We start from the raw sequence: 56868 nt of genomic DNA on the forward strand, positions 1-56868 counted from the left end.
GAATTGGTCTGGATTATAGGAAATGAATCGGCTGGGTGAGGGTCAACGATTGTTAAATTCGAATGGCTGACGAATGGCTTTTATTAGAATAAGTCCGCATTCTCGATATAGCCGATTCGGTTAAAGATGGCAGCATTAATTTTGAAGGGCAGGGCGGCAGTGCGGATGACGTAACGGGTGTTGGCGTTCCGGCCGGAACTGCCGGCGCCGCATCATGGAAAAGGGAGCCGAAAAATGTCTCAATACGCGAAGCTCAAGGCGCAGATCGCCGATCTGCAGGCCCAGGCGGATGACGTGCGTCGCCAGGAAGTGGCGGCGGTGATCGCCGACGTCCAGCGAATGATTGCCGAATATGGCCTGACGGCCCAGGATCTGGGCTTCGCGGAGCGCGCGCGGCGCGGCCGTCCGCCGAAAAAGGCACCGCTGCCTCCGAAATACCGCGACCCGAAGTCGGGTGCAACCTGGAGTGGGCGCGGCAAGCCGCCGAATTGGATCGTCGGGAAAAACCGCGATCGTTTCCTGATCGAATGAGCGCACAAAAAGAAAGAGCCGCATCGACTGCGGCTCTTTGGCGCCTTTGGGTTTTACGCGCCGATTTCGGCGCGAATTTCACCGAATATTTCTGACGAATTTCGCCGTCACGCGCTCGCGACGCGACGCAAGGTCGGCCGCTTTGCCGTCGCGCAAAGCGATTCGTAAGTTTCGACATAGCGCCGTGCCATCGCTTTCGAGCTGAAGCGCGTATCGAAGCGCGCGCGGATCGCGTCGCGCGACAGGCTGTCGATCCGGTGCAGCGCACCGACCGCGCCCTGCACGTCCTCGACGATGAAGCCGGTCACGCCGTCCTCGATTACCTCCGGCACCGAGCCGCGGTTGAACGCGACGACCGGCGTGCCGCAGGCCATCGCCTCGATCATCACCAGGCCGAACGGTTCCGGCCAGTCGATCGGGAACAGCAGCGCCTTCGCGCCGGACAGGAACGCCGGCTTCTGCGCCTCGTTGATTTCGCCGATGAATTCGACATGCGCCTCGCCGAGCAGCGGCTCGATCACTTCCTTGAAGTAGTCGGCGTCGGCCTTGTCGACCTTCGCGGCGATCTTCAGCGGCAGCCCGCTTTGCGCGGCGATCCGGATCGCTGTGTCGACCCGCTTTTCGGGGCAGATCCGGCCGAGGAACGCGAGATATTCGGGCTTCACGTCCGGTTGCGGCGTGAGCAGCGTGTCGGGCAGCCCGTGATACACGGTGCCGGCCCACGCGGCCTGCGGCAGCGGCTTGCGCTGGTTGTTCGAGATCGACACGACCGGCGCGTCCGGGAACGCGTCGAACACCGGTTGCAGCTCCGGCAGGTCGAGGCGGCCGTGCAGCGTCGTCACGTACGGCGTGTCGAGGCGCGACATCAGCGGGAATGGCAGGTAGTCGAGGTGGAAGTGCAGCACGTCGAATTCGTGCGCGACACGAGCGACCTGCTCGATCAGGCGCATATGGGGCGCCATCGAGTCGCGGATCGACGGGTCGAGCCGCAGTGCGCGCGGCCATGCCGCCTCGAGACGGGCGGACGTGACGGAGTCGCCGCTCGCGAACAGCGTCACGTCGTGCCCCAGCTCGACGAGCGCCTCGGTGAGGTAGGACACGACACGCTCGGTGCCGCCATAGAGTTTCGGCGGGACAGCTTCGTAAAGCGGCGCGATCTGGGCAATACGCATGGACGTTCTCCGGTGTCGACCAGCGCAAAGCGCTCGAGCGCGCATGCTGGTCCGCTGCAGGGTTGCGGAACTCGCCGACGCACGCTGTCTGCGGTGCGTGGCCGGGTCCGTGGCGGGGTGCGCGGGACGCCGGGCGGCAAGCTGCGGGGCGGGCCGGCGCGGCTCCCGCCGCCGCCCATTTGAGTCCATTATCGATATCGCCTTCAGGGGTTCGAGTGTTTTTTCAAACACTTAAGGCTTGTTACACCATGAAATACGAGAAAACCCCGATAAAAAGGGTGCGAAAACATAAAACGAGATAGCCACCACAATTGTTGCGCTATCATGAAAAACCACTATAATTTTTACCGATTCAACTTCCGGCAGCCTTGCCGGATGGCCTTCAGCCGGATTCGTCCCATGCGGACCGCATCGCCGACGCATTCGCGCCCCATTCACCCCGCCGTTCGTTCACTTTCAATTCGCCTTGTCGGAAAAATTCCTACACGGTTTACAGACAATTCCTGCGTGGCGTGCGCCACTTCGCTGATACCGGCATAAATGCCGTTTGGCCAGAATTCGCCCTGTAAGACTATAAACGTGCCGGCAGCGCGTCAGCAGGCGCCCGATCGAGCAAACGTTTTCACAATGAAAGGCCAAAGCAAAAGCTCTTAACGGGGGAATCATGAGCGCCACCAGCGAAATGCTCAGTGAGATCAAAGAGGTCAACCTGTCGTACCTCCTCCTCGCGCAGCGCCTGCTGCGGGAAGACAAGGCGATGGGCATGTTCCGCATGGGAGTTTCCCAGGAACTGGCCGACGTGCTCGCGAACCTCACGCTCGCCCAGACCGTGAAGCTCGCGGCATCGAACCAGATGTTGTGCCGTTTCCGCTTCGACGATCACGCGCTGCTGTCGTCGCTCGCCGACAAAGGCCGCAGCGACGTCGTCACGCATGCGCATTCCGCGATCCTGATGGCCGGCCAACCGGTCGAAAGCGTCCGCTGATCCTTCCCCGCCTTGCGTTCGTGCCGGCGCGCCGCGTCGGCGGGCGGCGTATTGGCGATTCATCCGAACAACGTCAAGCGGACGGTTATTCACCATGGCAAGCAAAAGCGTCGTGATCGAGGTGAAGGAAATCACCCTCGCCATCGAACTGATCGAACTGGGCGCCAGGCTGCAACTGCTGGAGGCGGAGACGAGCCTGTCGCGCGACCGCCTGATCAAGCTGTACAAGGAACTGAAGGGCGCGTCGCCGCCGAAGGGGATGCTGCCGTTCTCGACCGACTGGTTCATGACGTGGCAGCCGAACATCCACTCGTCGCTGTTCTACAACATCTACCGGTTCATGCAGGACCACGGCCGCTGCGAGCCGATCCAGTCGATCGTGAAGGCGTACCGGCTCTATCTGGAGCACGTGAACCTGTCCGGCGACGAGGCCGCGCTGAGCCTCACGCGCGCGTGGACGCTGGTGCGCTTCTTCGACTCGGGGATGCTGCAGATGACGCCGTGCACGCGCTGCGGCGGCCATTTCGTCGCGCATGCGCATGATCCGCATCAAGGTTTCGTGTGCGGCCTGTGCCAGCCGCCGTCGCGCGCGGGCAAGACCCGCAAGGCGGCCGCCGCACGCGCCGGGCTGGCCACCGCCGCGGCCTGAACGCCGCCGGGCGGGGCCGGGCGGGAGCCGCACGCCTTCCGCACGCCTGCCGCGCGCCGCGCGAACCGGCCGGGGCCTGCTGGTAAACACCGCCGCGCGGTCGCGGCGCGACCGCCAAAGTTTTCCTGCCGACTGCCGTAAACCTGATTAACGGCGGTCTCCCCGCCGGTCATTCGTGAGGGACAGGCAGTGCTGATTATCGTGGGAACACTCGTGACACTGTTGTCCGTCTTCGGCGGTTACGCGCTGGCAGGCGGGCATCTGGGCGCATTGGTCCAGCCGCTCGAGATCCTGATGATCGCAGGCGCGGGCGTCGGCGCGTTCATCCTCGGCAACGGCATGAAGACCATCAAGGCGACGCTGCGCGTGCTGCCGACGCTCTTCAAGGGCTCGAAGTACACCAAGGACGTCTACATGGAACTGATGGCGCTCCTGTACGTGCTGCTCGCGAAGGCCCGCAAGGAAGGCACGCTGACGCTCGAGGCCGACATCGACGATCCGGACAAGAGCCCGATCTTCACGCAATACCCGAAGATCCTCGCGGATCGCCACATCGTCGAATTCCTGACTGACTACCTGCGCCTGATGGTGGGCGGCAACATGAACGCGTTCGAGATCGAGAGCCTGATGGACGAGGAAATCGAGACGCACCACGCGGAAGGCGAAGGCCCCGCGCACGCGCTGATGCGCGTCGGCGACGCGATGCCGGCGTTCGGGATCGTCGCGGCGGTGATGGGCGTCGTGCACACGATGGCGTCGGCCGACAAGCCGCCCGCGGTGCTCGGCGCGATGATCGCGCAGGCGCTGGTCGGCACGTTCCTCGGGATCCTGCTGTCGTACGGGCTGATCGGGCCGCTCGCTAGCCTCGCGGAGCAGCGCGTCGCCGAGTCGACCAAGATGTTCCAGTGCATCAAGGTGACGATCCTCGCGAGCCTGAACGGCTATGCGCCGGCGATCGCGGTCGAGTTCGGTCGCAAGGTGCTGTTCTCGACCGAGCGCCCGTCGTTTACCGAGCTCGAAGAGCATGTGCGCCGCGTGAAGGCGAAGTGACGCGGAGCATTCGATGAGCAAGAGCAAGGATCGCGCGATCGTCGTCAAACGGGTGGCCCCGCAGAAGAAGGGCCACCACGGCGGCGCCTGGAAGCTCGCGTATGCGGACTTCATGACCGCGATGATGGCGTTCTTCCTGCTGATGTGGCTGCTGAGCTCGGTCACGCCGGTGCAGCTGAAGGGGATCGCCGAGTACTTCAACACGCCGCTGAAGGCCGCGCTGTTCGGCAGCGGCGATCGCAGCTCGCAGGACTCGAGCATCATCAACGGCGGCGGCCGCGACCTGTCGAGCCTCGATGCCGGCACGCTGCGCCGAACCGACGGCACGACGTCGCTCGCCGATCGCGTCGCGAAGGCCGGCGACGACAGGACGCGCTCGCAGGCGCAGGGCGCACAGGACCGGCTCGAGCAGGCGCGCCTGCACGACCTGCAGATCAAGCTGATGGCGGCGATCGAGGCGAATCCGACGCTGCGCCAGTTCAAGCAGCAGATCCGCATCGATTCGACGCTGATGGGGCTGCGCATCGAGATCGTCGATTCGCAGAAGCGGCCGATGTTCGCGATGTCGAGCGACCACGTCGAGCCGTACATGCGCGACATCCTGCGCGAGATCGGCAAGACGCTGAACGACGTGCCGAACCGGATCATCGTCCAGGGCCACACCGACGCGGTGCCGTACGCGGGCGGCGAGGGCGGCTACAGCAACTGGGAACTGTCGGCCGACCGCGCGAACGCGTCGCGCCGCGAGCTGATCGCGGGCGGCATGGACGAGTCGAAGGTGCTGCGCGTGCTCGGCCTCGCGTCGACGCAGAACCTGAACAAGGCCGATCCGCTCGATCCGGAAAACCGCCGGATCAGCGTGATCGTGCTGAACCGCAAATCCGAAGACGCGCTGATGCGCGACGACACGACGACCACGACACTGTCGGCCGACGCCGCGGGCTCGAAGCAACTGGCCCAGCAGCTCGACGGCACGGCGCCGGCCGCGCGACCGGTGCTCGCGAGCGCCGTCGCCGTGGTGCCGAAACCCTGACGTTTCCAAGATTTCGAGACGCGTATGAAACAACCTTCACGCTCACTTCGTTCGCTGCCCCCCGAGGGGGCGGTCAGCCACCCTGGAGCGGTCCTGCGGAGCCCGACATGATCCGAACCATTCTCGCCATCGACGACTCCGCGACCATGCGTGCGCTGCTGCAGGCGACGCTTGCGCAGGCCGGCTACGACGTGACGGTGGCGCCGGACGGCGAAGCCGGCTTCGACATGGCGGCCACCGTGCCGTACGACCTGGTGCTGACCGACCAGAACATGCCGCGCAGGAACGGCCTCGAGGTGATCGCCGCGCTGCGCAAGCTGACAGCGTATGCGGACACGCCGATTCTCGTACTGACGACCGAAGGCAGCGATGCGTTCAAGGACGCCGCGCGCGACGCGGGCGCGACCGGCTGGATCGAAAAGCCGATCGACCCGGCCGTGCTGATCGACCTGGTCGCGACGCTGTCCGAGCAGACCGCCTCCTGACATGAACGCGACGAATCCAACCGGTGACCGGGCATGACTCTCGACATCACGCAGTTCTACCAGACCTTTTTCGACGAAGCGGACGAGTTGCTCGCGCAGATGGAGCAACTGCTGTTGAACCTCGACGTCGGCTCGCCGGACCCCGAGGACCTGGCCGCGATCTTCCGCGCCGCGCATTCGATCAAGGGCGGCGCGGCGACGTTCGGCTTTTCCGCGCTGACCGAGACGACCCACATCCTCGAGTCGCTGCTCGACCGCGCGCGCAACCATGAGCTGACGCTGACCAAGGAAATGGTCGACGCGTTCCTCGAGACCAAGGACGTGCTGTCCGACCAGCTGGTCGACTATCGCGCGAGCGCGGAACCGGACGCGGCGGCTGCCGCGACGATCTGCGCGAAGCTCGAACGCCTGAAGGCCGAGAGCGGCGCGGGCGCGCCCGCGGACGTCGTACCTGCCGCGCCTGCCGTGGAGACTGCACCGGCACCGGCGCCGGCGCCGGCCGCCGCTACCTCCGCCAGCGACCGCGCGCCCGATCACGTGGTCGAACAGGCGGTCGCGGCCGCGCATCCGGCGGCGGCTGCCGGCACGGACGGCCCGCACCTGAAGATCACGCTCCTCGGCGTCGACGCGAAGGACCAGGCGCTGCTCACCGAGGAGCTCGGCAATCTCGGCCGGATCGTCGGCCGCGAGGAAGCGGGCGCCGACCTGACGCTGTGGCTCGAATCGGACGTGCCGTCCGACGACATCGTCGCCGTGTGCTGCTTCGTGATCGACGACAGCCAGATCCGCATCGCGCGCGGCACCGCGCCGGCCGCACCGGCGGCGCCTGCCGCCACGCCGGCCGCCGTCGAACCGGCCGCCGTCGAACCGGTCGCCGCGCCGGAACCGGCCGCGCGGGTCGAGGTCTTCGCGCAAGCCCCCGGTGCCACCCCGGCCGCCGCCGCACCGCAGGCGCAGCCGAGCGCCGCCGCGCAACCGGCGCCGCAACAGGCATCGCAACCGGCATCGCAACCGCACGCAGAACCCGCCGCGCAGGCTGCCCAGGCTGCCGCGCACCACGACGACAAGCGTCCGCGCCCGGCCGCCGCAGCATCGGGCGCCGAAGGCAGCTCGATCCGCGTCGGCGTCGAGAAGGTCGACCAGCTGATCAACCTGGTCGGCGAGCTCGTGATCACGCAGGCGATGCTCGCGGAAACCGCGAGCGCGTTCGATCCGGCGCTGCACGACCGCCTGTTCAACGGGATGGCGCAGCTCGAGCGCAACGCGCGCGACCTGCAGGAAGCGGTGATGTCGATCCGCATGATGCCGATGGACTACGTGTTCAGCCGCTTCCCGCGGCTCGTGCGCGACCTCGCCGGCAAGCTCGGCAAGCAGGTCGAGCTGGTCACGTTCGGCCAGGCGACCGAGCTGGACAAGAGCCTGATCGAGCGGATCATCGACCCGCTCACGCACCTCGTGCGCAACAGCCTAGACCACGGGATCGAGACGGTCGACAAGCGCGTCGCCGCCGGCAAGGACGGCGTCGGCCAGCTCGTGCTGTCGGCCGCGCATCACGGCGGCAACATCGTGATCGAGGTCAGCGACGACGGCGCGGGCCTGAACCGCGAGCGGATCCTCGCGAAGGCCGCGAAGCAGGGCATGCAGATTTCCGAAAACATCAGCGACGACGAAGTCTGGCAGCTGATCTTCGCGCCGGGCTTCTCGACCGCCGAAACCGTGACCGACGTGTCGGGCCGCGGCGTCGGGATGGACGTCGTGAAGCGCAACATCCAGTCGATGGGCGGCCATGTCGAGATCACGTCGCAGGCCGGTCGCGGCACGACCACGCGGATCGTGCTGCCGCTCACGCTGGCGATCCTCGACGGGATGTCGGTGAAGGTCGGCAGCGAGATCTTCATCCTGCCGCTGAATTTCGTGATGGAGTCGCTGCAGCCGTCGAACGACGACATCTACACGGTCGGCAACGGCGAGCGCGTGGTGCGCGTGCGCGGCGAATACCTGCCGCTCGTCGCGCTGCACGAGGTGTTCTCGGTCGAGGACGCGCGCACCGATCCGACCCAGGGCATCGTCACGATCATGGAAACCGAGGGGCGCCGCTTCGCGATGCTGATCGACGAGCTGGTCGGCCAGCAGCAGGTGGTCGTGAAGAACCTCGAAACCAACTACCGCAAGGTGCACGGCATCTCTGCGGCGACCATTCTCGGCGACGGCAGTGTCGCGCTGATCGTCGACGTCGCGGCGCTGAACCGCGAAACCCGTGCGACGCACGGCGCCCGAGCCGGCGCCGAGCTCGCCATTTTCTGACTCTCGCCATTCAACCGATTGGGGGCAAACGTGTCCGCTGAAGTCCAAATGATCAATCCGGCCGCGGCGAACGCGGCAACCAGCCGCCGCGATGCGGAGCAGGGCGATGCGACGGGCCAGGAATTCCTCGTCTTCACGCTCGGCGACGAGGAGTACGGGATCGACATCCTGAAGGTGCAGGAAATCCGCGGCTACGACAGCGTCACGCGCATCGCGAACGCGCCGGACTTCATCAAGGGCGTGATCAACCTGCGCGGGATCATCGTGCCGATCGTCGACATGCGGATCAAGTTCCATCTCGGCCGCGTCGAGTACGACCACCAGACGGTGGTGATCATCCTGAACGTGTCGAACCGCGTGGTCGGGATGGTGGTCGACGGCGTGTCGGACGTGCTGACGCTGCAGACCGACCAGATCATGCCGGCGCCGGAATTCGGCGCGACGCTGACGACCGAGTACCTCACGGGCCTCGGCACGGTCGACGGCCGGATGCTGATCCTGATGGACATCGAGAAGCTGATGTCGAGCCGGGAAATGGCGCTGATCGAGACGCTCGGCGCGTAAGCGCGCCGCGCGCGCAGGAACTTCGGGAGAATCTGCAATGTTGCATAACTGGTCGATCCGCACGACGCTCACGGCGGTCGGACTCATCCTCGTGGGCCTGGCCGCCGCGGTCGGCGGGCTCGGCCTCTACGCGCTCGATCGCGCGAGCCGCTCGCTCGACGAGATCGCGCACGTCGACTTGCCGGCGATCCATGCGCTCGACGACACGTCGGCGCAGTTGCTGCGCGCGCGCGTGGCGCTCGACCGCTTCCGCACCCTGACCGAAGCCGGCAACACGGCCGAGGCGGGCAAGGTGCTCGACCGCGCGCAGGAGCTGTACGCGAAGTCGAGCCAGAACTGGCAGGCGTTCCAGGCCACGCCGAAGCTCGGCATCGAGCAGGCGCTCGTCGACGAGCTCACCGCACGCTATACGACGATCGTGAAGGAAGGCGTCGAGCCCGAGTTCGCGGCCGCGCGCGCGGGCGACATGGCCGCGTATCACGCGGTCGCCGACACGAAGATCAGCCCGATGTTCGTCGCGTACGACCAGACGGCATCGGCCGTGGTCGCGGCGCTGCAGAAGCGCGCGAACGACCGCCAGACCGCGACGCAGTCGCAGATCTCGCTGATGATCGGCCTGATCGCGGCCGGCATCGCGATCGCGTTCGTCGTCGTGATCGCGATCCGCTTCGTGCTGCGCGGGCTGATCGTGAAGCCGCTCGAGGACGCGATCGCGCACTTCGAGCGGATCGCCGGCGGCGACCTCACGCAGCCGGTGAACGTCTTCAGCAACAATGAGATCGGCCGCCTGTTCGGCGGCATCAAGCGGATGCAGGACGCCGTGACGGCGATGGTGCAGGCCGTGCATCGCGGCACCGAATCGATCGACGTCGGCGCGCGCGAGATCTCGACCGGCAACACCGACCTGTCGCAGCGCACCGAGGAGCAGGCCGCGTCGCTGCAGGAAACCGCATCGAGCATGGAGCAGCTCACCGGCACCGTGCGGCAGAACGCGGAGAACGCGCGGCAGGCGAGCCAGCTCGCGGTAAACGCGTCCGACATCGCGACGCAGGGCGGCGAGGTGGTCGGCCAGGTCGTGTCGACGATGCAGGACATCGCGGCCAGCTCGGGCAAGGTCGTCGACATCATCGGCACGATCGAAGGCATCGCATTCCAGACCAACATCCTCGCGCTGAACGCGGCGGTCGAAGCCGCGCGGGCCGGCGAGCAGGGCCGCGGCTTCGCGGTGGTCGCGGGCGAAGTGCGCTCGCTCGCGCAGCGCAGCGCGAGCGCCGCGAAGGAAATCAAGCAGCTGATCGGCGATTCGGCCGAGAAGGTCGACAGCGGGTCGGCGCTCGTCGCGCGGGCCGGCTCGACGATGGACGAGATCGTGCAGGCCGTGCGCCGCGTGACCGACATCATGGGCGAGATCAGCGCCGCGTCGGACGAGCAGTCGACCGGCATCGAGCAGGTCAATCGCGCGGTCGGCCAGATGGATTCCGTCACGCAGCAGAACGCGGCGCTCGTCGAGCAGGCCGCGGCGGCCGCCGCGTCGCTCGAGGAGCAGACGCGCCAGATGAAGGCGGTCGTGTCGGCGTGGCGCGTCGCGGGCGGCATCGCGCTCGTCGCGCCGTCGCGCGGCGCCGCACGCCCGGCCGCGCACGCATCGGCGCCGGCGCCGGCGCTGGCGTCGCCGTCGGAACGCCGCCATGTAACCGCGCCGGCCGCATTGCCGGCACCGCAGGCGGCCGCTCAGCCGGCGCGCCGCGCGTCGCCTGCGCCCGCGTCGCATGCGTCACATGCATCGGCACCGGCCGCGAGCCACGAAACGAAGCGTGCGCCGGACGCCGCCGCACGCGCGGCGAAGGAAGCGCCGGCCGCGGGCGGCTACGGCCCGCGTCTCGCGAAGGCGGCCGCCGCACCGGCGCACAAGCCGGCCGACAAGCCCGCGCTGGTGCGTCCGGCGCTGAGCAGCGAGAAGCCGGCGCTGGCCGCGGCCGGCACGTCCGATGACGACTGGGAGACCTTCTAAGCCATGCCGTCTGCGCGCGCACCGTTTCGACCCGATGCACCGGATGCCTCGCCCCGCGCGGGCGAGCCGGGGCGCGACTTCGCGTTCACCGGCGCGGATTTCGCACGCATCCGCGCGCTGATTCATCAACGCGCGGGCATCTCGCTGTCCGAGCACAAGCGCGACATGGCGTACAGCCGGCTCGCGCGCCGGCTGCGCGCCCGCGGCCTCGACACGTTCCGCGACTACCTCGACCTGCTCGAGCAGGAGGACGATCCGCTCGAGTGGGAGGCGTTCACCAACGCGCTGACGACGAACCTGACCGCGTTCTTCCGCGAGTCGCACCATTTCCCGATCCTGGCCGACTTCGTGAAGGGGCGCGCGGCGCCCGTGTCGGTGTGGTGCTCGGCGGCGTCGACCGGCGAGGAGCCTTACTCGATCGCGATCACGCTGATCGAGGCGCTCGGCGAATCGGCCGCGCGCGGCGCATCGATCCTCGCGACCGACCTCGACACGCAGGTGCTCGCGAAGGCCGAGGCCGGCATCTATACGTACGACCAGGTCAAGCACCTGAGCCCGGAGCGGCTCAAGCGCTTCTTCCTGAAGGGCACCGGCGCGCAGGCCGGCCGCGTGAAGGTGCGCCCGGAGCTGCGCGCGATGATCCGCTTCGAGCAGCTGAACCTGACCGATGCCGACTACGGGATCGCGAAGCCGTTCGACGCGATCTTCTGCCGCAACGTGATGATCTATTTCGACAAGCCGACGCAAGGGCAGGTGCTGTCGCGCTTCGAGCCGCTCGTGAAACCGGGCGGGCTGCTGTTCGCCGGGCATTCGGAGAATTTCACCTACGTCTCGCAGGCGTTCCGGCTGCGCGGGCAAACGGTGTACGAGCTGACGCGCGCCCCGAAGGAAGTGCCCTTGGGGCACGACGCCGCGCCGGGCCTGCGCCCGCGCGGCGCGGCGCCGGCCGCGGCGGTGCCGCCGCGCGCCCATGCGCGTGCCGCGGGCGTCGCGCCCGCTTACGGAGAACGCGGATGAGCGCGCTGCCGATCGCCACCAATCGTTACTTCGACAACCACTTCGAGCGCCCCGGCGTGAAGCTGCTGCCGAACGAGTTCTACACGACGTCCGAGGACATGGTGCTGATGACCGTGCTCGGCTCGTGCGTCGCCGCGTGCCTGCACGACCCGATCGCGGGTATCGGCGGGATGAATCACTTCATGCTGCCCGACGACGGCGCCGACGCCGGCGCGGCCGCATCGGAGTCGATGCGCTACGGCGCGTATGCGATGGAAGTGCTGATGAACGAACTGATCAAGGCCGGCGGGCGCCGCGAGCGCCTCGAGGCGAAGGTGTTCGGCGGCGCGGCCGTGCTGGCAGGGATGACGACCATCAACATCGGCGACCGCAACGCGGATTTCGTGCGCCGCTATCTCGCGCTCGAGCGCATCCGCATCACCGCGGAGGACCTGCAGGGCGTGCACCCGCGCAAGGTCGCGTTCATGCCGCGCAGCGGGCGCGCGATGGTGAAGAAGCTGCGGCTGCAGGTGCCGGGCGTGACCGAGCGCGAAGCCGCGCTGGCGCGCGAGGCCGACCGCGTGCACGCCGCCCGGACGCGCGCGCACGTCGAGCTGTTCGCGGCGAAGCGCCCGGCCGCGCCGCCGCCGGCGCGCCCGCGCATCGAGCTGTTCGGCGCACGCGGCGGCGCGGGCGCGCAGCCGGCGAACGCGAAGGCCACCAGCCCGAACGCCGGCAGCCCGTACGCGGCCAACCATTCGAGAAAGCAGGAGGCATGACCGCAGTGCAGAAGATCAAAGTGTTGTGCGTCGACGATTCGGCGCTGATCCGCAGCCTGATGACGGAGATCATCAACAGCCAGCCCGACATGACGGTATGCGCGACCGCGCCGGATCCGCTCGTCGCGCGCGAACTCATCAAGCAGCACAACCCGGACGTCCTGACGCTGGACGTCGAAATGCCGCGCATGGACGGCCTCGACTTCCTCGAGAAGCTGATGCGCCTGCGGCCGATGCCGGTCGTGATGGTGTCGTCGCTGACCGAGCGCGGCTCCGAGATCACGCTGCGCGCGCTCGAACTCGGCGCGGTGGATTTCGTCACGAAGCCGCGCGTCGGGATCCGCGACGGCATGCTCGACTACGCGGAAAAGCTCGCGGACAAGATCCGCGCGGCGTCGCGCGCCCGCGTGCGCCAGGCACCGCAGCCGCAGGCGGCCGCCGCGCGCACCGCGAGCGGCCAGCCGGCCGCGCCGATGTTCAACAACCCGCTCGTCAGTACCGAGAAGCTGATCATCATCGGCGCGTCGACGGGCGGCACCGAGGCGATCCGCGAGGTGCTGACGCCGCTGCCGCCGGATGCGCCGGCGGTGCTGATCGCGCAGCACATGCCGCCCGGCTTCACGAAGTCGTTCGCGCAGCGGCTGAATGGCCTGTGCCGGATCGCGGTGAAGGAAGCCGAGCACGGCGAGCGCGTGCTGCCGGGCCATGCGTACATCGCACCGGGCCATGCGCACCTGCTGCTCGCGCGCAGCGGCGCGAACTACATCGCGCAGCTGTCCGACGAGCCGCCGGTGAACCGCCACCGGCCGTCAGTCGACGTGCTGTTCCGCTCGGCGGCGCAGCACGCGGGCAAGAACGCGATCGGCGTGATCCTCACGGGGATGGGCCGCGACGGCGCGGCCGGCCTGCTGGACATGAAGCGCGCGGGCGCCCACACGTTCGCGCAGGACGAGGCGAGCTGCATCGTGTTCGGGATGCCGCGCGAGGCGATCGCGCTCGGCGGCGCGGACGAGGTCGCGCCGCTTGCCGAGATGAGCCGGCGCGTGATGGCGCGGCTGGCGACGATGGGTGACCGCGTGCAACGCGTCTGAATGAAATGTCACGGGGCACGTGCGAAGCCGCGGGCCCCGACGGTAACGAATCTGCAAAGGAACGACGATGGACAAGAGCATGAAAATCCTGGTGGTGGACGATTTCCCGACGATGCGCAGGATCGTCCGCAACCTGCTCAAGGAACTGGGCTACACGAACGTCGACGAAGCCGAGGACGGCGCGGCCGGCCTCGCGCGCTTGCGCGGCGGCGGCTTCGACTTCGTGATCTCGGACTGGAACATGCCGAACCTCGACGGCCTCGCGATGCTGAAGGAAATCCGCGCGGACGCGACGCTCACGCATCTGCCGGTGCTGATGGTCACGGCCGAGTCGAAGAAGGAGAACATCATCGCGGCCGCGCAGGCCGGCGCGAGCGGCTACGTCGTGAAACCGTTCACGGCCGCGACGCTCGACGAGAAGCTGAACAAGATCATCGACAAGATGGCCAAGGCCGGGAGCTGACGTGAACGAGCCGATCCATGCGGCGCTCGCCGGCGCTGCGTTCAGCGCCGACGGCCACGCCGAAGGCGCCGATTACGCGAGCGACCGGATCCTCGCGCGCATCGGCCACGTCACGCGCACGCTGCGCGATTCGATGCGCGAGCTCGGGCTCGACAAGCATGTCGAGCGTGCGGCGGAAGCCGTGCCCGATGCACGCGACCGGCTGCGCTACGTCGCGACGATGACCGAGCAGGCGGCCGAGCGCGTGCTGAACGCGATCGAGGTCGCGAAGCCGGTGCAGGCGCGCATCCAGAGCGAGGCCGAGGCGCTTGACGCGCGCTGGGCGCAGTGGTACGCGGCGCCGATCGAGCATGCGGACGTGCGCGAGCTGATGGACGACACGCGCACGTTCCTGCGCGCGCTGCCCGAAGCGACGTCCGCGACCAGCGCGCAGCTGCTCGAGATCATGCTCGCGCAGGATTTCCAGGACCTGACCGGGCAGGTGATCAAGAAGATCATGGACATGGTCTATCTGATCGAGCAGCAGCTGCTCACCGTGCTCGTCGAGAACATCGCGCCCGAGCGGCGCGAGCAGTTCGCGGCGACCGCGGCCGCGCTCGCGGCCGAGCAGATCAGCGCGACCGGCAGCCCCGAATCGCTGCTGAACGGGCCGCAGATCGCACCGGAAGGCAAGTCCGACGTCGTGCAGGACCAGGCGCAGGTCGACGACCTGCTCGCGAGTCTCGGCTTCTGACCGTGCCGCACCGCACGCCACCGCGCCGCGCTCCGTTCGCGGAGCGCCCGGTGTGCGTGGCTTTCACCCTGCCTCTCCCGCCGAGCCCCCCGCGCGCGGGTCGTGTCGCTCGTCATGCTGCGCCGCGTCATGCATCGTTGATTTGACACTCCGACACACTCCGCAGGCATACTACGCATCAGCAGCAACGAAGCGTCATTCTTAAGACTTTGATTTGTTGGCCCGCGGCGCCGTGCCTGATGGCGGCACCGCCGGCAACGAAGCCAGTCCCTTTGGGGGGGAACGTGAAGCTGAAACGCTTGGGCTGGGCCGCCGCGCACGCGACGGCTGCAATGGGTGTGCTGTGGGCCGTCCACGCACAGGCCGAACTGGGCGGCGCACCGATGTCGCCGCCGGCGGACGATCACGCCGCCACGGTGCGCGCGCTGCAGCGCGCGATGCGCTCCGCCGACGGCGCGCAGGCGAGCGCGGCCGCCTACACCGTCCGCGAGATCACGCTCGGATCGGGCACCGTCATCCACGAATACGCGAGCGCGGCCGGCACCGTGTTCGGCCTCGCCTGGCGCGGGCCGAGCATGCCGGATCTCGAGTCGCTGCTCGGCAGCTATTTCCCGCAGTACACGGCCGGCGTCCAGGCGGCGCATGCGGCGCGCGGCTGGCGCGCGCCCGTGTCCGTCGACACGAGCGGCCTCGTGATCCGCACGGGCGGCCACATGGGCGCCTTCGCGGGCCAGGCATGGCTGCCGGCGGCGCTGCCTGCCGGGCTGACCGGCAACGACATCCAGTGACAGCGGGAGAGCGATCTTGAGAATTCCTCGTACCTTCAGGCGCTGGCTCGGGCTGCTGAGCGTCGCGGCCGTGACGGCCATGCTCGTGACCGCCTGCGGCGGCGGCGATGACAACGGCGGCGGCAGCGGCGGCGGCAATGGCGGCGGCTCCAACGTATCGGACGGCAATACCGCGAACACGGCCGTGATCACGGTCGGCACCGGCGTCGCGCACGTGATCAATATCCCGACCGTCAACGTGAAGATCTGCGTGCCGGGCACGACGAACTGCCAGGTGGTCAACAACGTGCTCGTCGACACCGCGTCGTACGGGCTGCGGCTGGTCAGCAGCGCGCTGTCGTCGGGCGTGTTGAACAACCTGCCGCAGACGACGAGCGGCGGCGCGCCGGTCGCCGAGTGCGGCAAGTTCGTGTCGAGCTTCACGTGGGGCTCGGTGCGTACCGTCGACCTGTCGATCGGTACCGAGCAGGCGGGTTCGCTGCCGGTGCAGATCATCGGCGATCTCGGCACGACCAACGTGCCGAGCTCGTGCTCGAACAACGGCGCCAGGACGTCGGCCAACACGGCGAGCGACCTCGGCGCGAACGGCATCCTCGGCATCGGGCCGGCGCCGGTCGATTGCGGCACGAGCTGCGCGACGTCGACGTCGGCGACGTCCAACAACTACTACGCGTGCCCGAACGGCAATGCGAGCTGCGCCGTGGCGCTGGTGCCGGTCGCGCAGCAGGTGGCCAACCCGGTCCATCGCTTCGCGACCGACAACAACGGCGTGATCGTGCAGATGCCGAACATCTCGAGCAGCGGGCAGGGCAGCGCGACGGGCCTGCTGACGTTCGGGATCGGCACGCAGGGCAACAATGCGCTGGGGGCGTCGACGGTGCTGACGTCGACGACGACGGGCGACGTGAGTGCGACGTTCCTCAGCGGCAACGTGACCGCGTTCTTCGATACGGGCTCGAACGCGTACTTCTTCAACGATTCGGCGCAGAAAGCCTGTACGACCAACACGCAGTTCTACTGCCCGTCGTCGACGACCACCTATACGGCGACGCTGACCGGCCAGAACGGGAAGTCGGGCGGCGTGTCGATGCCCGTCGCGAACGCCGATTCGCTGTTCGCGAATGCGTCGACGTTCGCGTTCAACGACATCGCCGGCCCGTTCGGCGCGGCCGGCTGGCTCGATCTCGGCATGCCGCACTTCTACGGCAAGACGATTTACTTTGGGATGGACCGGACCGCGACCGGCGGCGCGCAGCCTTACGTCGCGTTCTGATCGCGCACGGACGGCAGCAGCACGAAGGGGGCGAGCGATCGCCCCCTTTTTTTATGGTTCAACCCGGATTACCGGGGAACGTCGCGCCAGCGCCTACGATATAAGACCGGCACCGGTGCCGGCACGACATCGAGGAGACAGCGCCATGAGCCAGCGTATCCAACGCATCACGCCGTTTCTGTGGTTCGACCACGACGCCGAGGCGGCCGCCCGCTTCTACGTGTCGGTGTTCGACGACGCGCGCATCCTGCACGTCGCCCGTTACGGCAAGTCCGGCGCGCAGGCGTCGGGGCAGGCGGAGGGCGCGGTGATGACGGTGTCGTTCGAACTGGACGGGCAGGCGTTTCTCGCGCTGAACGGCGGCCCGGCGTTCCCGCTCACACCGGCCGTGTCGTTCGTCGTCAACTGCCTCGACCAGCAGGAGATCGACCGCTACTGGGCGGCCCTGGCCGAAGGCGGCGACGAGCGCGCGCAGCAGTGCGGCTGGCTGCGCGACCGCTTCGGCGTGTCGTGGCAGGTGGTGCCGGTGCAGATGCCCGAACTGATGGCGGGCGACCCGGCACGCGCCGAACGCGTGATGGCGCAGGTGATGAAGATGAAAAAGCTCGATCTCGGCGCGTTGCAGCAGGCGGCGGCCGGTTAGAGAACGCCGGCCGGGGGACGCGCCGTTTTCGACGTGCGCGCGCGACGTCCGGCGATATTCCCGGCCGGTCGGTCAATCAGCGCAGAACGATCGTTTCGATTATCGAGCGAGATGCGTTTCACGCTGGTGTAATCAAGTCGTGGATTATCTTGCTGCTATTTGCGTCAGGTCGTCGCGATTATAAAAATGACGTGACATGCGCGTTGGCGATACGGCACGCCGCCGCTGCGGCCGCTCCGGTAATGCGAGAGCCGGCGTGAGAGACGGTCCGCACGCGAAAGGAGATGCGATGCGAAGAAATTCAAACTTATAATGCCCGCGTTGTTTCCGGGATCGTCGATATAAAACATGAGGGCAATAAGATGAGTTTCAGTGAAGCCGTTCGTGCCGCACTCAATCAATACGCGAAATTCGAGGGCCGCGCGCGCCGCGCGGAATACTGGTATTTCGCGTTGCTCACGAGCGTCGTGTCGATCCTCTGCCAGGCGATCACCATGGTGGGGCCGGACACGAGCGCGATCTCGCTGCTGCTGATGATCGTCGCGGCCGTCGTGTCGCTCGCGCTGGTGCTGCCGAGCCTCGCGGTCACCGTCCGCCGCCTGCACGATACGGGCCGCTCGGGCTGGTTCCTGCTGATCGCGCTCATTCCGCTCGTCGGCGGGATTCTGCTGCTCGTGTGGATGTGCTCGCGCGGCACCAACGGCCCGAACCGTTACGGCTCGGATCCGATTCCGGCGATCTGAGCGCCGCCCGCCCCGACGCACGACGCCGTCGTGTCGGGGCGGGCCGACGATCGCTTCACGGCTGCCTTGCTTCGCGGCTTGGCTGCTTGGCAGATCCCACGCTTCACCGTTTCCCCATTTCCCGCTTCGCCGCTTCCCCGCTTCACACCTTCATCCACGTCACCACGTCACCACGTCACCACGTCACCGCGCCACCGCGCCACCGCGCCACCGCGCCACCGCGCCACCCCGCCACCCCGCCACCCCGCGAACGCGGTTTCCATCGTCTCCCCGCGCGCCGCACCCGCCCGCCGGCCGTCCGCCGCCCCCGCTCGCCCGATTCCTCGAAATACCCCCCTTTCCAGGCTTTGCTCGACCGATCGGCGTTTGACGGGCGCATGAATAATCGGTGTCACTGGAGAACGGCATTTCGCCGTACCCGACTGGAGGCCCCGTGGCAGACGAGAGCGATCTCGACAGAACCGAAGCCGCCACTCCGAGGCGCCGCGAGAAGGCGCGCGAGGAGGGGCAGGTCGCGCGGTCGCGCGAGCTGGCTTCGTTCGCGCTGCTCGCGGCCGGGTTCTACGGCGCGTGGCTGCTCGCGGGTCCGTCGGGCGCCCACCTCCAGACGATGCTGCGCGGTGCGTTCGCGTTCGATCGCGCGACCGCGTTCGACACGCACCGGATGCTGTCGGCGGCCGGCAGCGCGAGCCTCGAGGGTCTCGCCGCGCTGCTGCCGATCCTGGCGCTCACCGGCCTCGCCGCGCTGCTCGCGCCAATGGCGCTCGGCGGCTGGCTGATCTCGCAGAAGACCTTCGAGCTGAAGTTCGACCGCCTGAACCCGATCTCGGGCCTGGGCCGGATGTTCTCGATCCAGGGGCCGATCCAGCTCGGGATGTCGCTCGCGAAGACGCTCGTCGTCGGCGGGATCGGCGGGATCGCGATCTGGCGCAGCAAGGACGAGCTGCTCGGTCTCGCGACCCAGCCGCTCGGCTCGGCGCTCGCCGATGCGATGCATCTGGTCGCCGTGTGCTGCGGCACGACGGTCGCCGGGATGCTGGTGGTCGCCGCGCTCGATGTGCCTTACCAACTCTGGCAGTACAACAAGAAGTTGCGCATGACGAAGGAAGAAGTGAAGCGCGAGCATCGCGAGAACGAAGGCGATCCGCACGTGAAGGGCCGCATCCGCCAGCAGCAGCGCGCGATCGCGCGGCGCCGGATGATGGCCGCCGTGCCGAAGGCCGACGTAGTCGTCACGAACCCGACCCACTTCGCCGTCGCGCTGCAGTACACGGACGGCGAGATGCGTGCGCCGAAGGTCGTCGCGAAGGGCGTGAACCTCGTCGCCGCGCGCATCCGCGAACTCGCGGCCGAGCACAACGTGCCGCTGCTCGAGGCGCCGCCGCTCGCGCGTGCGCTGTATCACAACGTCGAACTCGAACGCGAGATTCCCGGCTCGCTGTACTCGGCTGTCGCCGAAGTGCTCGCGTGGGTCTACCAGCTCAAGCGTTTCCGCTCGGAAGGCGGCGCCTTCCCGGCCGCGCCGGTCGATCTCGACGTGCCGGCCGACCTCGACAAGGGGTCGTCGGTCGCCGCCGACGACGAGCGTGAAGAAGCCGAAGACACGCTCGGCAAGCAAGGGAACGCAGCATGAGCACCCCGACCACCGGCCTGTTCGCCAAGCGCGCGAACCCGTTCGCGGGCACCAACCTGCGCGCGCTCGCGGGCCCGATCCTCATCTGCATGATCCTGGGGATGATGATCCTGCCGCTGCCGCCGCTGCTGCTGGATCTGCTGTTCACGTTCAACATCGCGCTGTCGGTGATGGTGCTGCTCGTCAGCATGTACACGATGAAGCCGCTCGACTTCGCGGCGTTCCCGAGCGTGCTGCTGTTCTCGACGCTGTTGCGGCTGTCGCTGAACGTCGCGTCGACGCGCGTCGTGCTGCTCGAAGGCCACACCGGCCCCGACGCGGCGGGCCAGGTGATCGAGGCGTTCGGCCACTTCCTCGTCGGCGGCAACTTCGCGGTCGGCATCGTCGTGTTCGTGATCCTGATGATCATCAACTTCATGGTGATCACGAAGGGCGCGGGGCGGATCGCCGAAGTGTCCGCGCGCTTCACGCTCGACGCGATGCCCGGCAAGCAGATGGCGATCGACGCCGACCTGAACGCGGGCCTCATCAACGAGGAACAGGCGCGCAAGCGGCGCCTCGCCGTGTCGCAGGAAGCCGAGTTCTACGGGTCGATGGACGGCGCGTCGAAGTTCGTGCGCGGCGACGCGATCGCGGGCCTGATCATCATGGCGATCAACGTGATCGGCGGGCTGATCGTCGGGATGGTGCAGCACGACATGAGCTTTGCAGCGGCCGGCACCAACTACACGCTGCTGACGATCGGCGACGGCCTCGTCGCGCAGATCCCGTCGCTCGTGATCTCGACCGCGGCCGGCGTGATCGTGTCGCGCGTCGCGACCGACGAGGACATCGGCACGCAGATCACCGGCCAGCTGTTCACCAACCCGCGCGTGCTCAACATCACCGGCGCGATCATCGTGCTGATGGGGCTGATCCCGGGCATGCCGCACGTCGCGTTCCTCGCGCTCGGCGGCGGCGCGATCTGGCTGGCCCGCACGCAGACGCGTCGCGCGGCGGCCCGCGTGGCGGCCGGCGACGTGACCGAGATCGCACCGCCCGCCGCGCTGCCGGGCGACAGCCACGAGGCGACCTGGGACGACGTGCAGCTGATCGATCCGCTCGGCCTCGAAGTCGGCTACCGGCTGATCCCGCTCGTCGACAAGAACAGCGACGGCGAGCTGCTCAAGCGCATCAAGAGCATCCGCAAGAAATTCGCGCAGGAAATCGGCTTCCTGCCGCCGGTGATCCACATCCGCGACAACCTCGAGCTGCGGCCGAACGCATACCGGATCGCGCTGAAGGGCGTCGAGATCGGCACGGGCGAAGTGTTCCCGGGCCAGTGGCTCGCGATCAACCCGGGCCAGGTGACGGCCGCGCTGCCGGGCGCCACGACGCAGGATCCGGCGTTCGGGTTGCCGGCCGTGTGGATCGACGTCGCGATGCGCGAGCAGGCGCAGGTGTACGGCTACACGGTCGTCGATGCGAGCACGGTCGTCGCGACCCACCTGAACCATCTGGTCGTGCAGCACGCGGCCGAGCTGCTCGGCCGCCAGGAAGTGCAGTCGCTCGTCGAGCGCACCGGCAAGGATGCGCCGTCGCTCGTCGAGGACCTCGTGCCGAAGACGATCTCGCTGACGACGCTGCAGAAAGTGCTGCAGAACCTGCTCGAGGAAGGCGTGCCGATCCGCGACATGCGCACGATCCTCGAGGCCGTGTCCGAACACGCGGGCCGCGGCGACGCGTACGAGATCACCGCCGCGGTGCGGCTGTCGCTCGGCCGGGCGATCACGCAGCAGTGGTATCCGGGCGCGGGCGAGATGCAGGTGATGGGCCTCGATTCGAATCTCGAGCGCGTGCTGTCGCAGGCGCTCGCCACCGGCGCGAACCCGGGCCTCGAACCCGGCCTCGCGCACAACCTTCTGACCGGCACGCAGCAAGCGATGCTGCGTCAACAGAATCTCGGGCTGCCGCCCGTGCTGCTGGTGCAGCACGCGCTGCGCGCGATGCTCGCGCGTTTCCTGCGCCGCAGCCTGCCGCAACTGAAAGTGCTGTCGTATGCCGAAGTGCCGGACACGCGCACGATCAAAGTCGTTAACGTCATCGGGGGTTCCGCTTGAACATTCGCAAATTCACCGGCGCGACCAGCCGCGACGCGCTCCGCCTCGTGCGCGAGGCACTGGGTGCCGACGCCGTCGTGCTGTCGAACCGCACGCTCGATGACGGCAGTGTCGAAATCGTCGCGCTCGCCGATTCGGATCTCGCCGCGGTCGCGCCGCCGGCCGCGGCCCGGGCGCGCAGCCTTCCGCCGCGCACGCCGGAATCCGTGCCGGCCGCAGCCGTGCCGGGCATCGTGTCGCGCCCGGGTGCCGGGCTCGCGCGCCCGGCCGTCAATCCGTATGCGGCAGGCGAGGGTGGGCTCCCGGACGTGTTTTCCTCGGTGTTCGGCGCGCGCGCCGAAGCGACGGAGCCGGCCGCGGAACCGACCGCCTTCGACGCGGATGCCGACGCGCACGCAACGGCCGCGGCATCGGTTGCGCCCGTTGCGCCGATCACCGCTGCCGGCACGCCGTCGGCAGCGTCCGAACCCGCGCCGTGGCTCGTCGAGCACGCGAAACGCCTGACCCAGCAGCGCGAAGCGCTGATCGCCCGCGCGCAGGCCGCGCCGGCCGCCCCGCAAGCGCCGGCCCGCACGCAGCAGGACGCCGCACCCGCGACGCCGGCCGCCTGGGCGCGCGACATCGTGCGCGACGCCGAGCGCCGGATGCCGCCGGCCGCTGCCGCGACGGCCCGTCAGGGCGAAACGGGCGCCGCGAAGCCGGCCGAACGCACGCGCCTGTCCGCCGAGGCCGCCGCCGCGGTGGCCGACGCGGTGAAGACGCGCGTCGAGAGCATCGTCAACGACACGGTGATGCACGAGCTCGGCGCGATGCGCGGGATGATGGAAGCGCAGTTCGACAGCCTGATGTGGCACGACCGCCAGCGCCGCAGCCCGGTGCACGGCGCGCTGACCCGGCACCTGTTCTCGGCCGGCTTCTCCGCGCAGCTGGTGCGCATGCTGGTCGACAACCTGCCGTCCGGCGACGGCGCGCAGACCTTCGAGCAGGCCGCCGACTGGGCGCAGTCGGTGCTCGCGGCGAACCTGCCGGTGCTCGAGAGCGAAGACGCGCTGATGGAGCGCGGCGGCGTGTTCGCGCTGATGGGGCCGACCGGCGTCGGCAAGACGACCACCACCGCGAAGCTCGCCGCGCGCTGCGTGATGCGCTTCGGCGCGAGCAAGGTCGCGCTGCTGACCACCGACAGCTACCGGATCGGCGGCCACGAGCAGCTGCGCATCTTCGGCAAGATCCTCGGCGTCCCCGTGCATGCGGTGAAGGATGCGGGTGATCTCGAGCTCGCGCTGTCCGAGCTGCGCAACAAGCACATCGTGCTGATCGACACGATCGGCATGAGCCAGCGCGACCGCGCGCTGTCCGACCAGATCGCGATGCTGCACGGTGCGAACGCGCCGGTGCAGCGCCTGCTGCTGCTCAACGCGACGAGCCACGGCGACACGCTCAACGAGGTCGTCCAGGCCTACCGCAGCGCGGCCGACCATCCGCACGCGGCACACCCCGATCTCGCCGGCTGCATCCTGACCAAGCTCGACGAGGCGACCCACCTCGGCGGCGTGCTCGACACGGTGATCCGCTACAAGCTGCCGGTCCACTACGTGTCGACCGGCCAGAAGGTGCCGGAGAACCTGTACGTCGCGTCGACCAAATTCCTGCTGAAGAGCGCGTTCTGTGTGCCGCGCGACGGCTCGCCCTTCGTGCCGCAAGACGAAGACATGCCGACGCTGCTGTCCGCACTGACCGCACGTTCCACCGCCGAGCTGCACGAGGTGCGATTTGGATAAACGGATCATCGATCAGGCCGAAGGGCTGCGGCGCCTGCTGGCCGGGCGCGCGTCGCGCATCGTCGCAGTGACGGGCGGGCCGGCGGGCGTCGGCTGCACGTCCACCGTCGTGAACCTCGCGGCGGCGCTGACCGCGCTCGGCAAGGACGTGCTCGTCGTCGACGAGCGCGCCGACGTGCACTCGGCCACGGCGACGCTCGCGGGCGCGTGGCTGCGCGACGGCGAACGCACGCGCGTCGCCGCCGGCTTCGGCCTGTGCGCGGCCGCGCGGCTCGCACGCGACGGCTACGACGATACGGAACTGAGCGACTTCGTCGACGGCCAGGCCGACATCGTGCTGGTCGACGCGCAGCTCGGCGCCGACGGCGGGTTCTCCGCGCTCGCGCGCGAGGCGCACGACGTGCTGATCGTCACGCGGGTCGCCGCGCAGGCGATCACCGAGGCGTACGCGTGCATGAAGCGGCTGCATTTCGCGCACGCGGTCGCGCAGTTCCGCGTGCTGACCAATCACGTCGGCAGCCACGCCGACGCGAGGACCGCATTCGACAACCTCGCGGGCGTCGCGAGCCGCTACCTGACGGTGTCGATCGCCGACGCCGGCTGCGTGAACGCCGATCCGCTCGTCGAGCATGCGCGCGACCTGATGCATACCGCGGTCGACGCGTTTCCGTCGTCGGCCGCCGCGCGCGATTACCGGCAGATTGCCGCCGACCTGCTGTACTGGCCGATGCGCCCGGGCACGGGCGCGGGGCGCGCCGTGCATGCGGGCGGCAAGCCGTCTTACGAGGCGGGTGCGGCGCACGCCGCGTGAGCGCCACCGCAAGGAGAGAGCCATGATGTACAACGCTCAGGGAAAGATGACCCAGGCCGACGTGCTCGCGCAATACGCGCCGCTCGTGCGGCGCCTGGGGCTGCAGCTCGTCGCGAAGATGCCGGCGAGCGTCGACCTCGACGACCTGATCCAGGCCGGCATGATCGGCCTGATGGACGCGGCCGGCCGCTACAAGGAAGACCAGGGCGCGCAGTTCGAGACCTACGCGACCCAGCGCATCCGCGGCGCGATGCTCGACGAGCTGCGCAGCAACGACTGGCTGCCGCGCAGCCTGCGCAAGACGTCACGCGAGGTCGAGCACGCGGTGCACCAGGTCGAGCAGCAGCTCGGCCGCTCGGCGAGCGAGACCGAGATCGCGCAGCACCTGAAGATGCCGCTCGACGAATACCAGGGGATGCTGCAGGACCTGCACGGCAGCCAGCTCATCTATTACGAGGATTTCGACCGCGCAGCCGACGACGAGCCGTTCCTCGACCGCTATCGCGTCGATCATGCCGATCCGCTGTCGGCGCTGCTCGACGACCACCTGCGCGAGGCGCTCGTCGACGCGATCGACCGGCTGCCCGAGCGCGAGAAGCTGCTGATGTCGCTGTACTACGAGCGCGGGCTGAACCTGCGCGAGATCGGCGCGGTGCTCGAAGTCAGCGAGTCGCGCGTGTGCCAGCTGCACAGCCAGGCCGTCGCGCGCCTGCGCGCGCGGTTGCGCGAACAGGCTTGGGTCGGCGCGGAAAACTGACCCTTTCATTGCGCCCACGCGCGCCGATGCCGCGCGCGGCGCGCATTTCCCGCGCCGATTTGCTACAATCCCTCCCGTTTTCCGAGGAGCGTTGCGACGGACCATCCTGCGTCCGCCAGGCTCGGAAAGCTTCACCAAGCAGCCGTGCGGCGATATTTGCACCGGCCCCGCTTCCTGAACGGCGCTCACGTCACCAATTTCTAGAACTTTTTTAGAAAGGAGGGCGTGATGAACGCCATTATCGATTCCCAGGCTTCCAAGGATTACATCGTCGCCGACATGGCGCTTGCCGGCTGGGGCCGCAAGGAACTGAACATCGCCGAGACCGAAATGCCGGGCCTCGTGCAGATCCGCGACGAATACAAGGCGCAGCAGCCGCTGAAGGGCGCGCGCATCGCCGGTTCGCTGCACATGACGATCCAGACCGGCGTGCTGATCGAGACGCTGAAGGCGCTCGGCGCGGACGTGCGCTGGGCGTCGTGCAACATCTTCTCGACGCAGGACCATGCCGCGGCCGCGATCGTCGAAGCCGGCACGCCGGTGTTCGCGTTCAAGGGCGAGTCGCTCGACGAATACTGGGAGTTCTCGCACCGCATCTTCGAATGGCCGAACGGCGAATTCGCGAACATGATCCTGGACGACGGCGGCGACGCAACGCTGCTGCTGATCCTCGGCTCGAAGGCCGAGAAGGACCGTTCGGTGATCGCGAAGCCGACCAACGAGGAAGAAGTCGCGCTGTACAAGTCGATCGCGAAGCACCTCGACGCGGACCCGACCTGGTACTCGACGCGCCTCGCGCACATCAAGGGCGTGACCGAAGAAACCACGACCGGCGTGCACCGCCTGTACCAGATGGAAAAGGACGGCCGCCTGCCGTTCCCGGCGTTCAACGTGAACGACTCGGTCACGAAGTCGAAGTTCGACAACCTGTACGGCTGCCGCGAATCGCTCGTCGACGGCATCAAGCGCGCGACCGACGTGATGATCGCGGGCAAGGTCGCGGTCGTCGCGGGCTACGGCGACGTGGGCAAGGGCTGCGCGCAGTCGCTGCGCGGCCTGGGCGCGACCGTGTGGGTCACCGAAATCGACCCGATCTGCGCGCTGCAGGCGGCGATGGAAGGCTACCGCGTCGTGACGATGGAATACGCGGCCGACAAGGCCGACATCTTCGTGACGGCGACCGGCAACTACCACGTGATCAACCACGATCACATGAAGGCGATGCGCCACAACGCGATCGTCTGCAACATCGGCCACTTCGACTCGGAAATCGATGTCGCGTCGACCCGCCAGTACCAGTGGGAAAACATCAAGCCGCAGGTCGACCACATCATCTTCCCGGACGGCAAGCGCGTGATCCTGCTGGCCGAAGGCCGCCTCGTGAACCTCGGCTGCGCGACCGGCCACCCGTCGTTCGTGATGTCGAACTCGTTCGCGAACCAGACGCTCGCGCAGATCGAGCTGTTCGTGCGCGGCAACGAGTACGAGAACAAGGTGTACGTGCTGCCGAAGCACCTCGATGAGAAGGTCGCGCGCCTGCACCTCGCGCGCATCGGCGCGAACCTGTCCGTGCTGTCGGACGAGCAGGCTGCGTACATCGGCGTGCAGAAGGACGGCCCGTTCAAGCCGAACCACTACCGCTACTGATGCGCCGCCGCCGCCGTGCCGCGTGCGTCCCGCATCGGGCGGGCGCGGTACGGCGGCACGGTGCCGGATCGCCGGCCGTCGCGTCATGTCCGCCGCTGCGCGGGCACGCGTGGCGGCCGGCGGCGGTCACCGAGCATTGACCGACCAGATCGACAACCGAACCGGAGCCCTCCATGAGCGTCATCCTCACCTGGGTCATCAACGCCCTCGCGCTGCTGATCATCACGTACCTCGTGCCGTCGATCCACATCAAGAGCTTCGGCACCGCGCTGATCATCGCGGTCGTGCTGGGCCTGATCAACACGGTGATCCGGCCGGTGCTGATCCTGCTGACGCTGCCCGTCACGATCGTCACGCTCGGGGTGTTCATCCTCGTCGTGAACGCGCTGTGCTTCTGGTTCGCGTCGTCGCTGCTGAAGGGGTTCGAGGTGTCGGGTTTCTGGTCGGCGTTCTTCGGTTCGATCCTGTACAGCATCGTGTCGTGGCTGCTGTCCGCGCTGATCTTCGGGCAGCGCGACATCGGCTGACGGCCGGGCTCACTCTTGCGAATCATGAAACCGATCGAACTCTCGTTTGAATTCTTCCCGCCGAAGACGGCGGAGGGCGTCGAGAAGCTGCGCGCGACGCGTGCGCAGCTGCTGCCGCTGAAGCCGAAATTCGTCTCCGTGACGTTCGGCGCCGGCGGCTCGACGCAGCAGGGCACGCTCGATACCGTGCTCGACATGCAGAAGGACGGCCTCGAGGCCGCGCCGCACCTGTCGTGCATCGGCTCGTCGCGCGACAACCTGCGCGCGATCCTCGACCAGTACCGCTCGCACGGCATCCGGCATATCGTCGCGCTGCGCGGCGACCTGCCGTCGGGGATGGGCGCGGTCGGCGAGCTGCGTTATGCGTCCGAGCTCGTCAGCTTCATCCGCGCCGAGCATGGCGACTGGTTCCACATCGAAGTCGCCGGCTATCCGGAATACCACCCGCAATCGCGCTCGCCGAAGGCCGACCTCGAGAACTTCGCGCGCAAGGTGAAAGCCGGCGCGAATTCCGCGATCACGCAATACTTCTTCAATGCCGACGCGTATTTCCGCTTCGTCGAGGATGCGCGCAAGCTGGGGGTGGACGTGCCGATCGTGCCGGGCATCATGCCGATCACGAACTTCTCGCAGCTGATGCGCTTCTCGGAAATGTGCGGCGCGGAAGTGCCGCGCTGGGTCGCGCGCCGGCTCGAGAGCTTCGGCGACGATCGCGACGCGATCCGTGCGTTCGGCGCGGACGTCGTCACGAGCCTGTGCCAGCGCCTGATCGACGCGGGCGTGCCGGGCCTGCACTTCTATACGCTGAACGCGGCGGCCGCGACGCGGACTATCTGCGAACGGCTCTCCATGTAAGCGTCATCACGCGGTTGCATGCGTCGAAAGCCCCGCCGGCAAAACCGGCTGGGCTTTTTTTTGGTTCATCGCAGGAAACCGTGGAGGGTTTGAGAGCGATTGCGTAACCTGACGCCTGACTTTAAGGACGTCAGGAGAGTAATTGCTCGATCGCAAGGCACTTCAGGCACTGGGCTGCTGGACAGGTTACCGGCTGGAGCGTGTGGAATGGCCGGAAGGCGAAGGTCGTACGCTGTCGCTGTATTTGAAGCCGGTCAGCAAGATCATGTACTGCGAGCAATGCGGGGCACGCTGCCAGCAGATCCACGAGACGACGGTTCGTCGGGTGCGTGACTTGCCGCTATTCGAATACCGGGTGGTGTTGCATGTGCCTCGTCGCCGGGTCTGGTGCGAACGCTGCGGCGGCCCGCGACTGGAGAAGCTGGCGTGGTTGGGCCGTTACCAGCGAGTGACGGAGCGCTTCGCCAAGGCTTGCGAGAAACTGCTGCAAGCGGCCAGCGTACAGGCGGTGGCGGCCTTCTACGATCTGGGCTGGCACACGGTCAAATCGATCGACAAGATGCGCCTGCGGGCGCGCGTGAGCGAGCCCGATTGGTCAACGATCCGCTATCTGGCGATGGACGAGTTCGCGCTGCATAAAGGTCATCGCTACGCCACGGTGGTGGTCGACCCGATCAGCCGGCAAGTACTCTGGATCGGACCGGGACGCTCGCGTGAGACGGCCCGGGCCTTCTTCGAACAGCTTCCCGAAGGCGCGGCCAAGCGTATCGAAGCGGTCGCGATCGACATGACCACGGCCTATGAACTCGAAATCAGGGAACAGTGTCCGCAGGCGGAAATCGTCTTCGACCTGTACCACGTGGTGGCCAAGTACGGCCGCGAAGTGATCGATCGGGTGCGGGTCGATCAGGCCAATCAACTCCGACATGACAAGCCAGCCCGCAAGGTTCTGAAGTCCAGCCGCTGGCTGTTGCTGCGCAACCGCCACAACCTCAAGCCGGATCAGGCCGTGCACCTGAAGGAATTGCTGGCGGCCAATCAGGCGCTGTTATGCGTCTACGTGTTACGCGACGAACTCAAGCGGCTCTGGTTCTACCGAAAGCGGGCCTGGGCGCAAAAGGCTTGGGAGCAATGGTTCGAGCAGGCTCAACAAAGCGGGATCGCTGCCCTGCAAAAGTTCGCCGAGCGCCTGCAGGGCTACTGGCACGGCATCGTGACTCGCTGCCGCCATCCGCTCAATACCAGCATCGTTGAAGGCATCAACAACACCATCAAGGTCATCAAGCGTCGGGCTTACGGGTACCGCGACGACGAATACTTCTTCCTCAAGATTCGCGCCGCGTTCCCCGGTAATCCTCGATGAACCTTTTTTTTCGCTGCCGGTCGGCGCGGTCCGCCCGCCGCGCCTGCGTCAGCGCTGCGCCTGCATCAGCGGCGGGCGCCGGTCGAACCACGGCCGCGCCTGTTCGAGCTGGCGCGCGAGTCTCAGCAGCAACGCATCGTCGGCGTGGCGCGCGACGAACTGCACGCCGATCGGCAGCCCGCGCGCGTTCCACCAGAGCGGCACCGACATCGCCGGCTGACCCGTCAGGTTGAACAGCTCGGTGCAGCCGGCCCACGCGAACGCCTTCTCCGACGCCTTCGCGAGCATCTCGCGCAGCAGCGGTTTCACCGGCAGCGCGCCGAGCAGCTTCATCTGCGCGGCTTCGAGCGGCGTCGGCTGCAGCTCGCCGATCTTGACCGGCGGCCCCGCGAGCGTCGCGCACAGGATCGCGTCGTAGCGCGACACGAGGCCCGCGACCTGCACGGTGAGCTGGCGCTGCCATTCGAGCACGTCCGGCAGGCGCGCGCGGGCGACGCGCCTGCCGACGACGGCCATCGCCCACGTCGCCGGCTCGAACTCCGCGCGCTTCGGCGTGCGTCCGGTCAGCGCGCGCGCCCCCAGCACCAGCTCCTCGGCGATCGTCGCCCATAGCGTGAGAAAGGTTTCGGCCGCGCGCGCGTAGTCGATGTTCAGCGTCGCCGGTTCGACGTGATGGCCGAGCGATTCGACCAGCGCGGCCGCGTCGTCGAGCGCCGCGCGCGTGTCGCCGGCGAGCGCCGGCGCGAGCATCGGGTCGACGACGAGGCCGATCCGCAGCGGGCCGGGCGGCGCGTCGAGCGCGCCCAGAAAGGTGCCGGGCGCGCCGGGCGGCAGCGTCTGGCCGGTCGTCACGTCGAGCAGCAGCGCACTGTCGCGCACGCTGCGCGACACCGCATGCTGGACGACCAGCTCGCCGTTCGAAGGCAGGTCGACCAGCACCGGATTGCGGCTCGGCTTCAGGCCGAACAGCCCGCAGCACGACGCGGGGATCCGGATCGAGCCGCCGCCGTCGGACGCATGCGCGAGCGGCACGATGCCGGCCGCGACGGCCGCGGCCGCGCCGCCGCTCGAGCCGCCGGGCGTGTGATCGATGTCCCACGGATTGCGGCACGCGCCGAACAGCTCGGGTTCGGTGTACGGCATCTGGCCGATTTCCGACGTGTTGGTCTTGCCGAACACGTTGAGCCCGGCCGCGCGGCTGCGCGCGATCAGCGGCGAATCGTCGGCGGGGGCGAAGTAGCGGTAGTGCCGGCTGCCCATCGACAGCGGCAGCCCGGCGACCGCCGCGCCCAGATCCTTGACGAGATACGGGACGCCCGCGAACGGCGCGTCGGTGCCGGTGTCGCCGGCCTGCTCGGCCCGCTTGCGCGCGGCGTCGTAGTCCTGCAGCACGATCGCGTTGATCGCGCCGTTCACCGCCTCGGCCTGGCCGATCGCGGCGTCGAGCAGTTCGCGCGGGCTCGCCTTGCGTTCGCGCACGAGCGTGGCGAGGCCGATCGCGTCATGCGCGAGATAGTCCGAGTGCATCGCGGTCACCCCCGTTGTGACTCGTGGCGATGAAAGGAGGATAACGCGGGCCCGGCGCGCCGGACCCGCCGCCGGCGGCCTTTACAGGTGTTCGGCGAGGAACGTCAGCGTGCGGCCGTGCGCGAGCGCCGCGGCGCGCTGGTTGTACGACGCGCGGTCGGTGCAGTTGAAGCCGTGCTCGGCGCCCGGGTACAGGTGGAACGACGCGTTGTGGCGGCCCGCGAACGCGGCCTTCACCTGCTCGACGGCGGCGAGCGGGATCGCGTGGTCGTTCTCCGCGTAGTGGAACAGGATCGGCTGCGTGATCTTGCCGGCGAGTTCGAGCGCATTCTGGATGCCGCCGCCGTAGTAGGCGACCGCCGCATCGACCTTGCCGGCCGTGGCCGCGCGGTACGCGAGCTGGCCGCCGAAGCAGTAGCCGATCGCGGCGACCTTGCCGGCGACTTCGGGGCGCGCGCGCAACGCGTCGGCGGCCGCGCCGATGTCCGCGACCGCGAGGCCGACGTCGGTCTTCTTCATCAGCTCGATGCCCTTGTCGCGATCGGCGCCTTCGTAGGTCAGTTCGACGCGCGGCTGCGTGCGCCAGAACACGTCCGGCGCGAGCGCGACGAAGCCGTCGGCCGCGTACTGGTCGGCGACCGCGCGAATGTGCGCGTTCACGCCGAAGATTTCCTGGATGATGATGACGGCGGGGCCCTTGCCGCGCTTGGGCAGCGCGAGATAGCCGCCGAAGCTGTCGTTACCGGTCGGGATGTCGATCCATTGGGCTGTCACGATTTGAACTCCTGGCGAACGGGCGCGCGACATGCGCGCCGCGGATGGAAATGGAGGCGGCCCAGTGTGCCACCAATCCCCGGACGCTGCAGCGCGCGCAAGCGGCGCGCCGGCCGGGTATGCGCGGCTCGAACCCGCGTGCCGAACCCGCTTCTCGCGCAGCGATCGTTTCGATCTCGATTATTCATTTTTCGGCGGCGTGCGGCTTCGATAGAGTCGACGTGTCGGCCTTTACAAAGCGCTTTCGCGCATCGCCCCCGAAGGATTCGCCATGCCAGCCCGTGCATTTTCCACCCCGTTTTCCGAACGCTTCGGCCTGCGCCTGCCGCTCGTGCAGGCGCCGATGGTCGGCGCGACCACGGCCGCGATGGTCGCGGGCGCGTCCAACGCCGGCGCGCTCGGCAGTCTCGGCGCCGGCGCGTTCGAGCCGGACCGTCTCGCGACCGAAGTCACCGCGATTCGCGCGGCGACTTCGCGTCCGTTCGCCGTGAACCTGTTCGTGTTGCCCGACGCCGCGCCCGACGCGGCGACCGTCGCTCGCGCGCTCGCCGCGATCGATCCGTTGAACGCGACGCTCGGGCTGCCGCCGGGCAGCACGCCCGCGCGTTACGCGCCCGACTTCCGCGCGCAGCTCGACGCGCTCGTCGCGCTGCGCGTGCCGGTCGCGAGTTTCACGTTCGGCGTGCTCGACGCTGCGGACGTCGCGCGCCTGAAGGCCGCCGGCACTTACGTGATCGGCACCGCGACGCACGTCGCCGAAGGGCTCGCGTGGCGGGCGGCCGGCGCCGACGCGCTGTCCGCGCAGGGCGCCGAAGCCGGCGGCCATCGCGGTACCTTCATCGGCCCGGCCGACGATGCGCTGATCGGCACGCTCGCGCTGGTGCCGCAGCTCGTCGATGCGACCGGGCTGCCCGTGCTCGCCGCGGGCGGCATCATGGACGGCCGCGGGATCGCCGCCGCGCTCGCGCTCGGCGCGCAGGGCGCGCAGCTCGGCACCGCGTTCCTGACGTGTGCGGAAAGCGCGATCGCGGCGGACTGGAAGGCGCGGCTGCTCGCGAGCGCCGATACGTCGACGCAGGTCACGCGCGCGATCACCGGCCGCCATGCGCGTGGCTTGCGCAATGCGCTGATGATGCGGCTCGGCGAACGCGTGGCCGATGCCGCGCCGTATCCGGTGCAGAACGCGCTGACCCAGCCGCTGCGCCAGGCCGCCGCGCGCGCGAATGACGGCGACTACCTGTCGCTGTGGGCCGGGCAGGGCGCGCCGCTTGCCAGGCGGCGCGACGCCGCGCTGACGACGTCGCAGCTCGTCGACGCGCTCGACGCCGAATGGCGCGCGGTGCCTGCGTAAACGATTCGACGGCCGCCGGAGCGGCTCGCGTCGGCACACGAAACGCGCGCGTTGTCACGCGCGTTTCATTCAACGATCCCGCGCACAAAATACCGAATCGAAATGACACGGGAATGCTTTAAATCAACCTTTCGCCAGGCCGCGTGGAACTAGCGGAAACCCTTATCCGGCGGGGCTTGCGGCGACATTCGAGCAGTCATTCCAAAGCGCCCGTATCGGTAGTGTTACCACTACCCCAAAAAAGTCCCACAAATTAATTTGATCACCTACACTTGCGCGCAAGTACGGGCGGGCGGCTGCTAAAAGCGGTTGCTTCCCACGTGCTTGAGGCCAAGTGCATGAACGATGCAACCGGCGAATCGTCCAGTGAATGCAAACACAGGGATGGCAGCGGGGCACCGGGCGATGGCGTTTATTGGGACCGAAACTGGAGACTTACATGAATATCAAGATGCAAAAGCTGTTGCCTATCACCGCAGCGGCGATGCTGTGCGTTGCAGCGGCAAGCAACGCGGCCGCCGATCAAGTCGTCAAGATCGGCCACGTCGCGCCCTTGACGGGCGGTATTGCACACCTGGGCAAGGACAACGAAAACGGTGCACGTCTCGCAGTCGAGGAGATCAACGCCAAGGGTCTCACGATCGGCGGCCAGAAAATCACGCTGCAACTCGACGCGCAGGATGACGCGGCCGACCCGCGCCAGGCCACGCAGGTTGCGCAGAAGCTCGTCGACGACAAGGTCGTCGCGGTGGTCGGCCACCTGAACTCGGGCACGTCGATCCCGGCCTCGAAGATCTACAGCGATTCGGGCATCGTGCAGATCTCGCCGTCGGCGACCAACCCGGCGTACACGCAGCAAGGCTTCAAGACCACGTATCGCGTGGTGGCGACCGATGCGCAGCAAGGCCCGGCACTCGCGAACTACGCGCACTCGAAGGGCATCAAGAGCGTCGCGGTGGTCGACGATTCGACCGCCTACGGCCAGGGTCTCGCGAACGAGTTCGAGAAGAAGGCGAAGGCGCTCGGCCTGAAGGTGATGTCGCACGACGCGACCAACGACAAGGCGGTCGACTTCCGCGCGATTCTGACCAAGATCAAGGGCGAGAACCCGGACGCGATCATGTACGGCGGCATGGACGCCACCGGCGGCCCGTTCGCGAAACAGGCGAAGCAGCTCGGCCTGCGCGCGAAGATCCTCGCGGGCGACGGCGTGTGCACGGAGAAGCTGGCCGACCTGGCCGGCGATGCGACCGACAACGTCGTGTGCTCGGAAGCCGGTGCTTCGCTCGAGAAGATGGCGGGCGGCGCGGCGTTCAAGGCGAAGTACGAGAAGCGCTTCGGCCAGCCGATCCAGATCTACGCACCGTTCACGTACGACGCCGTGTACATCATCGTCGATGCGATGAAGCGCTCGAACTCGACGGATCCGGCGAAGATTCTCGCTGCGATGCCGGCGACGAACTACTCGGGCGTGATCGGCACGACGACCTTCGACTCGAAGGGCGACCTGCAGCACGGCGTGATCTCGCTGTACAACTACAAGAGCGGCAAGAAGACGCTGCTCGACGAAGTGAAGATGTAAGCTGAACAGCGGTCGACAGAAGGGGTGAAAGCGCGCCTGCGGCAACGCAGGCGCGCTTTCTTTTTGGTGCGCCCGCCGCGCGGTCAGATCTTCAGGTGTGCGAGGACCTTCGGCGCGACCGCGGCGACGAGCGCCGCGCACAGCGCGACGACCGCCAGCCCGATGGTCAGGTTCGCCGTCTGCGCGACCGCGCCGATCACGACCGGACCGAACAGCAGTCCGAAATACGCGAGCCCGGCCACGTGCGCGAGGCCTTCGGCCGCGTGGATGCCTTTCACGCGCGCGGCGGCGGCGAACAGCACGGGCATCATGTTCGCGAGGCCGAGGCCCATCAGCGTGAAGCCCGTCAGCACGGCGATCGGGTTCGGCAGCAGCAGTGCGCCGATCATCCCGGCGCATGCGAGCGACGCGCTCGCGAACACGAGCTGCGGCGCGCCGAAGCGCGCGCGCACGGCGTCGCCGGCGAAACGCGCGACCGCCATCCCGCCGGAGAACGCCGCATACGCGGCGCTCGCGAGCGCGGGGCTGGCCGCGACGACGTCGCGCATGTAGACGGTCGCCCAGTCGTACATCGCGCCTTCGGCGATCAGTGCGATCAGCGCGATGCCGCCGAGCATCCACAGCGCGGGCGAGCGCCAGCGGTTGCCGCCGCCGTGCGCGTGTTCGTGATGCGGCACGTGCGGCAGCACGGCCGGGCTCGCGGCGAGCAGCACCGCGGCGCTGACGGCCGCCGCGAGCGCGAGATGCACGGCCGGCGCCATGCCGGCCGACAGCAGCGCGCCGCCGGCCGCCGCCCCCGACATCCCGCCGATGCTGAACATCCCGTGCAGCGACGACATGATCGGCTTGCCGAGCGCGATCTCGACCGCGCTCGCCTCGGCATTCATCGCGACGTCGAGCGTCGCCATCGAGAAGCCGAACAGCGCGAGCACGACGAGCAGCATCCAGTAATCGGGGACCACGAGGATCAGCGCCGCGCAGGCGGACATCACGAGCCCGCCCGCGAGGCACGCGGTGCGCGAGCCGACGCGCGCGATCCAGCGCGCGATCGTCAGCATCGCGGCGATCGAGCCGCCGGCGACCGCGAACAGCGCGATTGACAGCAGCCCCGGGCTCAACGCGAACTTGTCGCGCACGGTCGGCACGTGCACGCCCCACGACGCGTACATCATGCCGGCGACGAAGAACAGCGCCATCGTGGCCGTGCGTGCGCGCTGGCGGACCGGCAACGCCAGCACGCGATGCGCGTCGGGCGGCGCGGAAAAGTCGGACGAGGATCGGGAGGAGGATTCGGACACGGAACGCTCTTGAATGGACGATGCGCGGGCGCGTCGCGCCCGTCGGATTCGTCCGATTCTATCGAACCGTTTACGGTCTTGCCGGCGCGCTGGCCGTGCCGCCGGTCGTGATCGGCGCGCACTTCGCCTTCACGCGGCGCGTCGGCCATTCGGCCGATGCCCGGCAAGCCGCCGCCGCGGGTAACATCGATGCGCAGGCGGCGTGCCCGACGCGTTCCGGCGCGGCCCGCCTTCGCCACCCTTGCCACCAGGCCTTCCGATCGCAGGAGTCACCGTGAACATCGATCCCGTCCTTGCCCTGCACCTGCTGCATCGCTGCGCGCTCGGCACGCTCGCGACCCACGCGCGCGACCCGCAAGGCTTTCCCTATCCGACGGTCGTGCCGTTCGCACCCGATGCGGATCATCGGCCCGTGATTCTCGTGAGCGGCCTCGCCGAGCACACACGCAACCTCGCCGCCGATCCGCGCGCGGGCTTCCTAGTCGTCGACGCGCCGGACGGCGACGTGTTGAACGCCGAGCGCGCGACGCTGCTCGGCCGCTTCGTGCCGCTCGGCGACGCGCCGCATGTCGCCGCACGCTACCTGCGCTACGAACCCGACGCCGCGCGCTATCTCGCGCTCGGCGATTTCACGTTCTGGGCGCTCGAGATCGAGCGGCTGCGCTATATCGGCGGATTCGGCCGGATGGGCTGGGTGGACGGCACCGGCCTCGATGCGCTGCCGCCGCTCGGGTTCGACGACGAACGGGCGCTGTGGGACGCATACGACTCGAGCGCTGCGCGCCGCGCCGGGCTCGACCTGCTCGGCGTCGACCGTCACGGCGCCGACTGGCGCTGCGACGGCCGCCGTGTGCGCACGCCGTTCGACCCGGTGCCCGGCGATGCCGGCGCACTGCGCGAGCGGTTGATGGCCTGCGCGCGGGATGTGACGTGAGGCCGCGGATTCAGCTTTGTCTGTTTAGCGTCACGCGCCGTACGATTTTCGCAAACATGTCGCCGGATGAAAGCTTTGATTTTTCCGAATGCGGGTAATTGCGTATGTTGATAGACCTATTTCCGGATCGGTAATGTCCTAATCTCTATGCAAGCGCGTAAAAATTTGAGAAAAGGCCGTGGCCGGTCAAAATGACATGCGTGAATTACAATTGGTCTCGGGATTTTCGTGAATCCTGCTTCTATCAAATCTTTTTTGTGCTAATCTCTGCCTTCAAAATCCGAGGCACAAATATTTCATGAATGGTGAGCCGGCAGCAGATCGGCGCCATTGGTCATATCGAAAGGGAAACTATGTCTTCTTACAAGGACCTGCTGGCCCAGCGGGAGAAGCTGGAGAAGCAAATCGAAGAAGCGAAGTCGCGCGAATACGCCGAAGTGCTGAATGACGTGAAGCAGAAAATTGCCGACTACGGCTTTTCGCTCGCCGAACTCGGCCTCAGCCGCGCGAAGGCAGGCAAGGTCGGTCGTCCGCGCGCAGGCGTGGCAGCGAAGTACCGCGATCCGGAAACGGGCGCGACGTGGTCGGGCCGTGGCAAGCCGCCGCGCTGGATCGCCGGCAAGGACCGCGAACAGTTCTCGATTTAAACGACTGTTTAAATCATTGCCTCGAAAAGAGCCGCGTATCCGTGCAGGAGCGCGGCTTTTTTGTATCGTGGGATCGGAATGTATGCGTTCTGTCATGAAAATGTCAGAAACGGCGCGTGAATGAAAATGCGACCCGTTCGCATAAGCGGTTGATTTAAATGGAAAATTTGGGGTTATCGGAATGCCCCGCGAGGGTCGTTTGGTAGAATTACGTGTCCCAACCGATATCTCGTATTTCATGTCCACGTTTTCCGACGACGCACAAAGCGCAGATAAGCACGCGGTCGCGCGCAAGAGCACCCTCGTCAGTATCGTGCTGAATGTGGTGCTTGCGACGTTTCAGATCGTCGTCGGCGTGGTTGCGCATTCGCAGGCATTGATTGCCGATGGTATCCATTCGATTTCCGATTTGATCTCGGATTTTGTCGTACTGGTTGCGAATCGCCATAGCGGGGCATCGCCGGATGCCGATCACAATTACGGACACAGCCGCTACGAGACCGTCGCTTCGCTGTTTCTCGGCGCGATCCTGATCGCGGTCGGCATCGGCATGCTCTGGCGCGCCGGCAACCGTCTCGTGAATCTCGAAAACATTCCGGCCGTCCATTTTTCCGCGCTGATCGTCGCGCTCACGGTGCTCGTGTCGAAAGAGGCGCTGTTCCGCTACATGCTGCGCGAGGCGCGGCGCGTGCGTTCGGCGATGCTCGTCGCGAACGCATGGCATGCGCGCTCGGACGCCGCATCGTCGCTCGTCGTCGCGATCGGCATCGTCGGCAGTCTCGCCGGCGTGCGGCTGCTCGACCCGATCGCCGCCGCGATCGTCGGCTTCATGGTCGCTCGCATGGGCTGGACGTTCGGCTATGACGCGCTGCAGGACCTGTCGGATCGCGCACTCGACACTACCGACACGGCCGAGATCCGCGCGCTGCTCGCCGCGACGCCGGGCGTGCGCGACGTGCACGACCTGCGCACGCGCAAGATGGGCGATGCGGCGCTCGTCGACGCGCACATCCTCGTCGATCCGATGATCTCCGTCTCCGAAGGGCATTACATCGCGGAAACCGCACGAGCGCGCGTGCTGCGCGACCCGCGCGTGCTCGACGCGCTGATCCACGTCGACCCCGAGAACGATGTGGCGCGCCGTCCGGCGCTCGCGCTGCCGCCGCGCGCCGAGATCGCGGCGCGGCTCGAGGCCGCGCTCGCGCAGCGCGGGCTGCATCCGGCCGCGATCAACCTGCACTACCTGAGTACGGGGCTCGAGATCGACGTGACGCTCGACGCAGGCGCGGGCGATACCGACGCGGCGCTGGCCGGCCGGCTCGATGTCGACGCGCTGAAGCGCCAGTTCGGCGCGCGCCGGATCGGCTTCACGCGCGGGCTGCCGGCGCAGGCGTGAGCGGCGCCCGCGACCGCGGGCCGCGCGTTACAGCGGCAGTTGCGTGTCGAACTTGATTTCGCGCAGCACGACGCTCGTGCGCACCTGCGACACGGCCGGGATCTTGAAGATCCGTTCGTGTAGGAAGACGTCGTAGGCCTTGATGTCGGGGGCGACGATCTTGAGGATGTAATCGGCTTCGCCCGTCGTGCTGTAGCACTCGGTGACTTCCGGGCAGGTCGCGATCTCGCGCTCGAACTGTTCGACGCCGCCTTCGTTGTGGCGGGTCAGGTGCACGTGCGCGAGCGCACAGACGTGCAGGCCGAGCTTCTCGCGATCGAGCAGCGCGGTGTAGCGCTGGATCACGCCGGACTGTTCCATGTCCTTGATGCGGCGCCAGCACGGCGTACTCGACAGGCCGACCTGGTCGGAGATTTCCTGCACGGAACGGCGCGCGTCGAGCTGCAACAGGCGAAGGATTTTTTGCGAAAAGGAATCGAGCGTCACCTGCGCCTCCATGCGGCAGCTACAACACGCTGAATGTTAGAGGCCCGGGAAAGGAAAGGCAATCTGGCGGCGCGCCGTTGAGCGAGATTCGCTAATTTGCCCGCGGATCCGTTGGGTTTTGTCCCGCTCCCGCCTGTTCCGACCGGTCGGTGTCGGCCACCGCGAGGCCCGCGAGCGCGGCTTGCTGGCGGCGCAGATCGGCGAGCATGTTGCAGAACAGCGCGCCTTGCTCGATCGCGTCGTCGAGCGCGACGTGCGTGTGCGGATGATCGTCGAACCAGTGCTTCGGAAAGCGCGGCTTGATCGCCTTGCGGTACGGCAGGCCCGTCATCGCGAACGCGAGCGTCTTGATGTCGAGCGCCGACCACGAGAACGGGCAGCGTCCGGCGAAGTGCATCATGTACCAGAACATGAACGTGAAATCGAAGCCGGCCGGCATCGCGACGAACACCGGCTTGCCGGGCAGCGCCTCGACCCATTCGACGTACGCGACGAGCGCGGCCGCCGGCGCCTGCAGGTCGCGGCGACACGCGGCCCACGCTTGCGGCTCCGTCTTCCACCACGCTTCCTGCACCGGATGGGCCTGCGCGCCGGGCAGCGTCTCGAGGTTCGCGGAGAACGTCGCGATCAGCTGCTTGTCCTCCGTATAGGCGGCCGACGCGAAGCTCAGCATCGAGTGCGGGCCGGGAATCGGCCCGTCGGCCTCGACGTCGGTGCTGACGTAGATTTCGGGGATGGCGGTCTGGTTCATCCGAACACCTTGTCGGACACGAACGGATTCGTGCGGCGCTCGTCGCCGAAGGTCGACACCGGGCCGTGGCCCGGCACGAACGTGACGTCGTCGCCCAGCGGCCACAGCTTCTCCTTGATCGAGCGCACGAGGTCCGCGTGGTTGCCGCGCGGGAAATCGGTGCGGCCGATCGAGCCGGCGAACAGCACGTCGCCGACGATCGCGACGCGATGCGCGCGGCTGAAGAACACGACGTGGCCGGGCGTGTGGCCGGGGCAGTGATAGACCTCGAGCGTCTCGTCGCCGAACTGCACGGTGTCGCCGTCGTTCAGCCAGTGGTCCGGCTCGAACGTTTCGGCGGCCGGGAAGCCGAAGCGCTGGCTCTGCATCGGCAGTTGCTCGATCCAGAAGCGCTCGTCTTCCTGCGGTCCCACGATCGGCACGCCGTAGTGCGTCGCGAGTGCCTTCGCGCCCGCGCAGTGATCGACGTGGCCATGCGTGAGCAGCACCTTCTCGACCTGCACGTTCTGCCGCGCGATCTCCTGTTCGATCCGTTCGAGATCGCCGCCCGGATCGACGACGGCGGCGCGGCCGGTCTTTTCGCAGACGAGCAGCGAGCAGTTCTGCTGGAACGGCGTGACCGGAATGAGCGTGACTTTCATGGAGGCACCGCGGCGGCTAAAAGGAGCGATTGTACCGGTCGCGCGCGCGGCATGCCGGCCCTGCGGTGCGGTGTCGGACGCCGCTCGTGCGGGCAATCCCGGAGCATCCCGATTGTTACAGCCATAGTGAGAATCAATGGTCCGGACGGGGGCCTTTTCGAGACAGGCTTTTGGTTTATGTATAATGCGCCCCATTGCGCGTGAATTTCACGCAATTCGCTGGTGTTTCGACCCCGTTAAACGGGGTGTCGGATTCACCGTCAAGCATCGACCGCCGGGGAGTCCGGCGGTGTATCCAGCACCGAGCATTCGGTGCTCACGTCTTGTCCGGCCGGGTGCTGCGCGCCCGTCTGCGGCCCTGCTGCCGCGCCGCCGGATGAGGCCTGTGCCGCCGTTCCTGTGCGTTGGCTGTACGCGACGCGCGCGAACCTGAAAGCCATGTTCGATGGCGGCATGTGGGGTCTGGTCAGGCTGCCGGGGACAGGTTGCGCCAGACGTGAAAACTAATCAGGACGGTTGCGGCAGAGACGAAAGCCGCGCCCATGCTAGCCGCCTGCTCGCGTAGCCGAGCGGGGCGTGCACGCATTTGCCGTCCGGGCCGCGTATCTGCGTTGTTCAGCAGCGTTGTACTGGTGCGGCCCGAACCAGAAGGCGACACGTCGATGAATTTTCGATTTCCGACTCGATTCGGGACCATTGCTTTATTTTTTGCGCTGACGGGCTGTGCGGTGCCATCCAGCCAGACCACCGGCAGCGCCAACCAGAAGAACGCGGTCAACAAGACGGCCGCGGCCGCGAAAGCGGATGACGACAAGCAGCAATTGAATTTCGATTCCGCGCTGGCATCGATGCCGGCTGCCGACAGCAAGGACGCGAAGAAGCCGTCGCTGGCGGATGCCGAGCCGATCGACGGCAAGGATGTGTCCGAGTTCCGCCAGACGGGCCGGGCATCGTGGTATGGCCGGGATTTCCACGGCCGCCGCACCGCGAACGGCGAGCGCTTCAACATGAACGCGCTGACCGCCGCGCATCGTACGCTGCCGCTGTCGTCGTACATCAGGGTGACGAACGCGTCGACCGGCAAGTGGGTCGTCGTGAAGGTCAACGATCGCGGGCCGTACAAGCGCGGCCGCGTGCTCGACCTGTCGTATGCCGCTGCCCGGATGATCGGCCTCGTGCACGCCGGCACGGGCCGCGTGAAGATCGAAGGGCTGTCGCCGCAGGAAGCGCGCGAGGCACGCGACGAAATGTTGGCGTCGGTCTCGGCGAGGTAACGCGGCGGTTCGTCCGCCTACGCAAAAGGGCTGCCTTCGGGCAGCCCTTTTGCATTTCCGCGTGCCGGGCGGCGGAGGCCGTCCGTGCTCGCGCGTCAGCCTTCCTTCAGCACCAGCGCGCGCGCATACAGCGCGTTGCGCGACGCGCCCGTCAACGCGGCCGCGAGCTTCGCCGCGCTCTTCACCGGCACTTCTTCCAGCAGCAGCTTGAGCAGCGCGTCGTGCGCGGTGTCGTCGGCTTCGCCGCCGTCGGCCGGCGCGCCTTCCACGACCAGCACGAACTCGCCGCGCTGCCGGTTCGCATCGCCGTCGAGCCAGCTCTGTCCTTCGGCCAGGGTGCCCTGGAACAGCTGCTCGTGTAGCTTGGTGAGCTCGCGCGCAATCAGCAGCCGGCGCGCGGGGCCGAACACGTCGGCGAGGGCGGCGACGGTGTCCGCGATCCGGTGCGGCGCTTCGTAGAAGACCAGCGCGTACGGGTGCCGCACGAGCGCCTGCAGCGCGCTCGCACGCTGCTTCGCCTTCGGCGGCAGGAAGCCCGCGAACGTGAACGTGCCGGCCCAGTCGCCCGCCACGCTCAGCGCGGTCACGGCCGCGCTCGCGCCCGGCAGCGGAATCACCGCGAAGCCGGCCGCGCGCACGGCGTCGACGAGCCGCGCGCCCGGGTCCGAAATGCCGGGCGTGCCGGCGTCCGACACGTACGCGACGCGTTCGCCGGCGCGCAGCAATTCGATCACGCGCAGCGCGGCTTCGCGTTCGTTGTGCTCGTGCACGGCGACGAGTGGTTTCGAGATCCCGTAGCGGGCCAGCAGCTGGCCCGTGTTGCGCGTGTCTTCGGCCGCGATGCGGTCGACGAGGCCGAGCACGTGCAGCGCGCGCAGCGTGATGTCGGCGGTGTTGCCGATCGGCGTCGCGACCACGTAGAGCGCGGCGTCCGGGTAGTGCTGTGTTTGCGCGAGTTCGAGGAGGGCAGTCATGGCAGGCAATGCGCGCAATCGCGGCGCAAGCGGAACAAGGACGGCATTGTGCCACGCGGCGCCTGCCGCGCCGGGCGGCGAGCGCGGTTTGCCGCGCGGCGGCGGCAATTTTTCCGGCACGACGCGATCCAGGTCGGTTGGCGCGACGTTCGAGCAGCGCGCGCGGCAGTTCCTGGAACGCCGCGGTCTCGCGTTCGTCGCGGCGAACGTGACGATGCGCGGCGGCGAACTCGACCTCGTGATGCGCACGCCCGACGGCACGCTCGTGTTCGTCGAGGTGCGCGCGCGGCGCAGCACGCGGCACGGCGGCGCGGCCACGAGCATCGGCTGGCGCAAGCGGCGGCGTCTGGTCGCGGCCGCGCTTCATTTCTGGGTGCGGCATGGCGCGGGTGCCGCGTGCCGTTTCGACGTCGTCGCGTTCGAGGCCGGCCGGCTCGAGTGGCTGCGCGATGCATTTCGTGCCGACGATGCGTAGCCGCGAGCTGTGACGAGATGTAAAGAGTTCTCGTCATACCCCCGGAGAGGGTGCCGGAGTGCGGTAAACTCGCCGCACCCATGACGTTGCGCGCGGTGTGCCCACGCGCCCAGTTCACCAGGAATCGATGTCAGTCGAACGTATTCAGCAACATTTCCGTGACAGCGCCGCGCTACACGCCGAAGCGGCCGACGCGCTGTCGCTGCCGATCGCAGCCGCGGTCGATGCGATGTTCGCCGCGCTGGCGAACGGCAACAAGATCGTCGCGTGCGGCGACGGCCCGTCGGCTGCCGCCGCGCACTACCTCGCCGTGTCGCTCATCGGCGGCTTCGAGCGCGAGCGTCCGGGCCTGCCCGCGATCGCGCTGGCCACCGATGCGTCGCAGGGCGGCCTCATGGGGGCATCCGCCGTCGACCAGCTGTTCGCGCAGCAGGTGCGCGTGCTCGGGCAGACCGGCGACATCCTGCTGGTGCTCGACGCGAGCGGTGCGTCGCCGCGCGTGCTGGCCGCGATCGACGAGGCGCACGAGCGCGAGATGACCGTCGTCGCGCTGACGGGTGGCGACGGCCAAGCCGTCGCGGCCGCGCTGTCCGATACCGATATTCCGATCAGCGTGCCCGCCTCGCGCGCGGCGCGCGTCCATGAAGTCCATCTGCTGACCATCCACTGCCTGTGCGACGGCATCGACGCGATGCTGCTGGGTGAGGATTGAACGAAGGAGAGCCGTCGATGAACCAAAGCCGCGTCAAACAGACGCTCGTCAGAACCACGTTGCTCGCTGCGCTGACGGCGGGCCTCGCGATGTCGCTGCAGGGTTGCGTGCTCGGCGTGCTGGGTGCGGCGGCCGGCGGCGGCGCGCTGATCGCGACCGATCGCCGCACGCTCGGCGCGCAGACCGAGGATCGCGAGATCCAGGTCAAGTCGCTCACGCAGATCAACAACGGGCTGCCGGACCAGTCGCACGTGAACGTGACGGTGTTCAACCGCCGCGTGCTGCTGACGGGCGAAGTGCCGAACGACGCATCGAAGCAGCGCGCCGAGGAAATCGTGCGCGGCATCAACAACGTGAACGGCATCGTCAACGAGCTGTCGGTCGAGCCGGCATCGTCGCTGTCGTCGCGTGCGAACGACTCGTATCTCGAAGGACGCGTGAAGTCCGAGTTCATCGCGACGAAGGGGCTGTCGGCGAACTACTACAAGGTCGTCAGCGAGCGCGGCAACATCTATCTGATGGGCCTCGTGACGGTCGACGAAGGCAATCGCGGCGCGGATGCGGCGAGCCAGGTGCCGGGCGTCGAGAAGGTCGTGAAGGTGTTCCAGTACATCCAGCCGCAGGATGCGCAGGCATTGCAGGCCACGTCGCCGAGCGGGGCATCCGGCGCGCAGCCCGCCGCCGCGCCCGCGGATGCCGCGACGGTCGGTGCCGTGCCCGATGCGTCGGTCCAGTCCACGCCGCTGCAACCGCCGGCGCCGATCTCGAATTCGTCGAGCGTGCATCCGGGTAACCCGAAGGCCACGCCGCAATGAAGTCGACGCAGATGAAGTTGAAGCAATGGATGGTGCAGGGCGCCGCGGCGGCCGCGCTCGCGGCCGCCGCGCTCGGCACGGCGCATGCGGACGTCGGCGACGGCCTGAAGGTCGCGCGCGGCAATGCCTGCATGGGCTGCCACGCAGTTGACCGCAAGCTCGTCGGTCCGTCGTTCAAGGACATCGCCGCGCGCTACAAGTCCGATCCGCAGGCCGTCGCGAAGCTGTCGAAGAAGGTGAAGGACGGCGGCTCCGGCGTGTGGGGCGCGATTCCGATGCCGGCGCACCCGCGCATGAGCGACGCGGATCTGCGCTCCGTGGTCGAATGGGTGCTGGCCGGCGCGCCGTCGAAGTGACGCGCCGGGGTGACGGAACCCCTATTGCCAAGCGCGGAAATGCATGTGTATGATGGTTGTCTGTTGGGGCGGTAGCTCAGCTGGGAGAGCGTCGCGTTCGCAATGCGAAGGTCGGGAGTTCGATCCTCCTCCGCTCCACCAACGGATTCCGAAGGGCCCGGTCGCAAGACCGGGCCCTTTTGTTTTCCGCGTGTCCCGCTCCGCCGCCGTCACCCCCGCCCGAAACTCGGCCGCTTCGGATCGTACGTCCAGCCCGGCACCAGATACCGCATCGCCATCGCATCGTCGCGCGCCGTGCCGCCGACCTCGCGATACAGCGCATGCGCGGCCTCGACCTGCGCCATGTCGAGCTCGATCCCGAGCCCCGGCCGCTCCGGCACGGCCACCTGGCCGCCGACGATCTCGAGCGGCTCGCGCGTGAGCCGCGCGTCGCCTTCCTGCCAGATCCAGTGCGTGTCGATCGCGGTGATCGTGCCGGGCGCCGCCGCGGCCGCATGCGTGAACATCGCCAGCGACACGTCGAAGTGGTTGTTCGAGTGCGAACCCCACGTGAGCCCCCAGTCGCGGCACAGCTGCGCGAGCCGCACCGAGCCCTGCATCGTCCAGAAGTGCGGATCGGCGAGCGGGATGTCGACCGCCTGCAGCCGCACCGCATGATCCATCTGCCGCCAGTCGGTCGCGATCATGTTGGTCGCGGTCGGAATGCCGGTCGCGCGCCGGAACTCGGCCATCACCTCGCGGCCCGAATAACCGGCTTCCGGCCCGCACGGGTCCTCCGCGTACGCGAGCAGATGACCTTGCCCGCGACACAGCGCGACCGCTTCGTCGAGCGACCACGCGCCGTTCGGGTCGAGCGTCGCGCGCGCGTCGGGAAAGCGCGCCTTGATCGCCGCGATCGCTTCCATTTCGTCCGCGCCGGCCATCACGCCGCCCTTCAGCTTGAAATCGGCGAAGCCGTAGCGCTCGACCGCGGCCTCGGCCTGCCGCGCGATCGCGGCCGGCGTGAGCGCGGCTTCGTTGCGCAACCGGAACCACGGATCGGCGGCGTGCGTCTCGTCGCGATACGGCAGGTCGGTGCGGCGCCGCTCGCCGATGTAGAACAGGTACGCGAGCATCGGCACCGCGTCGCGCTGCTGGCCTTCGCCGAGCAGCGCCGCGACCGGCACGTCGAGATGCTGGCCGAGCAGGTCCAGCAGCGCGGCCTCGATCGCGGTGATCACGTTGTCGAGCCGCAGGTTGATCTCGTGCGGCTGGCGCAGCACGGCCGCCTCGCCTGCCGACGTCACCTCGTGCCGGATCGTGCGGCCGGCCGTCGCACCGGCGCCGGACAACGCCGCGCGCACCGCGTTGAGCGTCGCCTGGTAACGCCCGATCGACTGGCCGACCACGAGGCCGGTCATCCGCTCGAGCGCCTGGCGGATGCCTTCGCCGCCGGGCACTTCGCCGACGCCCGTGTGGCCGCTGCTGTCGTCGAGGATCACGAGGTTGCGCGTGAAATACGGTGCGTGCGCGCCGCACAGGTTCAGCAGCATGCTGTCGCGGCCGGCGACGGGGATCACCTGCATGCGCGTGACGCGCGGCGTGCCGGCACGGCGGGATTCGGACATCGGTTCGCTCCTGGTTCCGGTGATGCACGGGCCGCCGGACCCGCCGGCGCGGCCCGCGCCGTTCAGTTCAGCTCGACGCGGCGGATCTCGCCGACGACGAACAGGTAGCAGATCACGGCGACCAGCGCGTGCGCGACGACGTACACCAGCGCGCCGTTGAACGAGCCGCTGCGGTCGACGATATAGCCGATCGCGATCGGCGTGGTGATGCTGGAAAGATTGCCGCACGTGTTGAGCAGCGCGCCGCTCAGGCCGGCGATCTGGCGCGGCGCGGTGTCGGCGTTGACGGCCCAGCCGAGCGCGCCGAGCCCCTTGCCGAAGAACGACAGCGCCATGAACAGCACGACCAGCACGTGCGAGTCGGTGTAGTTGCAGACGATCATCGACATCGACAGCAGCATGCCGATCACGATCGGCACCTTGCGCGCGACCGACAGCGACTGGCCCTGCTTGAGCAGCGCGTCGGACACGATGCCGCCGAGAATCCCGCCGAGGAAGCCGCACACGGCCGGGATCGACGCGACGAGCCCCGCGTTGAGGATCGACATCCCGCGCGCCTGCACGAGATAGACGGGGAACCACGTGATGAAGAAGTAGGTGAGCGCGTTGATGCAGTACTGCGCGACGTACACGCCGACGAGCATCCGGTTCCTCAGCAGCGCCTTCACGTGACGCATCGACGGCCCGCCGTCGCGCGCGCCGGTCGCCTGGTCGATGTTGACGAGCGCGCCGCCTTCGGCGAGGTAGTCGAGCTCCGCATCGTTGATACGCGGGTGCGCCTTCGGGTCGTACATCGTGCGGTTCCACACCAGCACGAACGCGAAGCCGAGCACGCCCATCACCGCGAACACCGACTGCCAGCCGTACGCGTGTACGAGCCAGCCCATCAGCGGCGCGAACACGACGGTCGCCGCGTACTGCGCGGCATTGAAGATCGCCGACGCGGTGCCGCGCTCCGCGGCCGGGAACCAGGTGGACACGATCCGGCTGTTGGCCGGGAACGACGGCGCCTCGGCCGCGCCGACCAGGAAGCGCAATCCGAACAGCAGCGCGAACGCGGCCGCGCCGCCGAAGAAGCCGATGCCGCCCTGCAGCAGCGTGAACAGCGACCAGAAGAAGATGCTGAACGCATAGACGATGCGCGACCCGAAGCGGTCGAGCAGCCAGCCGCCCGGCAGTTGCGCGATCACGTACGACCAGCCGAACGCCGAGAAGATGAAGCCCATCTGCACGTGGCTCAGGTGCAGCGCGCGGGCCAGCGCCGGGCCCGCGATCGCGATCGCCGCGCGATCCGCGTAGTTGATCGTCGTGACCGCGAACAGCACGGTCAGCACGAGCCAGCGCACGCGGGTGCGCCGGGCCGTTGCCGACGCGGACGCCGGCAATGCGTGAAGCGGATTCATCAGTGTCTCCTCCGAAGGGCGGAAGGTGCCGTCGTGCGGCTGCGCGTCGGGTGCGCGCGTTTTTTCGTGGTGGTGTTGCCGGCCGGAGGCCGGACGCCGAACGCCGATGCCCGGGGGCACGGCGTCCGGATCATTCTGTCACGGCGAAATATGCGCTTTCATGCCAATTACTGACTTGATCGATTCAGGAATTGAATCGATTGGAGGCGGGCGCGAATTGTGGGCGCGATTCGGCGGAAGGCCCGTTCACGCGTGCGCGTCGTCCGGGCCGGCGCCGTGGTGGGCCGCGACGTGTTCCGCGAGAAACTCGACCGCGGCGCGCACGCCAGGCAACTGGCCGCGTCGGTGCGGCATCAGCAGTGTGGTCGTGACGGTGCCGGCCCGCCAGCCGGGGAGCACGCGCACGAGCACGCCCGACGCGAGCGCGGCGCCGGCGATCCAGTCGGGCAGGCATGCGATCCCGAGGCCGGCCGTCGCGGCCTGCAGCAGCAGCGTCGACTCGTCCGCCTGCATTCGGATGCGCGGGGCGACGTCGACGGTGTCGCCGGCGCGCTGCAGCCGCCATGGCTGAGGACCCGGATGAAGCCCGTCGTGCCGCGCGAGGTCGGTCGGCGCGTCCGGTGTGCCGGCACGCGCGAGATACGCCGGCGACGCGACGGCGACGATCGGCGACGTGGCCAGCGGCCGTTGCACGAGTGCGGAATCGGGGAGCGGCGCGAAATGACTGCGGACCGCGATGTCGAAGCCTTCCTGCGCGATGTCGACGAGCCGGTCGCTCGCGTGAATCTGCAGCAGCAGCTTCGGGTGCGCGATCGCCAGCGCCGGCAGGCATGGCGCGAGGATGTGCTGCGCCACCGGCACCGAACTCGTGATCCGCACGACGCCGGCCGGTTCGGCCGCCTGCCGCAGCACGGCGTCGCGCGCGCTTTCGGCCTCGATCACCGCCGCGCGCGCATGCTCGAAGAATTCGGCGCCGACCGGCGTCAGCCGGAAGCTGCGCGACGTGCGATGCACGAGTCGCGCGCCGAGCGTGCGCTCGAGTTCGGCCACGCGCTTGCTGACCGTCGATTTCGGCAGGTCGAGCCGACGTGCGGCCGCCGACATGCTGCCCGCGTCGACCGCCTGTACGAAGAGGTAGAGATCGTTCAGATTCACTGTCAGCGTCCACCAGGAGAAACGACGGGTTTCGATTCTAGCGGCTACTGCGTGATCGTTCGTCATGGGAGCATGATTGCTCGATCAACTTCTGCGAAATCCCCATGTCTCCGATCCTTCTCTACGGCATTCCCGCCGGTTGCTCGTTCGGCTCGATCGTCGCGCTCGAATGGGCAGGCCGGCCTTACCGGCTGTCGCGCATCACGATGCCGGGCCTCGTGACGAGCGACGCGTTCCTCGCGCTGAACCCCGCCGCCGAGACGCCGGCGTTCGTGACCGCGAACGGCGACGTGCTGACCGAAAGCGTCGCGATCCTCGGCCATGTCGGCGCACAGGCACTCGACAGCGGCCTCGCGTTCCGCCAGGGCAGCGCGGATTTCGACCGTCTGAACCGCATGCTCGCGTGGTTGAACACGACGTTCTTCAGCGCGTTTGGCGCGCTCTGGTACGTGTACGAACACGGCGCCGAAGGCGCCGAGAAAACCGTGCTGCAGGCATACGGTCGCGGCAAGGTGCTGAAGGCGCACCGTCACCTCGAAGCGCTGCTCGAGCGCGGCGACGGTCCGTGGCTGCTCGGCGCGCAACGCACGCTGGCCGACGCGTATTTCGCGGGAATCGCCCGCTGGGCCGACTATCACGCGGTGTTCGAGCAGGATGCGTTTCCGCACGTCGCCGCGCTGCGCGCACGGCTCGCCGACGACGCCGGCGTGCAGTTCGCTCACGCGATCGAGGAAAACCGGCCGCTACCGGCGTCGTCGGCCTTCGAAGGGCATGTGTCGCTCGACGATGCGCTCGCCAGCGCACGCGTGACCGCGATGCCGGCCGCGACGCCCTGAAGACCGGACAGCGCGCTCACCCGACGCGCACGGCGTCCGAAAATTTTTACCCGGGTGATATTGACATTCAATTTATACCCGGATAAAAATAGCGTCATTCCGATTTCTGCCCACGGGCGACCACGATGACGCTCTCCACACTTTTCCCTTCCTACACGGCGTTCGACGGCCACCGGCGCGTCGCGTCGGGCCCGCTCGCGACGGTGGCGGTCGCGGTCCGGCAGGCGGCCGGCGACGCCATGTCCGGCACGATCGTGATCTTCGACGACGCGACCGGCCGCTCGATCGACCTCGACCTGCGCGGCACGGCGGACGATATCCGCGCGCGTTACGCGGCAGCGCCGGGCGATGCATCCGCGCCCGCCGCGGAGGGAGGCGGGGCGGGCGAACAACGCGGCCGCGGCCGTCCGAAGCTCGGCGTCGTCTCGCGCGAGGTCACGTTGCTGCCGCGTCACTGGGAGTGGCTCGCCGCGCAGCCGGGCGGCGCGTCCGTCGCGCTGCGCAAGCTCGTCGAGGACGCGCGGCGCACGCATGCGGCGGCCGACCGGCGCCGCGACGCGCAGGCGCGCGCCTATCACTTCATGTCCGCGATCGCGGGCGACCTGCCCGGGTTCGAGGAGGCCGCGCGCGCGCTGTACGCGAACGACCTCGCGCGGCTGGCCGAGTGGGTCGCCGGCTGGCCGGACGACGTGCGCGACCATGCGCTCGCACTGGCGCGCGGCGATCTGCCGCCGTCGACCGAAGACTGCTGAAGGAGCACACGACGCGATGACGACGTTCGATCTGAACCGCGGCGCGATCGCGCCGGTCGCCGACGAAGCCGACCTCGTCGACCTGCGCGTGACCGGCACGATCCCGCCCGAACTCGACGGCACGCTGCTGCGCAACGGCCCGAATCCGCCGGGCGGCCGTTTCGAAGGCAACGACGTGCTGTCGTGGTGGCCGGAAGCGGCGATGCTGCACGCGATCGCGTTCGAACGCGGCCGCGCCGCGGGTTACCGGAACCGCTGGGCCCGCACGCGCCGCTGGGCCGATGTTCACGCGCCGGAGCAGGCGCCGCATCTGCCCGACACGAATCCGAACGTGAGCGTGCTGCAGCACGCGGGCGAATTGCTCGCGCTGGCCGAAGGCGGCGCGCCGCTCGCGATCACGGCCGCGCTCGACACGCTCGGTGCGCCCGCGCGGCACGCGGCGTTCGGCGGCGCGATGACCGCGCATCCGAAGGTCGATCCGGTGACCGGCGAACTGATCCTGTTTCGCGCGGACTGGCGCGCGCCGTGGCTGCGCTACGGTGTCGCGGACGCGCAGGGCGTGCAGCGCGTCGACCTCACGGTCGACGTGCGCGCGCCGTCGATGATGCACGACCTCGCGATCACCGAGACCCGCAGCCTGCTGCTCGACCTGAACGTGGGTTACGACTTCGCGATGCTGAAGCACGGGCACCGGATGCCGCTGCGCTGGCACGACGACCGCGACGCGCGGATCGGCGTGATGCCGCGCCACGGCGGCGACGTGCGCTGGTTCGGGATCGAGCCGTGCTTCATCCAGCACGTGGTGAACGCGTACGACTGCGATGCGTCGTGCATCGTGCTCGATGCGGTGCGCTATCCGTGGTTCCTGCGGCTCGACGCGCGCACCGGCCGGTTCGCCGACAACCCGGTCGGCGAACTGTGGCGCTACGTGATCGATACCGCGAACGGGCTGGTCGACGAGGGGCCGCTCGCCGATGGGGGCATCGAGCTGCCGCGCATCAACGAAAGCCGGACCGGGCGCCGCTACCGTTACCTGTATGCGGCCGAGCAGCCGAACCACACCGAGATGCGCGGCGTGATGCGCTTCGATCACATGCGCGGCACGACGATGCGTTACGCGGTGCCGGCCGGCGACCAGAACGGCGAGCCGGTGTTCGTGCCGCGCCCGGGCGGCACCGACGAGGACGACGGCTGGCTGCTGGTGGTGGTCTACCGCGCGGCGACGGATACGAGCGACGTCGTGATCCTCGATGCGCGCGCGATCGACGCGGCGCCGGTCGCGACCGTGCACCTGCCGCGCCGCGTGCCGGCCGGGTTCCACGGCGCGTGGGTGCCGAGCGAGCGCCGCGCGTGAGCGGCCGCACGCGTCACTGCGCGCGCAGCGCGTCGACGATGCTCAGCCGCGCGGCGCGCATCGCCGGCAGGAACCCGCCGACGAGCCCCATTACGAGCGAGAACAGCAGCGTCTTCACGACGATCGCGGGCGTCAGCACGAAGCGGAACGACAGGTCGGAGAAAGTCTGGAAGTTGGTCGTCGAGAACGACGCGAACTCCATCAGCGACGCGCACGCGAGCCCCGCGACGCCGCCGACGAAGCCGAGCAGCAGCGCCTCCAGCAGGAACGCGGCGAGCACGTTCATGCGCTTGAAGCCGAGCGCGCGCAGCGTGCCGATCTCGGCGGTGCGGTTCGCGACCGATGCATACATCGTGATCATCGCGCCGATCATCGCGGCGATCGAGAAGATCGTCGACAGCGTGATGCCGAGGATGTTGATGAAGGTCGACAGCGCCTTCGACTGGTCGCCGTAAAACGTCTGCTCGCGCTTCGCTTCGTCGGTGAGGCGCGGGTCGACGTCGATGTCGGCCTTGAAGCGCGCGAAACCGTCGACGCTCGGGATGCGCAGCACCATCGACGAATAGCTGGTGCGCCGGAACGACTGCATCAGCTGGTCGACGTCGCCCCAGATCTCCGAATCGAAGCCGCTGCCGCCCGCGTCGAAGATGCCGACGACGGTCCAGTCGCGCTGCGCGAAATGCAGGCGGTCGCCGAGCTGCGTGCCGCTGAAGCCTTTCGCGATCGCGCTGCCGACGACGATCTCCGACGAGCCCGGCGCGAACGTGCGGCCGGCGACCAGCTTCACGCGCGGGCGCAGCGCGAGGCCGGCCGGCGACACGCCGCGGATCACGACGTTCGACGGCTTGCCGGTCGACGTCTTCACGAGCGAGATCAGCACGACGGCTTCCTTCGACACCTGCGGCCGGCCGTCGGGGCCGAGCGCGACGGCCGGATGCATCTCGAGCGCGTTGGCCTGCTGGTGGTCGATCGCGCTCTGGATCTCGGTTTCCGCGCCCTTGCGGATCACCACGACGTTGTCGGGTTCGCCGGTCGACACGAGCGTCTGCGTGAGCCCCGCGTCGAGCATCTGCACGGTCGCGAACACGAAGATCACCAGCGCCATCCCGCCCGCGGTGAGCGCGGTGGTGAGCCGCCGGGTCCACAGGTTGCGCGCGATGTAGGTGAGCGGAATGGCCATCGATGCGCGCCTCTAGCCGATCGCCCGCAGGCCTTCGACCACGCGCACGCGTGCCGCCTGCCACGCCGGCACCAGCGCGGCCGCGAAGCCGACCGCGATCGAGCACGCGGCCTGCAGCGCCATCGTCCCGTCCGACACCCTGAACACCGGAAAGATGCCGCCCGCGGCCTGCTTGAAGAGGCTCGCGGCCGGCGGCGTCGCGAGCATCCCGAGCCCGCCGCCCGCCACCGCGATCACGACTGATTCGCCGAACACGAGCAGCGCGAGAAAACCGGGGCCGAAGCCGAGCGCCTTCAGCGTCGCATATTCGGCGGTGCGTTCGCGCGCGCTCATCGCCATCGCGTTCGCCATCACGGCCATGATGATCAGGATCACCACGTACGACACGACGCGGATCGCCGCGATGATCTGGTTCGACATCGCGACGAAGCCGAGCTGGAACGCCTGTTCGGTCTCGGTCAGCGTTTCGGCGAGCGAGTTCCTGAACACCGCGTCGACGTTGCGCGCGATCGCGGCGCCGTCGTCCGGGTGCGCGACGCCGAGCACGAACACGCCGACCTGGTCGGCCTGCTTCGGCGTGCGCTTGCGCACCGTCTCGTTCAGGTAGTCCCAGTGGAACACCAGCTGGCGCGTGATCGTCGAGTCGTCGCGGCCGTCGAGAATGCCGCGCACGACGAAATCCCACGTGCCCGGATAGATCGTGCCCTTCAGCGGAATCACGTCGCCGACCTTGAAGCCGAACTGCGTCGCGAGCTGGCGCCCGACGAGGCAGCCGCGGCGGTCGCGGACGTAGTCGGCGCGCTGCTGCGCCGGGAGGATGAATTCCGGATACAGGTCGAGGTAGTTTTCCGACACCGCGAAGCTCGCGAAGAAGTTCTTCGGGTCGCGGTAGATGCCGCCGAACCAGTTCGAGCGGACCACGGCCGTCACGCCGTCGACGCCGCGGATCCGGTTCTCGTAGCTGACCGGCAGCGGGAACACGAGCGAGATCGCGTTGCGCGTGACGAGCCGGCCGCTCGACGCGGCGGCCGCGCCCGCGTACCACGCGTCGACGACGGTGTGCAGCAGCCCGAACGCCAGCACCGCGATGGTCAGCCCGAGCACGGTCAGCAGCGTGCGCAGCCGGTGCCGCAGCGCGTTGCGCGCGATCAGCTTGAACACCATCATCGTGCGCGCTCCCGTCCGTCAGACGGCGTGCCCATCGATCAACTCTCCTTTTTCCAGATGCACGAGCGACTGCGCGGCGGCAGCCGCGTGCGCATCGTGGGTCACCATGATGATCGTCTTGCCGAGCTCCGCGTTCATCCGCTGCAGCATCGCGAGCACGTCGGTGGCCGACGCGCGGTCGAGGTCGCCGGTCGGCTCGTCGGCGACGATCAGCACCGGGTCGGTGATCAGCGCGCGCGCGATCGCGACGCGCTGCTGCTGGCCGCCCGACAGCTCGGACGGGTAATGGCTGGTCCGGTCGCCGAGATTCACCATGTCGAGCACCAGCTCGACGCGCTCGCGCCGTTCGCGGCGCGACAGGTGCGTGAGCATCAGCGGCAGCTCGACGTTCTCGAACGCGGTGAGCACCGGCATCAGGTTGTAGAACTGGAAGATGAAGCCGACGTTCGCCGCGCGCCATTCGGCCAGTTGCGCTTCCTCGAGCCGCGAGATGTCGAGGCCGCCCACGCGCAGCTCGCCGCTGTCGGGCCGGTCGATGCCGGCGACGAGATTGAGCAGCGTGCTCTTGCCGGAACCCGACGGCCCCATCAGCGCGACGAAGTCGCCTGAGCCGATGTCGAGCGTGATGTCGGTCAGCACCGGCACGACCTGGTTGCCGCGCCGGTACGACTTCGCGACGTGGCTGATCTCGACGAGGGGCGGCGAGGCGTCGTTCACGCGCGCCACGCTACTTCTTCGCGACGGCGACTTTCGCGCCGTCCTTCAGCTTCGCGCCCGGCGCGAGCACGACCGTATCGCCGGGCTTCACGCCGCGGATCGCGACGAGTTCGCCGATCCGCGCGCCTCGGGTCACCGCCGTCGCACGCACCGTGTCGTCCTTCACGACGAACACGACCGGGCGGCCGTCGCGCTCGACCACCGCGCTCGCCTGCACGGCCGTCACCGGCTGCCGGTCCTGCGGCGACGCCGGCTTCGACAGGAACGCGATCTTCGCGCTCATGTCGGGCAGCACGCGCTCGTCGCGGTCGACGAAACGCACCTTCACGAGCACCGTCGCCTTCGAGCGGTCGACGGTCGGCACGATGCGCGACACGCGGCCCGCGAAGCGCATGTCGGGCAGCGCGTCGAGCTGGATCTCGCACGGCTGCTCCGCGCGGATCTTCGCGATGTTCGATTCGGCGACGTCGGCCTCGACCTCGAGCGTGTCCATGTCGGCGATCGTCACGACCGCGCCCTTGCTGTCCGACGCGGACGAGAACGGCGTGATGTTGTCGCCGACGTTCGCGTGCTTCGCGAGCACGATCCCGTCGAACGGCGCGCGGATCACCGTCTGGTCGACCGCGACCTGCGCGGCCTGCGCATTGGCTTCGGCGGACGCGATCGCGGCTTCGTCGCTGTTGACCGACGCGCGTGCCTTGTTCACGCGGGCCGTGTCGATGTCGAGCTGCGCGGCCGGCACCGCGCCCTTCGGCGCGAGCGCGGCGGTGCGGCGCAGCGCGATCTCCGCATCCTTCAGCTCTGCCTGCGCGACGCCGAGGTTCGCACGGGAGACCTGCGCCTGCGCGCGTGCCTGTGCCAGCGACGCCTGCACGTCGCGGCTTTCGAGCCGCGCGATGATCTCGTCCTTCTTCACGCGCGTGCCTTCGAGCACGCCGAGC

At 68.2% G+C, this 56868-nt stretch carries 56 protein-coding genes, 1 tRNA gene and 1 riboswitch (1 of these 58 cut by a window edge); of the genes, 42 read left to right on the forward strand and 15 right to left on the reverse strand.

What is annotated here, in order from left to right:
- The first annotated feature begins 234 nt into the window (after nt 1–234).
- Nucleotides 235–531 (forward strand): H-NS histone family protein, encoded by a 297-nt coding sequence (locus tag DID98_RS21330; protein ID WP_006489320.1) that lies wholly within the window; start codon nt 235–237, stop codon nt 529–531.
- A 107-nt stretch (nt 532–638) separates the two neighbouring features.
- Here the strand turns inward: DID98_RS21330 and DID98_RS21335 are convergent, their stop codons facing one another.
- Nucleotides 639–1703, reverse strand: a complete 1065-nt coding sequence (locus DID98_RS21335; RefSeq protein WP_044849179.1) for a glycosyltransferase family 4 protein — start codon at nt 1701–1703, stop codon at nt 639–641.
- A 664-nt stretch (nt 1704–2367) separates the two neighbouring features.
- Here DID98_RS21335 and flhD point away from each other — a divergent pair.
- The 26 genes from flhD (at nt 2368) to DID98_RS21470 (ending at nt 29763) form a co-directional block, all read left to right on the forward strand.
- Entirely contained in the window at nt 2368–2688 is a 321-nt protein-coding gene (flhD, locus tag DID98_RS21345; RefSeq protein ID WP_014895554.1) for a flagellar transcriptional regulator FlhD, read from the forward strand.
- A gap of 94 nt (nt 2689–2782) precedes the next feature.
- A complete protein-coding gene (gene flhC, locus DID98_RS21350) occupies nt 2783–3337 on the forward strand; it encodes a flagellar transcriptional regulator FlhC (RefSeq protein ID WP_124520474.1) in 555 nt (184 codons plus the stop codon).
- A 189-nt stretch (nt 3338–3526) separates the two neighbouring features.
- Nucleotides 3527–4387: a flagellar motor stator protein MotA gene (gene motA / locus DID98_RS21355; protein ID WP_124486860.1), complete on the forward strand. Its 861-nt coding sequence runs from the start codon at nt 3527–3529 to the stop codon at nt 4385–4387.
- 13 nt (nt 4388–4400) lie between these two features.
- Complete coding sequence (gene motB, locus DID98_RS21360) at nt 4401–5420, forward strand: flagellar motor protein MotB (protein WP_044849176.1); 1020 nt, start codon at nt 4401–4403, stop codon at nt 5418–5420.
- 107 nt (nt 5421–5527) lie between these two features.
- Complete coding sequence (locus tag DID98_RS21365) at nt 5528–5905, forward strand: response regulator (protein WP_044849175.1); 378 nt, start codon at nt 5528–5530, stop codon at nt 5903–5905.
- 33 nt (nt 5906–5938) lie between these two features.
- Nucleotides 5939–8209 (forward strand): chemotaxis protein CheA, encoded by a 2271-nt coding sequence (cheA, locus tag DID98_RS21370; RefSeq protein WP_124571381.1) that lies wholly within the window; start codon nt 5939–5941, stop codon nt 8207–8209.
- Nucleotides 8210–8257: 48 nt separating this feature from the next.
- On the forward strand, nt 8258–8773 hold the full coding sequence (gene cheW / locus DID98_RS21375) for a chemotaxis protein CheW (protein WP_039320139.1): 516 nt from the start codon (nt 8258–8260) through the stop codon (nt 8771–8773).
- A 37-nt stretch (nt 8774–8810) separates the two neighbouring features.
- Nucleotides 8811–10784, forward strand: coding sequence for a methyl-accepting chemotaxis protein (locus DID98_RS21380; protein ID WP_124571382.1), 1974 nt, complete (start codon nt 8811–8813; stop codon nt 10782–10784).
- Nucleotides 10785–10787: 3 nt separating this feature from the next.
- Nucleotides 10788–11801 carry a CheR family methyltransferase gene (locus DID98_RS21385; RefSeq protein ID WP_124571383.1) on the forward strand — a complete coding sequence of 338 codons (1014 nt, stop codon included), beginning with the start codon at nt 10788–10790 and terminating at the stop codon, nt 11799–11801.
- Entirely contained in the window at nt 11798–12559 is a 762-nt protein-coding gene (gene cheD, locus DID98_RS21390; RefSeq protein WP_124520477.1) for a chemoreceptor glutamine deamidase CheD, read from the forward strand. Before DID98_RS21385 ends, cheD begins: the two co-directional genes overlap by 4 nt.
- Nucleotides 12556–13650 carry a chemotaxis response regulator protein-glutamate methylesterase gene (locus DID98_RS21395; RefSeq protein WP_124571384.1) on the forward strand — a complete coding sequence of 365 codons (1095 nt, stop codon included), beginning with the start codon at nt 12556–12558 and terminating at the stop codon, nt 13648–13650. The genes cheD and DID98_RS21395 overlap by 4 nt, the downstream gene beginning before the upstream one ends.
- A 67-nt stretch (nt 13651–13717) precedes the next feature.
- Complete coding sequence (gene cheY / locus DID98_RS21400) at nt 13718–14113, forward strand: chemotaxis response regulator CheY (RefSeq protein WP_006754880.1); 396 nt, start codon at nt 13718–13720, stop codon at nt 14111–14113.
- Nucleotide 14114: 1 nt separating this feature from the next.
- Entirely contained in the window at nt 14115–14846 is a 732-nt protein-coding gene (gene cheZ / locus DID98_RS21405) for a protein phosphatase CheZ (RefSeq protein WP_124486865.1), read from the forward strand.
- Nucleotides 14847–15130: 284 nt separating this feature from the next.
- Nucleotides 15131–15634 carry a DUF2844 domain-containing protein gene (locus DID98_RS21410; protein ID WP_124486866.1) on the forward strand — a complete coding sequence of 168 codons (504 nt, stop codon included), beginning with the start codon at nt 15131–15133 and terminating at the stop codon, nt 15632–15634.
- Between the two features lie 16 nt (nt 15635–15650).
- Entirely contained in the window at nt 15651–16907 is a 1257-nt protein-coding gene (locus DID98_RS21415) for a DUF3443 domain-containing protein (protein WP_124571385.1), read from the forward strand.
- 145 nt (nt 16908–17052) lie between these two features.
- The gene (locus tag DID98_RS21420) at nt 17053–17550 is read left to right on the forward strand and encodes a VOC family protein (protein WP_124571386.1); all 498 of its coding nucleotides are present in this window, start codon (nt 17053–17055) and stop codon (nt 17548–17550) included.
- 362 nt (nt 17551–17912) lie between these two features.
- A complete protein-coding gene (locus tag DID98_RS21425; RefSeq protein ID WP_124571387.1) occupies nt 17913–18293 on the forward strand; it encodes a DUF805 domain-containing protein in 381 nt (126 codons plus the stop codon).
- Nucleotides 18294–18726: 433 nt separating this feature from the next.
- Nucleotides 18727–19926, forward strand: coding sequence for a flagellar biosynthesis protein FlhB (gene flhB, locus DID98_RS21430; protein ID WP_124486869.1), 1200 nt, complete (start codon nt 18727–18729; stop codon nt 19924–19926).
- Complete coding sequence (gene flhA / locus DID98_RS21435; RefSeq protein WP_124486870.1) at nt 19923–22025, forward strand: flagellar biosynthesis protein FlhA; 2103 nt, start codon at nt 19923–19925, stop codon at nt 22023–22025. The genes flhB and flhA overlap by 4 nt, the downstream gene beginning before the upstream one ends.
- Nucleotides 22022–23803, forward strand: a complete 1782-nt coding sequence (flhF, locus tag DID98_RS21440) for a flagellar biosynthesis protein FlhF (RefSeq protein ID WP_124571388.1) — start codon at nt 22022–22024, stop codon at nt 23801–23803. The genes flhA and flhF overlap by 4 nt, the downstream gene beginning before the upstream one ends.
- Nucleotides 23796–24614, forward strand: coding sequence for a MinD/ParA family protein (locus tag DID98_RS21445; protein ID WP_124486872.1), 819 nt, complete (start codon nt 23796–23798; stop codon nt 24612–24614). The genes flhF and DID98_RS21445 overlap by 8 nt, the downstream gene beginning before the upstream one ends.
- A 22-nt stretch (nt 24615–24636) precedes the next feature.
- On the forward strand, nt 24637–25371 hold the full coding sequence (locus tag DID98_RS21450; RefSeq protein ID WP_044846366.1) for an RNA polymerase sigma factor FliA: 735 nt from the start codon (nt 24637–24639) through the stop codon (nt 25369–25371).
- Between the two features lie 77 nt (nt 25372–25448).
- Nucleotides 25449–25565, forward strand: a riboswitch (S-adenosyl-L-homocysteine riboswitch).
- 34 nt (nt 25566–25599) lie between these two features.
- On the forward strand, nt 25600–27018 hold the full coding sequence (ahcY, locus tag DID98_RS21455) for an adenosylhomocysteinase (protein WP_124486873.1): 1419 nt from the start codon (nt 25600–25602) through the stop codon (nt 27016–27018).
- Nucleotides 27019–27191: 173 nt separating this feature from the next.
- The gene (locus DID98_RS21460; RefSeq protein WP_006477367.1) at nt 27192–27545 is read left to right on the forward strand and encodes a phage holin family protein; all 354 of its coding nucleotides are present in this window, start codon (nt 27192–27194) and stop codon (nt 27543–27545) included.
- Nucleotides 27546–27569: 24 nt separating this feature from the next.
- Nucleotides 27570–28400: a methylenetetrahydrofolate reductase [NAD(P)H] gene (gene metF / locus DID98_RS21465; protein WP_044846364.1), complete on the forward strand. Its 831-nt coding sequence runs from the start codon at nt 27570–27572 to the stop codon at nt 28398–28400.
- A gap of 142 nt (nt 28401–28542) precedes the next feature.
- Nucleotides 28543–29763, forward strand: a complete 1221-nt coding sequence (locus DID98_RS21470) for an ISL3 family transposase (RefSeq protein ID WP_124571389.1) — start codon at nt 28543–28545, stop codon at nt 29761–29763.
- A gap of 48 nt (nt 29764–29811) precedes the next feature.
- Here DID98_RS21470 and DID98_RS21475 read toward each other — a convergent pair whose 3' ends face one another.
- Nucleotides 29812–31290: an amidase gene (locus tag DID98_RS21475; RefSeq protein ID WP_124571410.1), complete on the reverse strand. Its 1479-nt coding sequence runs from the start codon at nt 31288–31290 to the stop codon at nt 29812–29814.
- 81 nt (nt 31291–31371) lie between these two features.
- On the reverse strand, nt 31372–32064 hold the full coding sequence (locus tag DID98_RS21480) for a dienelactone hydrolase family protein (protein ID WP_124571390.1): 693 nt from the start codon (nt 32062–32064) through the stop codon (nt 31372–31374).
- A gap of 271 nt (nt 32065–32335) precedes the next feature.
- Here DID98_RS21480 and DID98_RS21485 point away from each other — a divergent pair, with 271 nt between their 5' ends.
- Together DID98_RS21485 and DID98_RS21490 are read left to right on the forward strand one after the other, a co-directional pair.
- Entirely contained in the window at nt 32336–33415 is a 1080-nt protein-coding gene (locus tag DID98_RS21485; protein ID WP_124571391.1) for a nitronate monooxygenase family protein, read from the forward strand.
- 439 nt (nt 33416–33854) lie between these two features.
- Nucleotides 33855–34997 carry a branched-chain amino acid ABC transporter substrate-binding protein gene (locus DID98_RS21490; RefSeq protein WP_044846361.1) on the forward strand — a complete coding sequence of 381 codons (1143 nt, stop codon included), beginning with the start codon at nt 33855–33857 and terminating at the stop codon, nt 34995–34997.
- Nucleotides 34998–35080: 83 nt separating this feature from the next.
- On the opposite strand, the gene DID98_RS21495 is transcribed toward DID98_RS21490, so the two are convergent.
- Nucleotides 35081–36295 (reverse strand): MFS transporter, encoded by a 1215-nt coding sequence (locus DID98_RS21495; RefSeq protein WP_044846360.1) that lies wholly within the window; start codon nt 36293–36295, stop codon nt 35081–35083.
- 20 nt (nt 36296–36315) lie between these two features.
- Between DID98_RS21495 and DID98_RS21500 the strand changes: the two genes are divergently transcribed.
- The 4 genes from DID98_RS21500 (at nt 36316) to DID98_RS21515 (ending at nt 39272) form a co-directional block, all read left to right on the forward strand.
- Nucleotides 36316–36573 carry a hypothetical protein gene (locus DID98_RS21500; RefSeq protein WP_124520487.1) on the forward strand — a complete coding sequence of 86 codons (258 nt, stop codon included), beginning with the start codon at nt 36316–36318 and terminating at the stop codon, nt 36571–36573.
- Nucleotides 36570–37229: a HugZ family protein gene (locus tag DID98_RS21505; RefSeq protein WP_044846358.1), complete on the forward strand. Its 660-nt coding sequence runs from the start codon at nt 36570–36572 to the stop codon at nt 37227–37229. The genes DID98_RS21500 and DID98_RS21505 overlap by 4 nt, the downstream gene beginning before the upstream one ends.
- Before the next feature lie 353 nt (nt 37230–37582).
- Nucleotides 37583–37876 (forward strand): H-NS family nucleoid-associated regulatory protein, encoded by a 294-nt coding sequence (locus DID98_RS21510; RefSeq protein ID WP_096508184.1) that lies wholly within the window; start codon nt 37583–37585, stop codon nt 37874–37876.
- 238 nt (nt 37877–38114) lie between these two features.
- Complete coding sequence (locus tag DID98_RS21515; protein WP_044846356.1) at nt 38115–39272, forward strand: cation diffusion facilitator family transporter; 1158 nt, start codon at nt 38115–38117, stop codon at nt 39270–39272.
- A 27-nt stretch (nt 39273–39299) separates the two neighbouring features.
- Here DID98_RS21515 and DID98_RS21520 read toward each other — a convergent pair whose 3' ends face one another.
- From DID98_RS21520 to DID98_RS21530, 3 genes are all read right to left on the reverse strand, one after another.
- The gene (locus DID98_RS21520; RefSeq protein ID WP_006477376.1) at nt 39300–39770 is read right to left on the reverse strand and encodes an Lrp/AsnC family transcriptional regulator; all 471 of its coding nucleotides are present in this window, start codon (nt 39768–39770) and stop codon (nt 39300–39302) included.
- Between the two features lie 79 nt (nt 39771–39849).
- Entirely contained in the window at nt 39850–40509 is a 660-nt protein-coding gene (locus DID98_RS21525; protein ID WP_044846355.1) for an exonuclease, read from the reverse strand.
- On the reverse strand, nt 40506–41150 hold the full coding sequence (locus DID98_RS21530) for an MBL fold metallo-hydrolase (RefSeq protein ID WP_044846354.1): 645 nt from the start codon (nt 41148–41150) through the stop codon (nt 40506–40508). The genes DID98_RS21525 and DID98_RS21530 overlap by 4 nt, the downstream gene beginning before the upstream one ends.
- A gap of 662 nt (nt 41151–41812) precedes the next feature.
- Here DID98_RS21530 and DID98_RS21535 point away from each other — a divergent pair.
- Complete coding sequence (locus tag DID98_RS21535; RefSeq protein WP_124571392.1) at nt 41813–42424, forward strand: septal ring lytic transglycosylase RlpA family protein; 612 nt, start codon at nt 41813–41815, stop codon at nt 42422–42424.
- Nucleotides 42425–42519: 95 nt separating this feature from the next.
- Here DID98_RS21535 and rsmI read toward each other — a convergent pair whose 3' ends face one another.
- The gene (rsmI, locus tag DID98_RS21540) at nt 42520–43398 is read right to left on the reverse strand and encodes a 16S rRNA (cytidine(1402)-2'-O)-methyltransferase (RefSeq protein WP_124571393.1); all 879 of its coding nucleotides are present in this window, start codon (nt 43396–43398) and stop codon (nt 42520–42522) included.
- Nucleotides 43399–43444: 46 nt separating this feature from the next.
- On the opposite strand from rsmI, the gene DID98_RS21545 reads away from it, so the two are divergent.
- The 5 genes from DID98_RS21545 to DID98_RS21565 all read left to right on the forward strand — a co-directional run bounded on the left by DID98_RS21545 (nt 43445) and on the right by DID98_RS21565 (nt 45897).
- Nucleotides 43445–43873: a YraN family protein gene (locus DID98_RS21545; protein ID WP_124571411.1), complete on the forward strand. Its 429-nt coding sequence runs from the start codon at nt 43445–43447 to the stop codon at nt 43871–43873.
- A gap of 127 nt (nt 43874–44000) precedes the next feature.
- Entirely contained in the window at nt 44001–44585 is a 585-nt protein-coding gene (locus DID98_RS21550) for an SIS domain-containing protein (protein ID WP_124571394.1), read from the forward strand.
- Between the two features lie 17 nt (nt 44586–44602).
- Entirely contained in the window at nt 44603–45400 is a 798-nt protein-coding gene (locus DID98_RS21555; protein ID WP_124571395.1) for a BON domain-containing protein, read from the forward strand.
- On the forward strand, nt 45397–45756 hold the full coding sequence (locus tag DID98_RS21560) for a c-type cytochrome (protein ID WP_124571396.1): 360 nt from the start codon (nt 45397–45399) through the stop codon (nt 45754–45756). The genes DID98_RS21555 and DID98_RS21560 overlap by 4 nt, the downstream gene beginning before the upstream one ends.
- 65 nt (nt 45757–45821) lie before the next feature.
- Nucleotides 45822–45897, forward strand: a tRNA-Ala gene (locus DID98_RS21565).
- Nucleotides 45898–45965: 68 nt separating this feature from the next.
- Here the strand turns inward: DID98_RS21565 and DID98_RS21570 are convergent.
- From DID98_RS21570 to DID98_RS21580, 3 genes are all read right to left on the reverse strand, one after another.
- Nucleotides 45966–47363 carry an enolase C-terminal domain-like protein gene (locus DID98_RS21570; protein ID WP_124520492.1) on the reverse strand — a complete coding sequence of 466 codons (1398 nt, stop codon included), beginning with the start codon at nt 47361–47363 and terminating at the stop codon, nt 45966–45968.
- A gap of 62 nt (nt 47364–47425) precedes the next feature.
- Nucleotides 47426–48766, reverse strand: a complete 1341-nt coding sequence (locus tag DID98_RS21575) for an MFS transporter (protein ID WP_124489222.1) — start codon at nt 48764–48766, stop codon at nt 47426–47428.
- A gap of 246 nt (nt 48767–49012) precedes the next feature.
- Nucleotides 49013–49987, reverse strand: a complete 975-nt coding sequence (locus tag DID98_RS21580; RefSeq protein ID WP_124571397.1) for a LysR family transcriptional regulator — start codon at nt 49985–49987, stop codon at nt 49013–49015.
- A 38-nt stretch (nt 49988–50025) separates the two neighbouring features.
- Here DID98_RS21580 and DID98_RS21585 point away from each other — a divergent pair, with 38 nt between their 5' ends.
- The 3 genes from DID98_RS21585 to DID98_RS21595 all read left to right on the forward strand — a co-directional run bounded on the left by DID98_RS21585 (nt 50026) and on the right by DID98_RS21595 (nt 52863).
- On the forward strand, nt 50026–50757 hold the full coding sequence (locus DID98_RS21585; RefSeq protein WP_124571398.1) for a glutathione S-transferase family protein: 732 nt from the start codon (nt 50026–50028) through the stop codon (nt 50755–50757).
- A gap of 125 nt (nt 50758–50882) precedes the next feature.
- Nucleotides 50883–51509, forward strand: a complete 627-nt coding sequence (locus tag DID98_RS21590; protein ID WP_124571399.1) for a DUF2239 family protein — start codon at nt 50883–50885, stop codon at nt 51507–51509.
- Between the two features lie 16 nt (nt 51510–51525).
- Nucleotides 51526–52863: a carotenoid oxygenase family protein gene (locus DID98_RS21595; protein ID WP_124571400.1), complete on the forward strand. Its 1338-nt coding sequence runs from the start codon at nt 51526–51528 to the stop codon at nt 52861–52863.
- A gap of 13 nt (nt 52864–52876) precedes the next feature.
- Here the strand turns inward: DID98_RS21595 and DID98_RS21600 are convergent, their stop codons facing one another.
- The 4 genes in view from DID98_RS21600 to DID98_RS21615 are tightly spaced (at most 18 nt apart) and all read right to left on the reverse strand, a layout consistent with a single transcriptional unit that may run on beyond the window.
- The gene (locus DID98_RS21600; protein WP_124571401.1) at nt 52877–54043 is read right to left on the reverse strand and encodes an ABC transporter permease; all 1167 of its coding nucleotides are present in this window, start codon (nt 54041–54043) and stop codon (nt 52877–52879) included.
- 12 nt (nt 54044–54055) lie between these two features.
- Nucleotides 54056–55210 carry an ABC transporter permease gene (locus tag DID98_RS21605; RefSeq protein ID WP_124571402.1) on the reverse strand — a complete coding sequence of 385 codons (1155 nt, stop codon included), beginning with the start codon at nt 55208–55210 and terminating at the stop codon, nt 54056–54058.
- Between the two features lie 18 nt (nt 55211–55228).
- Nucleotides 55229–55927, reverse strand: a complete 699-nt coding sequence (locus DID98_RS21610; protein ID WP_124489243.1) for an ABC transporter ATP-binding protein — start codon at nt 55925–55927, stop codon at nt 55229–55231.
- A gap of 10 nt (nt 55928–55937) precedes the next feature.
- On the reverse strand, nt 55938–56868 hold the 3' portion of the coding sequence (locus DID98_RS21615; RefSeq protein ID WP_044846340.1) for an efflux RND transporter periplasmic adaptor subunit. 275 nt of this gene lie beyond the right edge of the window; only the last 931 of its 1206 coding nucleotides appear in the window; its start codon lies off the right edge, out of view; the stop codon is at nt 55938–55940.

Source organism: Burkholderia sp. Bp8984, from assembly GCF_003853755.1.
In the GTDB taxonomy this organism is placed as follows: Bacteria; Pseudomonadota; Gammaproteobacteria; order Burkholderiales; family Burkholderiaceae; genus Burkholderia.

Bases quoted from the DNA above. Each gene is read 5' to 3' on its own strand.
- DID98_RS21330 (WP_006489320.1), top strand. From the start codon at position 235: ATGTCTCAATACGCGAAGCTCAAGGCGCAGATCGCCGATCTGCAGGCC.
- DID98_RS21335 (WP_044849179.1), bottom strand. From the start codon at position 1,703: ATGCGTATTGCCCAGATCGCGCCGCTTTACGAAGCTGTCCCGCCGAAA.
- flhD (WP_014895554.1), top strand. From the start codon at position 2,368: ATGAGCGCCACCAGCGAAATGCTCAGTGAGATCAAAGAGGTCAACCTG.
- flhC (WP_124520474.1), top strand. From the start codon at position 2,783: ATGGCAAGCAAAAGCGTCGTGATCGAGGTGAAGGAAATCACCCTCGCC.
- motB (WP_044849176.1), top strand. From the start codon at position 4,401: ATGAGCAAGAGCAAGGATCGCGCGATCGTCGTCAAACGGGTGGCCCCG.
- DID98_RS21365 (WP_044849175.1), top strand. From the start codon at position 5,528: ATGATCCGAACCATTCTCGCCATCGACGACTCCGCGACCATGCGTGCG.
- cheA (WP_124571381.1), top strand. From the start codon at position 5,939: ATGACTCTCGACATCACGCAGTTCTACCAGACCTTTTTCGACGAAGCG.
- cheW (WP_039320139.1), top strand. From the start codon at position 8,258: ATGATCAATCCGGCCGCGGCGAACGCGGCAACCAGCCGCCGCGATGCG.
- DID98_RS21380 (WP_124571382.1), top strand. From the start codon at position 8,811: ATGTTGCATAACTGGTCGATCCGCACGACGCTCACGGCGGTCGGACTC.
- DID98_RS21385 (WP_124571383.1), top strand. From the start codon at position 10,788: ATGCCGTCTGCGCGCGCACCGTTTCGACCCGATGCACCGGATGCCTCG.
- cheD (WP_124520477.1), top strand. From the start codon at position 11,798: ATGAGCGCGCTGCCGATCGCCACCAATCGTTACTTCGACAACCACTTC.
- DID98_RS21395 (WP_124571384.1), top strand. From the start codon at position 12,556: ATGACCGCAGTGCAGAAGATCAAAGTGTTGTGCGTCGACGATTCGGCG.
- cheY (WP_006754880.1), top strand. From the start codon at position 13,718: ATGGACAAGAGCATGAAAATCCTGGTGGTGGACGATTTCCCGACGATG.
- DID98_RS21420 (WP_124571386.1), top strand. From the start codon at position 17,053: ATGAGCCAGCGTATCCAACGCATCACGCCGTTTCTGTGGTTCGACCAC.
- DID98_RS21425 (WP_124571387.1), top strand. From the start codon at position 17,913: ATGAGTTTCAGTGAAGCCGTTCGTGCCGCACTCAATCAATACGCGAAA.
- flhA (WP_124486870.1), top strand. From the start codon at position 19,923: ATGAGCACCCCGACCACCGGCCTGTTCGCCAAGCGCGCGAACCCGTTC.
- DID98_RS21450 (WP_044846366.1), top strand. From the start codon at position 24,637: ATGATGTACAACGCTCAGGGAAAGATGACCCAGGCCGACGTGCTCGCG.
- ahcY (WP_124486873.1), top strand. From the start codon at position 25,600: ATGAACGCCATTATCGATTCCCAGGCTTCCAAGGATTACATCGTCGCC.
- DID98_RS21460 (WP_006477367.1), top strand. From the start codon at position 27,192: ATGAGCGTCATCCTCACCTGGGTCATCAACGCCCTCGCGCTGCTGATC.
- metF (WP_044846364.1), top strand. From the start codon at position 27,570: ATGAAACCGATCGAACTCTCGTTTGAATTCTTCCCGCCGAAGACGGCG.
- DID98_RS21475 (WP_124571410.1), bottom strand. From the start codon at position 31,290: ATGCACTCGGACTATCTCGCGCATGACGCGATCGGCCTCGCCACGCTC.
- DID98_RS21485 (WP_124571391.1), top strand. From the start codon at position 32,336: ATGCCAGCCCGTGCATTTTCCACCCCGTTTTCCGAACGCTTCGGCCTG.
- DID98_RS21490 (WP_044846361.1), top strand. From the start codon at position 33,855: ATGAATATCAAGATGCAAAAGCTGTTGCCTATCACCGCAGCGGCGATG.
- DID98_RS21500 (WP_124520487.1), top strand. From the start codon at position 36,316: ATGCGCGGGCGCGTCGCGCCCGTCGGATTCGTCCGATTCTATCGAACC.
- DID98_RS21510 (WP_096508184.1), top strand. From the start codon at position 37,583: ATGTCTTCTTACAAGGACCTGCTGGCCCAGCGGGAGAAGCTGGAGAAG.
- DID98_RS21515 (WP_044846356.1), top strand. From the start codon at position 38,115: ATGTCCACGTTTTCCGACGACGCACAAAGCGCAGATAAGCACGCGGTC.
- DID98_RS21520 (WP_006477376.1), bottom strand. From the start codon at position 39,770: ATGGAGGCGCAGGTGACGCTCGATTCCTTTTCGCAAAAAATCCTTCGC.
- DID98_RS21525 (WP_044846355.1), bottom strand. From the start codon at position 40,509: ATGAACCAGACCGCCATCCCCGAAATCTACGTCAGCACCGACGTCGAG.
- DID98_RS21530 (WP_044846354.1), bottom strand. From the start codon at position 41,150: ATGAAAGTCACGCTCATTCCGGTCACGCCGTTCCAGCAGAACTGCTCG.
- DID98_RS21535 (WP_124571392.1), top strand. From the start codon at position 41,813: ATGAATTTTCGATTTCCGACTCGATTCGGGACCATTGCTTTATTTTTT.
- rsmI (WP_124571393.1), bottom strand. From the start codon at position 43,398: ATGACTGCCCTCCTCGAACTCGCGCAAACACAGCACTACCCGGACGCC.
- DID98_RS21550 (WP_124571394.1), top strand. From the start codon at position 44,001: ATGTCAGTCGAACGTATTCAGCAACATTTCCGTGACAGCGCCGCGCTA.
- DID98_RS21555 (WP_124571395.1), top strand. From the start codon at position 44,603: ATGAACCAAAGCCGCGTCAAACAGACGCTCGTCAGAACCACGTTGCTC.
- DID98_RS21560 (WP_124571396.1), top strand. From the start codon at position 45,397: ATGAAGTCGACGCAGATGAAGTTGAAGCAATGGATGGTGCAGGGCGCC.
- DID98_RS21570 (WP_124520492.1), bottom strand. From the start codon at position 47,363: ATGTCCGAATCCCGCCGTGCCGGCACGCCGCGCGTCACGCGCATGCAG.
- DID98_RS21575 (WP_124489222.1), bottom strand. From the start codon at position 48,766: ATGAATCCGCTTCACGCATTGCCGGCGTCCGCGTCGGCAACGGCCCGG.
- DID98_RS21580 (WP_124571397.1), bottom strand. From the start codon at position 49,987: ATGACGAACGATCACGCAGTAGCCGCTAGAATCGAAACCCGTCGTTTC.
- DID98_RS21585 (WP_124571398.1), top strand. From the start codon at position 50,026: ATGTCTCCGATCCTTCTCTACGGCATTCCCGCCGGTTGCTCGTTCGGC.
- DID98_RS21590 (WP_124571399.1), top strand. From the start codon at position 50,883: ATGACGCTCTCCACACTTTTCCCTTCCTACACGGCGTTCGACGGCCAC.
- DID98_RS21595 (WP_124571400.1), top strand. From the start codon at position 51,526: ATGACGACGTTCGATCTGAACCGCGGCGCGATCGCGCCGGTCGCCGAC.
- DID98_RS21600 (WP_124571401.1), bottom strand. From the start codon at position 54,043: ATGGCCATTCCGCTCACCTACATCGCGCGCAACCTGTGGACCCGGCGG.
- DID98_RS21605 (WP_124571402.1), bottom strand. From the start codon at position 55,210: ATGATGGTGTTCAAGCTGATCGCGCGCAACGCGCTGCGGCACCGGCTG.